Origin of the sequence: Streptomyces virginiae (assembly GCF_000720455.1) — a bacterium.
GTDB lineage: Bacteria > Actinomycetota > Actinomycetes > Streptomycetales > Streptomycetaceae > Streptomyces > Streptomyces virginiae.
The window spans coordinates 1-55,140 of sequence record NZ_JOAK01000019.1 but is presented as its reverse complement, the minus strand read 5'-3'; the positions used below and the strand labels follow the sequence as shown (position 1 = coordinate 55,140).

The window sequence follows — 55,140 nt, the reverse complement described above, 5'->3', positions numbered from 1 at the left end:
GCCTCGCTGATCGACTGGGACGGCGGGCGGAGCCTGGCCCCCGAGGCGCTGGAGGCCTTCGGCGAGTACGTCGCGGCCGCCTGCGTCCCCGACCAGGGGGAACCGGTGGCTCCGGGCGTACTGCACCTGCGGCGGACGGTGGCCGTACTGGCACGGAGGGCCCTCGGAAGGGCGCTGACCTCATGAGCGAGAACGAGAACGAGAACGTGACCCAGGGGAACGGCACGGCGGGCTGGGGCTGGGAACCGGTTCCGCAGGGCGGCGAGTACGACTCGGACGCCACGGCCTTCGTGAAACTGCCGCAGGACATGCTGGACGCGCTCGGCACCGGCGAGCCCCTCGCGGCGCCAGGACACGGCTACGTGCCGCCGCCGATGATCGTGCCGCTGGGCTCCGCGAGCACGGACCCGGCGGCCACGGGCACGTGGGCGATCCCGGTGCAGTGGCCCGAGGCGGGTGCCTCGGGCGCTTCCGGCGTGGACGCCGCGGGTTCCGGTTCCGGTTCCGGTTCCGTGGGCGGGCCGATCCCCGCCTCGATCCCCATCCCGGCGTCGGTGGCCGCCGCGTTCGCGGAGGCGGAGCCCGAGACCGAGCCGGCGCACGATCCCGGTGAGACGGCGGAGTGGCGCTTCCCCGAGGCGGTGCACGAGCCCGAGGAAGCGCCTTCGACGACCGGCCAGTGGGCCGTTCCGGACTTCGCGCAGCAGCAGGGCGACTACCGCACGGGCGGCCTGGACGCGGACTGGAGCCAGGCCCCGGCGACCCTGCCGGGCGGCGCCCCGGCCCCCTGGGCCTACCTGACGCAGCAGCCGGCCGCCGACCCGGACCAGGGCCAGGGCCCCGGCCGGGCGCACGGGCAGGACGCGGGCGTCCTGCCCGGCACGGACGAGGCCGCCGCAGCGGCCGCCGCTGCCGCCGCCACGGCGCACGCCGCGGGACGGCTGCTCGGCGGGCCCGGTGTGGGCGCCCCGGGCCGCGGGCCGCGGGTGCTGGGCGGCCCCGGCGTGGGCACCGCGCTGCAGGAGGCCGAGCCCGCGCACCGGGCACCGCACGACATCGAGGCCGCGCACGGCCCGGCGGCCTCGGCGCTCGCGGGGGAGCGGCCGCATCCGGGAGCCGCGGCGCAGGAGCCGGCCGTGGTGGCCGGCGGCGTGGACCTCTTCGGCGGAGCACGGGTCGAGGCGCCGGTCGCGGACACCGCCCACGCGCAGCCGACGGAGCCGGAGCACCCCGGCCGGCCCGCGCAGCCCGCGCACGCCGAGCACGCCGAGCACGGTGAGCACGCCGAACACGGCGAGCACTCCGAGCACGCGGATCACGGCGAGCACTCCAACCTCTTCGGGCACTCGGTTCATTCGGGACACTCGGATCAGATCGGGTACACCGGGCACACCGAGCACTTCGAACACCCCGGGCATTCCGGCCATTCGGCGCGTCCCGCGGACACCGACGGGCACGGCTTCGCGGCCTTCGGCCAGGCGCCGGAGTCCGGGCCCGCCCAGACCGGCGGCGCCCCCGAGGCGGAGGCCGCCGCGACGGACGGCCACGGCTTCGCGCTGCCGGGCCGCGAGCCCGCACCGGACCACGCCGACGCCGAAGGGCAGGCGCCGGCCGAGGCCGACCCGTCCCCCGAGGAGATCCCGGCCGGCTCCACGCCGCTCGCGGACACCGCCGACAGCCCGGCGGAGCTCCCGGCGGAGGAAACCGGCGAAGGGGTCCCGGCCGATGTGCCGGCGTACGAAGAAGAAGAACACCCCGCCGCCGTCCACCACGAGCACCCGCAGGCCTCCTACGTCCTGCGCGTCAACGGCGCCGACCGCCCCGTCACCGGAGCCTGGATCGGGGAGTCCCTCCTCTACGTGCTGCGCGAGCGCCTCGGCCTCGCCGGCGCCAAGGACGGCTGCTCGCAGGGCGAGTGCGGCGCCTGCGCCGTACAGGTCGACGGCCGGCTCGTCGCCTCCTGCCTGGTCCCGGCGGCGACGGCGGCCGGCAGCGAGGTCCGCACCGTCGAGGGTCTCGCGACGGGTGGGGAACTCTCGGACGTGCAGCAGGCGTTGTGCAGGTCGGGTGCGGTGCAGTGCGGGTTCTGCGTACCCGGCATGGCCATGACCATCCACGACCTGCTGGAGGGCAACCACGCCCCCAGCGAGCTGGAGACCCGCCAGGCCCTGTGCGGCAACCTCTGCCGGTGCTCCGGCTACGCGGGGGTCGTCGAGGCCGTGCGCGAGGTCGTGGCCGAGCGGGAGGCCACGTCGGCGGCGTCCGCCGCGTCCGCGGAGGCGGCGGCCCAGGCACAGGCCCAGCCGCAGGCCGAGGGTGCGCCCGAGCCGCGCATCCCGCACCAGGCAGCGCCCGGCGAGGGCGGCATCCACCACGGAGGCACGGCGTGAGCGGGCAGGACGCGGCGACCGCGACGACGGTCACCACCACGATGACCGCCCTGACGGCGACGCCGGAACCGGAGGGGCCGCAGGTCCCGCGCGGCATCGGCGCCTCCGTCGAGGCCACCGACACCCGTGCCAAGACCGAGGGCACCTTCCCCTACGCCGCCGACCTGTGGGCCGAGGGCCTGCTGTGGGCCGCCGTGCTGCGCTCCCCGCACGCCCACGCCCGGATCGTCTCCATCGACACCACGGCCGCCGCCGAGATGCCCGGCGTGCGCGCCGTCGTCACCCACGCCGACGTGCCCGGCGCCACCACCCACGGCCGCAGGATCGCCGACCGGCCGGTGTTCGCGCACGACGTCGTACGCCACCACGGCGAGCCCATCGCCGCCGTCGCCGCCGACCACCCCGACACGGCCCGGCTCGCCGCGGCCGCGATCGCCGTCGAGTACGAACTCCTCGACCCGGTCACCGACCCCGAGCAGTCCTTCGGCGCCGCCGCCCTGCACCCCGACGGCAACCTGATCCGCCACATCCCGCTGCGCTACGGCGACCCGGAGGCCACCGGCGAGGTCGTGGTGGAGGGCCTGTACCGGATCGGCCGCCAGGACCCCGCGCCCATCGGCGCCGAGGCGGGGCTGGCCGTGCCCCGCCCCGACGGCGGCGTCGACCTCTACACCGCCTCCACCGACCCGCACACCGACCGCGACCTGGCCGCCGCCTGCTTCGGCCTGGAACCGGACCGCGTACGCGTCGTCGTCACCGGCGTACCGGGTGCCACGGCCGACCGCGAGGACGCCGCCTTCCAGCTCCCGCTCGGCCTGCTCGCCCTGCGTACGGGCTGCCCGGTGAAGCTGGCCGCCACCCGCGAGGAGTCCTTCCTCGGCCACACCCACCGCCACCCGACCCTGCTGCGCTACCGCCACCACGCGGACGCGGAGGGCCGCCTGGTCAAGGTCGAGGCGCAGATCCTGATGGACGCGGGCGCGTACGCCGACGCCTCCGCGGAATCCCTGGCGGCGGCGGTGGCCTTCGCCTGCGGCCCGTACGTCGTCCCGCACGCCTTCGTCGAGGGCTGGGTGGTACGCACCAACAACCCGCCGTCGGGCCACGTCCGCGGCGAGGGCGCGATGCAGGTGTGCGCCGCGTACGAGGGCCAGATGGACAAGCTCGCGGCCGCCCTCGGCATCGACGGCGCGGAACTGCGCATGCGCAACGTCCTGGCCACGGGGGACCTGCTCCCGACGGGCCAGACGGTCACCTGCCCGGCCCCGGTGGCCGAACTCCTCCGTTCGGTGCGCGACTTCGAGCTGCCAGCCCTCCCCAAGGACGCCCCCGAGGACGAGTGGCTGCTGCCCGGCGGCCCGGAGGGCGCGGGCGAGCCGGGCGCGGTGCGGCGCGGCGTCGGCTACGGGGTCGGCATGGTGCACATGCTCGGCGCCGAGGGGACCGACGAGGTCTCCACCGCCACGGTGAAGGTGGTGGGCGGCGCGGCGACCGTGATCTGCGCGGCCGTCGACACCGGGCAGGGCTTCGGCACCCTGGCCCGCCAGATCGTCCAGGAGGTCCTCGGCGTCGACGAGGTGGCGGTGGCCCCGGTGGACACCGACCAGCCGCCGGCCGGCCCGGCGGCGCACGGCCGCCACACGTGGGTGTCGGGCGGCGCGGTGGAGCGGGCCGCCAAGATGGTCCGCACCCAGCTCCTGCAGCCGATGGCGCACAAGCTGGGCATGTCGACGGAACTCCTGCAGATCCAGGACGGGCGGATCACCTCCTACGACGGCGCGTTCTCGATGACGGTTTCGGAGGCCATGGCGGGCAAGGAACTCTGGGCGACCGCCCAGTGCCGCCCCCATCCGACGGAACCGCTGGACGCGGACGGCCAGGGCGACGCGTTCGTGGGACTGGCCTTCTGCGCGATCCGCGCGGTGGTGGACGTGGACATCGAGCTGGGCTCGGTCCGGGTGGTGGAGCTCGCGGTGGCCCAGGACGTGGGCCGCATCCTCAACCCCCGCCAGCTGCAGGCCCGTATCGAAGCGGGCGTCACCCAGGGCGTGGGCGCGGCCCTGACGGAGAACCTCCGCACGGTCGCCGGCCTGGTCCGCCACCCCGACCTGACGGGCTACGCCCTGCCGACCGCGCTGGACGCCCCGACGGTCCGCATCGTCAAACTGGTCGAGGAACGCGACGTGGTGGCCCCCTTCGGCGCGAAGGCGGCGAGCGCGGTCCCGGTCGTGACGACCCCGGCGGCAATCGCCTCGGCGGTCCGCGCGGCGACGGGCCGCCCGGTCAACAGGCTCCCGATCAGGCCCTCGGCGGCGGTGGGGGCGCCCAACTCGTGACCGTGTGACCCACATTGCACGTGCAACCCTGGACTTGGGCCTGTCGGTGCCGGTCGCTAGAGTGATCGCCGAGAGTGTGCGCGCGCACGTGCGAACGGGTGCGAACGGGGACGGGGAACGGCGCCGAGCGCCGCGCCCGCGGGGAGACGGGGAGTCGGGGAGGCCATCGTGGCAGAGGACAACGGCGGGATTCTGGCGCAAGGCCTGTCGGGGGACATCGCGGCGTCGATCAGAGCCCAGGCGGACGCGCAGGCGCGGGCAGCGGCCCTGCGGATCGAGTACGACTCGCTGTCCGATTACCAGAAGCTGGTAGACGGCCTCCTGACCTCCCTTCAGGAATCACCTGCGCACCACGGCAAGTTGGCTGACGGCACGTTGCCGACGGGCGCTCTGGGCACGGGTTTCCCGGAGGCGGACAAGCTCTACGAGGCCTACAAGACCGTCCACAACGAGCTGCAGAAGCTGTCGAAAGGACTGGCGGTACAGATCGAGGCCCTAGGTATCGCCGTCCAGTCCGCGAGCGGCGGCTACGCCGAGGTCGACGAGGAGACGAAGCGGCGCATGGGCCTTCTGGCCAAGCAAGCCCGTGACGGATACGTCCGGGACCGTGACCCGTACGCGGAGAAGACGGGCGACAGCCCGGAGAAGGGCGCTGTTTTCGGATGACGAACTTCGAGGGCTACACGCACGGGCAGCTGCACGCGATGATCGAGTCGCTCGATCCGGCGAAGGTGGCGGCGCTGGGTACGAAGTTGACGGATGCCGCCAAGACGATCAAGGAGATCGGGACCAAGCTCAAGGACCACAAGGTCAAGGGCTGGGAAGGCGAAGGCGCTACGGCCTTCCAGAACTGGGTGAGCCAAGCGGGCAGTGCCACGCTGGTGCTGGCCGACTACAGCACCGCGGGCGGCAAGTACATGGCCGACGCGGCGCAGGTCATGCGCGAGGTCAAGCCGTCCAAGGACGGCGTGGGGAACTTCCCCCCGTACGACGCGGCCGCGGACGCGAAGCTCAGGGAGAACTTGGCGACGTCCCGCGAGTACCACAATGACCCGGACGCGGTGCAGCTCGGCCAGGAGGCTTGGTCGAAGCTGAGCGGAGACCATGCGCGGGCTGTGGATGCGATGAACAAGCTGGCTGGAGCCTATGACCAGTCCGCCTTGCAGATGGGTAAGGCGGAAGTCCCAACATTCCCGCCGCCGCCTCCGGTGCTAGTGCCGCCCGGCTATTACGGCGGGTCGGAAGACATGGCAAGGTCTGGAGGTGGAGGTGGAGACGGTTCGGCTGGCTCCTCGTACACCTCCCAGGGGGTCTCGCATGGTACGTCTGCGGGTGATGGATCGGTGACCGGGCGTGCGGCGCAGCCGGACACCATGGCCCCGTCGGGCTCCGTCCCGACTACCGCGGATCGCGACGTGAATGTGGACCTCGATACCGTCGGGACGCTTCCGCCCCCGACCCCGCCGGTGACGACCACCCCCGGTCTCCCTCCAACGACGAACCCGGTGGTACCAACTCCCGGCCCGTTCGTCCCGCCCATGACCGTTCCGCCCGTAGGCGGGCTGAAGGGCGGACCTGGGCCCTTTGCCGCCGGCCCCGGAATCGGCCCGTACCCGGGCACAGGCGGTCCCGGAATTCCGGGTGGCAAGGTCATCGGCACGCCCGGGCTGCCCCCGCGTGACGCCGGCATCACCGGTGGCCGTCCCGTGACCTCCACAGGCCCGAGCTCGGGCATTCCGCGTGGCACGGTCATCGGCGAGGGCTCGCAAGCTGGCCGTCCCATGGGCGGCGGCTTGGGACACGGCGCTGGCGGCCACTACGGCGGCAGCCAAGGAGGCGTTCCCGCCGGCCGCCGACTGGCCTCGGAGCCGGGTGGCGTCATGGGCGGCCGTCAGGCCGGTGCAGTTGGACGTCCGATTGCGGCCGGCCAGCCGTTCACACAGGGCGGCTCGGGCCTCGTGCGCAACGGGGCGGGCCCGGTGGGGCACGCGGGTACGCAGACCCCGAGCAGGCGTCGGGATGGCCAGGGCAGCGAACGTCCCGACTACCTGACCGAGGACGAAGAGACCTGGCAGGGCACCCGTCGTGTTGCCCCGCCTGTTATCGACTGAGCAGAACGGACGTTGTACGGGATGCACATGCGTAAGGCGACCGCGGCCCTGGTGGGCCTCCTGCTGGCCGGGGTCGCCGCGACCCCGGCCCACGCGGAGACCATCCGATCGCAGCAGTGGCATCTCGACGCGATGAAGGCCGACGAGATCTGGAAGATCACCACGGGCAAAGGGGTCACAGTTGCGGTAATCGACGACGGGGTCAGGGAAATTCCCGAGCTGGCGGGCCAGCTCGTTCCCGGTAAGCGTTTCACCCCTAAAGGTGATGATGGGCCTACCGATGGGGGCAGTCACGGTACGACCATGGCCGCCCTGATCGCCGGAACGGGAAAGCACCCGACTGGTGACGGCGGCTACGGCTTGGCTCCTGGCGCCAAGATTCTTCCAATCCTCGTCGACAACAATGAAAAGAAGACGCCCACGTGGGTTGCGGCAATCCGTTACGCGGCCGACTCGGACGCCAAGATCATTAATATGTCCTTGGGGATCGACGGAACGCCCGAGGACGACCGCGCGAGGGCTGAAGCGGTGAAGTACGCCTTGTTCAAAGGCAAGTTGCTCTTTGCTGCTGTTGGCAATTATGGCGATTCGACTAATGAGCTCGCATACCCCGCCGGGACCCCGGGAGTGGTGGGCGTGGGGGCGGTAGATGCCAGTGGTGAGCCGACCAAGGAATCGCAGCACGGTCCGCAGGTGGACCTGGCCGCGCCCGGCATGGACATCGTTTCGGCTTGCGCTGGCCAAACGGGCCTGTGCAAGAGCCACGGCACCAGTGACGCCTCCGCCCTGGCTTCCGCCTCCGCCGCACTGCTCTGGTCCGCACACCCCGACTGGACCAACAACCAGGTCCTGCGGGTCCTGCTGAACAACGCGGGCAAGCCGGTCGACGGAACTCAGCGCAACGACTACGTCGGCTACGGGATCGTTCGGCCCCGGGTCGCGTTGCAGACGCCCGGGGATCCCGGGCCTGCCGATGTCTACCCGCTGCCTGACCTGGCTGCCGCATCCCAGGCGGGGGGCAGGACTGCCTCGCCCGACGGCGCGGCCGCACAGACCCCCGCCCCCCAGGCCGAGGAGGCGAAGGGCGGTAGCTCCCTGCTCTGGGTCGGGCTCGGGCTCGGGGCGTGTGTGCTCATCGGTGGGGCCGTCACCGCCGTCGTCGTACGCCGCAACCGTTGATCCGCCCCCGCCGCCCCCACCGCTGACCTGACCGCTCCGACTCGGAGGTTCACGCGATGTCGTTCGACGAAGAATGGTCGGCGGCTCGCGCCGCGGCCGGCTCCAACGCCGCCATGCGGCTCAACCAGGCCCCCGCCCCCGGAGGCGGAGGCGCCGACCTCGCGCTCAATCAGGACCAGATCGGCGCCATCGGCTCCGAGGCGTACGAGCTGCACACCCGCCTCCAGACCGGCGGCAAGCACGCCGCCACCGCGACGACCGAGGCCGCCGGGGCCCTCACCAGGGAAGGGTTCGCGAGCGGGGCCGCCCTGCTCAAGGCCAACACCGTCTGGGAGGGCCAGGTGAAGACCCTGGTGGCCGCCTGCGCCACCATTTCCAACGGCCTGAACTACTCGCTCTCCTCCCACGCCAAGGACGAGCAGCAGCTCCACGCGGACTTCACGGCGTCCGCCATCGACACGTACCTGACGTAGGCGAGGCGCCCGCATGCTGACGTACGAGAACGTGATGAACGCGCCCCTGGACACGCTCCAGACCGCGATCACCGACTGGACGGCGACGGCCGGCAAGCTCGACGAGATGGCCGAGGCCGCCCGCAACGGCATGAAGGCCAAGTCCGACAAGGCCGACTGGAACGGGGTCACCGCCGCGGTGGCGCGCGGGTTCGTCGACAAGACGGCGAAGGAGTTCGAGGACGCGGCCAAGGCGGCCAAGGGGATGCACCAGGTCCTCGCCGACGCCCACGCCGCCTTCAAGGCCGCCCGGGACGAGCTGAAGCGGCTCGCCGCGGAGGCCCCGGCGGCCGGCTTCCGGATCGACGCCACCGGGCGGGTCAGCGCCATCCCCCTGCCCACCGAGGCCGAGCGGAACGCGGCCCGCCACGACCCCGACCACCAGCAGACCCTCAACGCGAACCGCAACGCCTGGCAGTCCCGGGTCAACCGGGCCGTCGAGAACGCCCAGGACGCCGACGACTCCCTGGCCCGCGTACTCCAGGCGAACGCGGCGGACGAACACGACTTCAACGGACCGAAGTTCACCACCCTCGACGCCGAACAGGCGGCCCGCGCCGCAGACCTGATGAAGAAGGTCACCGGCCCGGGCGGCACGGCCCGCAACGTCGAGGCGCTGCGCGAGCTGGAGGAGCTGCTGGACGACAACCGCGAGGACCCCGAGTTCTCCACGGGCCTGTTCCGGACCATCGGCGCCGAGGGCACCCTGCAGCTGTACTCCGCGATGTCCCTGGACGCGACGAGCCTGGGCGCCGCCGGCAAGGACCGGGCACTGATGGTCGCGAACATCCAGAGCGACATGGGCGCGATGCTGGGCCTCGCCACCCACAAGGACGTCCCCGGTCACCTCGACGCGGCCTGGACGGCCCAGCTGATGAAGGCCGGGCACAAGGAGATGGCCGTCTTCGGCGGCGTCCGGCAGATCTACGGCTACCAGGCCCTCGGCGCGCTGCTGCGCGAGGGGAAGTACGACACCGAGTTCCTGACCTCGGTCGGCCGCGACATGATCGCCATGGACCGCAAGGACCCCGGCGCCTGGGAGTTCCACACGCCGATCGGCCTGGAGACCGTCCTGAACCAGGGCCCTGAGGGCGGCCGCGGCTTCTATCCGCTGACCGGGCTCATGGAGGCGCTGGGCAACAACCCGGACGCGGCGACGGCCTTCTTCAACGAGCCGGTCCGGGAAGACAGCAACGAGGACGGCATCGTCACGAAGGACGACAAGCCGGTCGGCGGCCGGCACGGCAACGACCGGGGCATGGTCGACTACATGCTCGACAAGAAGCCGTACATGGACGGCTTCGACATCACCCCGACCGGCGACCTCCGCCCGGCCCAGCAGGCCCTCGGCGACGCCCTGGTGGCAGCCGTCTCCCACCGCAGCCCCGGCGACGAGGACGCGCCGCCGGTCGCGCACACCAGGGAGATGGCGGCCGTCATGGAGCGGATCGTCGAGAAGATCGGAGACAAGCCGGAACTGGTCGACGCGAAGCCGGGGGACCCGGAGGGTCCGCTGAACGGCCTGTCCGGGCACTTCGGCCAGATGGCGGCGGAATACATGCCGGACATCCAGGCGGCCGCGGACAACACCGGCCGAATGATCAAGGCCAACGGTGTGATGGCCGAGTTCAACAAGGCCGACATGGCGGCGTTCATCGGCGCGGTGGGGCAGGACCCGGACGCGTACGGAGCCGTCACCAACGCCCAGCGGGCCTTCACCACGACACTCGTCAACGACGTCATCGCGCACCGCACCGAGTACGAGGAGATCGACGCGGCGATCACGGTCGCCGTCCACCCGGGCGGCCAGATCGCGGGCATCCTCTCCGAGGCCAGGGCCGAGGGGACGTTCGCCGAGAACGGCCACAAGGCGGAGGAGTACGTCAAGGGCGTCGAGGACAACGCCAAGTGGGTCAACCGCGTCATCAGCGCGGCGGGCGGCAAGTACCTGGAGATGGTCCCGCTCGCCGGCGATGTCGTGGAATGGCTCCAGGAGGACATCGCGGAGAGCGTGGTCGAACGGGCGAAGAAGGACCAGGCGGACAAGACCGGCGAGGCCGACCACAAGGCCGTGCTCGACTACACGCAGGCCCAGGTGGAGGCCGGAGAGTCCGCGGCGCAATCGGTCCGCAAGGCCGCGGAGGGGACGGGCATGAACCAGCGGAGCATCGACGCCCTCGCCGGCACGGCCTCGGCGCAGACGGCCAACGCGCACGCCGTCGGCCGCGGCCAGGTCGTCACGTCGAACGGCGGCTCCTGATGGGCCGCGCCCCCCGGGCCCGGACCGTAGCCCTGCTCGTCGGCACGCTGGTCGTGGCGGCCGTGCTGGCGGGGTGCGCCGAGGAGAAGAAGGCTGCGGCCCCGCAGCTGCCGGAGCGCACCTGCTTCGGTGTCTTCACCCGCTCCGATCTGGAACCTCTGATGGGCTACGGGGAGACGGTGAAGGTGTCCGGACCGGCCGACGCCCGGCTGACCGCCGAGCGCCGCGCCGCCACGTGCAACGTCGATGTGGACGGCAGGGGCCGGGTCCTGGTCTCGGCCACCCGTCAGCCCCTGGGGCAGAGCTTCTTCTGGCCGCCCACCGACCAGAACCGGCCCGCGCCCGAGCCCCTCCCCCTGGGCGACAAGGGGATCGTGTGGGACACGGGCGCCCGCGTCGCCCTCACCTGCAAGGGGACCGAGGACTCCTTCGAGCTGGAGTTGGGGCTCAGCGGATCCGTGGAGCACGTGAAGTCGGGCACGGCCCGTGCCCTGTTCACCTCGCTCATGACCGAGTACCTGGAGTCCGCCAAGCAGCAGACCGGCTGCGGCACATAGCGCGGCGCGACGGAAAAGACCGAGGCCGCCCAAGGGTGCGCCTGCCCCCGGGCGGCCTCCGCCGCGTGCCGGGACCGGGGTCCCGGTACACGACCGTGGTGATGTCCACGACCGTACGCGGGCGGGCGCCGGACCGGGAAGGAGAAGGGCCCGGACGCAACAGGGTTGGCATGTGGCGTTCACAGACCTAGGTCCCGGGGCCGAGGGCGGGATCGGTCGAACGGACAGGGTCGAAACCGGGCTGTGCACCTTACGCTGGGGCGATGAGCGCCCTCGAACCCCGCGTGCCGCAGAGAACCGCACCCCTCCCGACCCCGCCGCGGGACAGCGGTGTCATGGGGCCCGCGTACCGGACGCTCAGCATCGGGATCATCTCGGTCGTCTTCCTCATCGCCTTCGAGGCGACCGCCGTCGGCACCGCCATGCCCGTCGCCGCCCGCGAGCTCGACGGGATCGGGCTGTACGCCTTCGCCTTCTCCTCCTACTTCACGACCAGCCTCTTCGGCATGGTCCTGGCCGGCCAGTGGGCCGACCGGCAGGGCCCGCTCAAGCCGCTGACCGTCGGGATCGCCGCCTTCGCCTCGGGGCTCGTGGTCTCCGGGACCGCCGGCGCCATGTGGGTGTTCGTCTGCGGCCGCGCCGTACAGGGCTTCGGCGGCGGGCTCGTCATCGTCGCGCTGTACGTCGTCGTCAGCCGGGCCTACGAGGAGCGGCTGCGGCCCGCGATCATGGCCGCCTTCGCCGCCAGCTGGGTCGTCCCCTCCATCGTCGGGCCGCTGGCCTCCGGCACGGTCACCGAGCACCTCGGCTGGCGGTGGGTGTTCCTCGGCATACCCGTGCTCGTCGTCGTACCGCTCGTCGTGGCACTGCCCGCCATACGCCGGACCGCCTCCGGTCCCGTCGACGGCGAGCCCCGCCCCTTCGATCGGCGGCGCATCCGGCTGGCGCTCGGGATCTCCGTCGGCGCGGGCCTGCTCCAGTACGCCGCCCAGGACCTGCGGTGGCTCTCGCTCGTGCCCGGCATCGCCGGCGCGGCCCTGCTGGTGCCCGCCGTGCTGGGGCTGCTGCCGCGCGGGACGTACCTGGCCCGGCGCGGGCTGCCGTCCGTGGTGCTGCTGCGCGGGGTCGCCGCGGGGGCGTTCATCGCCGCCGAGAGCTTCGTACCGCTGATGCTCGTCACCCAGCGAGGGCTCAGCCCGACCATGGCGGGCTTCTCCCTCGCGCTGGGCGGGGTGACCTGGGCGGGCGGCTCCTGGGTGCAGTCGCAGGGCCGCACGGCCCCCTACCGGCAACGGCTGATGGTCATCGGCATGGTGCTGGTGGCGCTGGCCATCGCCGCCGCGCCCGCCGTGCTCATCGAGTCCGTGCCCGTGTGGACGCTGGCGCTGGCCTGGGCCGTGGGGTGCCTGGGGATGGGCCTGGTGATCGGCTCCACGAGCGTGCTGCTGCTCAAGCTGTCCCCGCCGCAGGAGGTCGGCGCCAACTCCGCCGCCCTGCAGATCTCCGACGCCCTCGCCAACGTCGTGCTGCTGGCCGCCGGAGGCGCCGCCTTCGCCGCGCTCGGCGGCGGGGCGGTCGGGGCCGCGCACGCCGTGACCGCCGCCGGGGCGGGGGCGGCCTCGCACCCCGCCGCGTTCGCGGTCGTGTTCCTGCCGATGGCCTGCGTGGCCCTGGTGGGGGCGTGGGTCGCGACCCGGCTGGAGCCCGCGGAGGGCTGAGCCGACGGAAACCCCCGTGCCGTGGCCCCGGCCCGGCGGCTACCGTTTCCGTCCATGAACAAGATCACCATCGGGCTTTCCGGCGCCGACCGGGCGGAGCTGGGCGATCTGGCCGATGCCACCGGGCGCACCCCCGAAGACGTCGTACTGGAGGCCGTACGGGCCCACCTGCGGGCCGAGCGGGAGAAGGTCGCCCAAGCCGCCGCACGGCTCGCCGAGAGGCACGCCCCCCTCCTGCGCAGGCTCGGCCGGTGAGCACCACCGAGTCCCGCCGGCACCTCACGCTCGCCGAGGTCCTCGATCTCGCGGCCTGCGCCTGCCTGGCCCAGGGCCGGCCCGTCGAGCTGCGCGCCCCCGGCCTGCTGGAGTCGGCGGTGCACCGACCGCGGGCGCGCATGTTCGGGACCCCGGCCTACGAGGACCCCTACGAGCAGGCCGCCGCGCTGCTCCACGGCATCGCCGCCAACCACCCCCTCGTCGACGGCAACAAGCGCACCGCGTGGCTGGCGGCCGCGACCTTCCTCGCCGTCAACGGCGTCGACCTCGCCGACGCGGACCAGGAACGCGCCTACGACCTGGTCATCGACGTGGCCGCGGGGCACGAGACGCGGATCGCGGCGATCGCCGCCCGGCTGCGCTCCATGTGACGCTCGCCGCACCGCCCGAGGTCACGGGCCTGTCCCTCCGCGAGGGGCGGGCCCGCCCCGGTAGGGTGGCCCGGTTGTCCTACGTACGACCGCCTGCCCCGTACCGAGTACGCCGAGAGCACGAACCGGAGACCGTGACTACTACCGCCTCCCACCACCTCTCACCCGCCTTCCCTGGCCGTGCCCCGTGGGGCACCGCCAGCAAGCTGCGCGCCTGGCAGCAGGGAGCGCTGGACCGCTATATCCAGAACCAGCCGCGGGACTTCCTCGCCGTCGCGACCCCCGGCGCAGGCAAGACCACCTTCGCCCTCACCCTCGCCTCCTGGCTGCTGCACCACCACGTGGTGCAGCAGGTGACCGTCGTCGCGCCCACCGAGCACCTGAAGAAGCAGTGGGCGGAGGCCGCGGCCCGGATAGGCATCCGGCTCGACCCCGAGTACTCGGCGGGCCCGCTCAGCAAGGACTACCACGGCGTCGCCGTCACCTACGCCGGTGTCGGCGTGCGCCCCATGCTCCACCGCAACCGCTGCGAGCAGCGCAAGACCCTGGTGATCCTCGACGAGATCCACCACGCCGGTGACTCGAAGTCGTGGGGCGAGGCCTGCCTGGAGGCGTTCGACCCGGCGACCCGCCGGCTCGCGCTGACCGGTACGCCCTTCCGGTCCGACACCAACCCCATCCCGTTCGTGACCTACGAAGAGGGCAACGACGGGATCCGGCGGTCCTCCGCCGACTACACCTACGGCTACGGCAACGCGCTCGGCGACGGCGTCGTCCGGCCGGTCATCTTCCTCTCCTACAGCGGCAACATGCGCTGGCGGACCAAGGCGGGCGACGAGATCGCCGCCCGGCTCGGCGAGCCGATGACCAAGGACGCCATCTCGCAGGCCTGGCGCACGGCCCTGGACCCGCGCGGCGACTGGATGCCCAACGTGCTGCGCGCCGCCGACCAGCGGCTCACCGAGGTCCGCAAGGGCATCCCCGACGCGGGCGGGCTCGTCATCGCCTCCGACCAGGACTCGGCCCGCGCGTACGCCAAGCTGATCCGGGAGATCACCGGGACCAAGCCGACCCTGGTGCTGTCCGACGACACCGGGGCGTCGAAGAACATCGACACCTTCAGCGCGAACGACGACCGCTGGATGGTCGCGGTCCGCATGGTGTCCGAGGGCGTCGACGTACCGCGCCTCGCCGTCGGCGTGTACGCGACGACGATCTCCACCCCGCTGTTCTTCGCGCAGGCCGTCGGACGCTTCGTGCGCTCGCGCAGGCGCGGCGAGACGGCGTCCGTGTTCCTCCCGACCATCCCCTACCTCCTCGGCTTCGCCAACGAGATGGAGGTCGAGCGCGACCACGTCCTCGACAAGCCGAAGAAGCAGGGCGAGGAGGACCCCTACGCCGAGTCCGAGAAGGAGATGGACGAGGCGAACCGGCAGGAGGACGAGGACACCGGCGAGGACGAGCAGATGTCCTTCGAGGCGCTGGAGTCCGACGCCGTCTTCGACCGGGTGCTGTACGACGGCGCCGAGTTCGGCATGCAGGCGCACCCGGGCAGCGAGGAGGAGCAGGACTACCTCGGCATCCCCGGGCTGCTGGAACCGGACCAGGTGCAGATGCTGCTGCAGAAACGGCAGTCCCGGCAGATCGCGCACAGCCGGCGCAAGCCCGACACGGAGGCGGACCTGCTGGAGCTGCCGGCCGAGCGGCGGCCCGTGGTTTCCCACAAGGAACTGCTCGAACTGCGCAAGTCGCTCAACACGATGGTGGGCGCCTACGTCCACCAGAGCGGCAAGCCGCACGGCGTGATCCACACGGAGCTGCGCCGCGTCTGCGGCGGACCGCCGAGCGCGGAGGCGACCGCGGGGCAGATCCGCGAGCGCATCAAGAAGGTGCAGGAGTGGGCGACCCGTATGCGGTGAGTTCGCCCGAAACGTATGACGGGGTCCGTGCGGAGGTTCGCACGGACCCCTTCGTCGTCCCGCAGTTTCCGCGCCTGTGCGAATCGTTGTCACGAAACGACACCTGAGGCGATCAGGAAACGGCACAAACAGGTAGCACGCGCCCGGATTCTGGACGAGCCCTTCCGCTGAGCGGACCTGCTCGCTACATTCCCCGCATCGAACGCACCGTGGCAGCGCCGCCGCGGGAGCGCAGCCGGTGCAATGGCCGCTACCGGCGGCCTCTCCTGTGCGCCGCCGTGGGACCGGCGGTGTGCCACCGCGAGAGTCACCGCCGCTCACCGAAAGAGGGAGAGGCGTCGTGACCGCGGAAACCTCCCAGACTCTCGACAGAGGGCTCAGAGTCCTCAAACTGCTCGCCGACACCGACCACGGTCTGACCGTCACCGAGCTCTCCAACCGCCTCGGCGTCAACCGCACGGTGGTCTACCGGCTCCTCGCCACCCTCGAACAGCACGCCCTGGTCCGCCGTGACCTCGGCGGCCGGGCCAGGGTCGGGCTCGGAGTGCTGCGGCTGGGCCGGCAGGTGCACCCACTGGTGCGCGAGGCGGCCCTGCCCGCGCTGCGCTCCCTCGCCGAGGACATAGGCGCCACCGCGCACCTGACGCTCGTCGACGGCACCGAGGCGCTCGCCGTCGCCGTCGTGGAGCCGACCTGGACGGACTACCACGTGGCCTACCGGGCCGGCTTCCGCCACCCGCTGGACCGCGGGGCCGCCGGGCGGGCCATTCTGGCCGCCCGTCAGGGCTCCCTCATCGAACCGGGGTACACGCTGACCCACGGCGAGCTCGAAGCGGGCGCCAGCGGGGCCGCGGCGCCGCTGGTGGGCATCAGCGGACTGGAGGGCAGCGTCGGCGTCGTCATGCTGGCCGACGCCGTGCCGGAGCGGGTGGGGCCGCGGGTGGTGGACGCGGCGCGGGAGGTCGCCGACGCCCTCCGCTAGGCAGCGGGCTCGGCGGATCCGGGGGCTTTCTGTTTGCCTGCCGGGTCCGGCGCCGTTGCCGGGGGCGCTGCCCCCGGGCCCCCGCGCCTCAAACGCCGGCGGGGCTGATCAGGGGCGCGGGCGGATAGATTGGGCGGGTGCTCTCTCGTCTCACACGTCTGCCGCGTCCCGCCGCCCTGGCCGTCTGTGCCGTGCCCGTGCTCGGGCTGTTCGCCGTCGCGGCCTTCGCGCCGCTGCCCTTCGTGGTCGCCGTGCCCGGGCTCACGGCCGACGTTCTGGGGTCCGACCAGGGCAAGCCCGTCATCACCGTCTCCGGGGCCCCGGTCCGGGACACCAGCGGCCAGCTGCGGATGACCACCATCCGGGCCACCGGGCCGTCCTCGACGATGAAGTTGCACGAACTCGTCGGCCACTGGTTCAAGACCGATCAGGCGGTCCTGCCCCGGGAGGCCGTCTACTCCTCCGGTGGAAGCGACGAGGAGATCGAGAAGCACAATCTGGAGGAAATGGCGAAGTCGCAGTCGGCCGCCGCCGATGCCGCCCTCGGCTTCCTCCACAAGGACCCCCAGGACGTGAAGGTCGACCTCAACCTCGCCGACGTCGGCGGCCCGAGCGCCGGGCTCCTGTTCTCCCTCGGCATCGTCGACAAGCTCGACGGCGACGGCAGCGGCGGCGACCTCACCGGCGGCCGCAACATCGCCGGTACGGGCACCATCACCGCCGACGGGAAGGTCGGCGCCGTCGGGGGCGTGGCCCTGAAGACCCAGGCCGCGCGCCGCGACGGGGCCAGCGTGTTCCTCGTACCGAAGGACGAGTGCGCGGACGCGCAGTCGGAGCTGCCCGAGGGGCTGCAGCTGGTGCCCGTCACTTCGCTGACGGATGCGGTGAACGCTCTTCGCGCACTGAACCGGGGAGAGCCGGCCCCGTCCTGCTGACCTCGGGCTCGCGCTCCATCCCGCGCCAGGCCGGGAAGACCAGCGGGGCGAGCGTCGTGAGCAGGTACGTGCCGCCGAAGAGCAGCAGCGCCGTGCCCACCCCGAGACCGTCGACGAGCAGGCCCGCCGCGAGTCCGCCCATCGGCATGGTCAGCTCACAGCCCGCCGTGGTCACCCCCGCGACACGGCTGCGAAGCTCCTCGGGGACCCGCTCGTAGAGGACCGTGGACAGGATCGGGTTCAGCATGCCCACGCCCAGGCCGGCCAGCGCCATCGTCACCGCGAGGGGAAGGGTCGTGTCGGTGAGGGCGGCCACCACGTACCGGGTCGCGCCGGACACCAGGAAGGCCGTCGCGAACACCGCCCGGCGCGGGAACCGCTCGCCCCACGCCCCGTAGAGCAGGGCGCCCAGCAGCGCGAAGCCGCCGAAGAGGGAGATCATCAGGCCGATGGTGGTGGCGCCGCCGAGGACGTCCCGGCCGTGCACGGGCAGCAGGACCGAGGACCATCCCTGGTCCAGGCCGTTGGTCATCATGACCATCACCGTGATGCCCAGCAGCAGCCGGGAACGGGTCAGGAACGCCCAGCCCTCGGCGAGTTCGGCGCGGTAGGCGGCGAACGAGGCCCTTCCGGCGGCCCGTTGCGGCTCGGCGGCCGGGACCCCGCGCAGGAAGGCGGAGACGAGCAGCGCCGACACCCCGAAGGTGGCCGCGTCCAGCAGCAGTACGGTCTCCGCGCCGAACGCCGCGATCAGTACGCCGGCCACGGCCGCCCCGATCATCCGCGCCCCGCGCGAGACCGCGTCGTAGAGGCTCGCGGCCCGGGACAGGGTGGTGCCGGCGTGCTCGGCGAGGTTGGGCAGGAGCACGCCGCGGGCGGTCAGCCCGGGGGTGTGCACGAGGCCGCCGACGGCCATCAGCGCGCACAGCATCCAGAACTCCAGCACGCCCAGGTGGTGCAGCAGCGGGATCGCGCCGACCGACAGGCCGCAGATCAGGTCGGAGGCGGCGGAGATCCGGCGGCGGCCGATCCGGTCGATGACCGGTCCGCCGACCAGGGCGGCCACGATGACGGGCAGGGTGGCGCAGAAGGCGACGACCCCGGCCCGGCCGGCGCTGCCCGTGGTCTGGAGCACGAACCACGGGACGCCGATCAGGGTGAGGGAACTGCCCGCTATGGAGATGGTGTTGGCGGCCAGTACGGCGGCCAGCGGGCGCCGGCTCGTGGGGCGTAAGGCCTGGCTGCGGGCATGGTCGACGGAGGGCACGGCGAACTCCTTCGGGTGCGGTGGTGGTCGCGCGGCGTGCCGGTGCGCGGTGCGGTGGTGGTCACGCGGGGCGGCGGGAGGCCGCGTGCGGCTGCTACTCGGACGCGGAGCGCGGGAGGACGTGCGTGTGGATGCGGACGGTCCGGGTGTCCTCCGCCTCGGGCAGGTCACGGTAGGTGTTGATCACGTCGTGCAGCCGGCCGACCATTTCCTCGCTCTGCCCGGGCGTCAGCCGCAGGGTGAAGTCGCTGAGGTCGGCGCCGGGTTCCCAGCGGCCCAGCCGGGTCTGGGCCTCGGAGATCCAGGCGGAGACCTCCTGGGTGTGGTTCGTGGCGACGGCCTGCAGGAAGACCGCGGCCGCGCTGCTCGTGGCCGGGTCGGCGTCGTGGATCAGCGATCCGTCGAAGCCGGTGCCCTCGTGCGCGGCCCGCCACCATCGCTCCCGGCCCTTGCCGTGCCCGACCGCGTCCTCGACGAAGCCGTGCGCGGCCAGCTGGCGCAGGTGGTAGCTGGTGGATCCGCTGGACTCCCCGAAGCGTTCGGCGAGTTGGGAGGCGGTGGCCGGGCCCTTCCGGCGCAGGTCGGCCAGCAACTGCATCCGCAGGGGGTGGGCGAGGCCGCGCAGGGCCCGGGCGTCGAGCATGCGGAGGGTGGGCTCCACGGGCTCCCGCCCATCGGCGGGCGTGTTCTCGGGGCGGCTTTCAGGCATGCCCCGACTCTAGAGATGCAAAGAGTTCTCTGCAAGGGTTTCTTTGCATAGAACTCTTTGCATCACTGGGTCCGGGTGTCGTCCGCCGCGGCCTGCTCCACCAGCGGGATGATCCGGAACGGCACCGGGTTCTCCATCACGATCGCCGTCGAGGCCCTGACGATCCCGTCGAAGCCGACGACGCGGTCGATCACCCGCTGCAGATCGGCGTTGGACCGGGCCACCAGCCGGCACAGCATGTCCCCGTGGCCGGTGGTGGTGTGCAGCTCCAGCACCTCCGGGACCCCGTCCAGGTGGGCCCGTACGTCGGCCCCCTGCCCCTGCTTGATCTCCAGCGTGGCGAAGGCGGTCACCGGATACCCGAGGGCCGTCGGATCGACCTGCGGGCCGAACCCGCGGATGACCCCGTTGGACTGCAGCCGGTCCAGGCGCGCCTGAACCGTCCCGCGGGCCACGCCCAGCCGGCGCGAGGCCTCCAGCACCCCGATCCGGGGCTCACGGGCCAGCAGGACGATGAGCCGGCCGTCGAGATCGTCGATGCCCATGGGAGCCTCCGGATGCCCACGCATGCTCGCGGGTGGTCATAGTGCACAGATGTTTCACACAGCCTGCGGTCATCCTGGGCAGTTTGTACAGCCGATCAGGAAACTATTGCGCAGCTTGTGGATCGGCGGGACTCTGCGTCTCATGACTGAGACCCTCGACACCACCCCGCACACCGCGCGTGAGGCAGACCCCTTCCCGGTGAAGGGCATGGACGCGGTCGTCTTCGCCGTCGGCAACGCCAAGCAGGCCGCGCACTACTACTCGACCGCCTTCGGCATGAAGCTCGTCGCCTACTCCGGACCGGAGAACGGCAGCCGCGAGACGGCCAGCTACGTCCTGACCAACGGCTCCGCCCGCTTCGTGCTGACCTCGGTCATCAAGGCGACGACCGACCACGGCCGCTTCATCGCCGAGCACGTCACCGAGCACGGCGACGGCGTGATCGACCTCGCCATCGAGGTGCCGGACGTCCGCGCGGCGTACGCGTACGCCGTCGAGCAGGGCGCCCGCGGCCTGGACGAGCCGTACGAGGTCAAGGACGAGCACGGCACGGTCGTACTGGCCGCCATCGCCACCTACGGCCAGACCCGCCACACCCTGGTGGAGCGCGGCGACTACACCGGCCCCTACCTGCCGGGCTACGTCGCCGTCGAGCCGATGGTCGCGGCCCCGGCCAAGCGCACCTTCCAGGCCATCGACCACTGCGTCGGCAACGTGGAACTCGGCCGCATGAACGAGTGGGTCGCCTTCTACAACAAGGTCATGGGCTTCACGAACATGAAGGAGTTCGTGGGCGACGACATCGCGACCGAGTACTCGGCGCTGATGTCCAAGGTGGTCGCGGACGGCACCAAGAAGGTCAAGTTCCCGATCAACGAGCCGGCGATCGCGAAGAAGAAGTCGCAGATCGACGAGTACCTGGAGTTCTACAACGGTCCCGGCGTCCAGCACATCGCCCTGGCCTCGAACGACATCGTCTCCACGGTCCGCTCGATGCGCGCCGCGGGCGTCCAGTTCCTCTCCGTCCCGGACACCTACTACGACACGCTCGGCGAGTGGGTCGGCGACACCCGCGTGCCGATCGACGAGCTGCGCGAGCTGAAGATCCTCGCCGACCGCGACGAGGACGGCTACCTGCTGCAGATCTTCACCAAGCCGGTGCAGGACCGCCCGACGGTCTTCTTCGAGATCATCGAGCGCCACGGCTCGATGGGCTTCGGCAAGGGCAACTTCAAGGCGCTGTTCGAGGCCATCGAGCGCGAGCAGGAGAAGCGCGGCAACCTCTGAGGTCGCGCACGTACCTACAGGCCCCCGGCCGACGCCGGGGGCCTGGGGCGTGTCTCGCGGGCCCGGCCGACGGGACCCGGAAGACACGCCCGGGGCTGCCGTCGGCCCCGGTGCGCCGGGTCGGGCGCGCCGCCGCGTGGTGTCCTCCGGAGGGGAGTGGGCCAAAACGCGGCGCGCCGCCGACCCGGGCACCGGGCCGCACGAGCGGCCGCCCCGCAGCTCGTCAGCGGACGGCCGGGGAGGGCTTCGGGTCCGCCTTGGCCGGCGGCTTCGGCTCCGCCTTGGCCGTGGGCGTCGGCTGCGGGTTGGGCTTCGGAAGCTCCGGCTCCACCCACGGCGTGACCGGCTGCAGATGCTCCGGCCCGCCCGGCGCCGGCTGCCCGATCGACGCCAGCGCCTCCTTCGCCAGCGGACCGCGCACCGGCGAGAAGTACGGGTTCGTCCGCAGCGCCTCCTGCAGGTGCCGCCGCGCCCCCGCCTCGTCGCCCAGGGCCCGCTCGATCATCGCCCGGTGGTAGGCGAAGTCGGCGCTGCGCAGCCCCGGCTCCGTCGCCTTCTTCGCGTACTCCAGAGCCGCCGTGTGCTCGCCCGCCCGGTGCAGCGCCCACCCCAGCGCGTCCGCCGCCTGCATGCTCTTGTGCCGCTCCCACTCCTGCGACAGCCGCCGCACCGCCGCCGCCGGATCCCCGTGGTCCGCCTCGTACAGGCCCAGCACGACGTCGGCGTCCACCCCGTTCGCACCGTCCCGGGCCGCCATCGTCGCCAGCGCGTCGTACTGCGCGCGCGCCTCCTGCTGCCGGCCCAGCGACTCCAGCAGCTCGCCCATCTCCCGGGCCAGCTGCGGCACCGGCGTCCGACCCAGCGCCATCCGGTAGTCCCGCACCGCCTCCCCGCCGCGCCCCAGCGCCGCCAGCGCGCGGGCCCGGCCGGCCAGGGCCTCCGCCTGCGCCGGATCGGTCCGCAGCGCCCCCTCGTACTGCCTCAGCGCCTCCGCCGCGTCACCCCGCTCCCAGGACAGCTCCCCGAGCCGGAACAGCGCGTACGCCTTCTCCGCGGGAGCCTTCGCCGCGGCCGCCGCGGACTCCATCGACACCACCGCGTCCTCGCGCCAGCCGCGGTCCCGGTAGACCTGCGAGGCCCTGATGTGCGCCACCAGCCCCGGCCGCAGCTCCAGCAGCAGCTCCATCGCCTTCTGGGCGCCCTTGTAGTCGCCGAGCCCCGTGTACGCGTCCACCAGCACCGGGTACGCCGTCCACCGCCGCGGCGCCTGCGCCCGTACCAGCTCGCCCCACTTCCGGGCGGTCCCGAAATCCCGCCGGGCATTGGCCAGCGCGCCCATCCCCGTCATCGCGTCGAAGTTGCCCTTCTCCGCCGGGCGCACCTCCAGCGACCGCTTCAGGGCCTTCTCCGCCTTCGGGTACCAGGTCGAGTCCGCCGTCCGCCGCGCCTGTTCGAGGTACGCGGAGCCCAGGACGGCCCACGACGCCTCGTCGTCGGCGTGCGAGGCCACCCACTTCTCCCGGTCCGCCACCAGCGCCACCACGTCCGTCGCCGAAGCGGGCGCACCCATGGCCACCGCCGCGGCGGCGCGTTCGCTCGGCCCCGGCGGGCGCGCGTCGTCACCGGTCCGGGCCGGCCGGATCAACAGGGCCCCGGCGATCAGGACCACCGCCACCCCGGCGGCCACGAGCGTCTTGCGGCCGGTGAAGGTCACGGGCGGCGCCGGCGTCTGCGAATCCTCGTCGAAACGGTCCATGGGGTCACTGTGCGTCAATATGAAGAGCGGGCCGGGGTGTCCGAAGACGTGCGCGGGCGTGTTCACACCGATGGCCCCGGCTGCCACGCTGGCCCCATGGATGATGACCTCTCCGCACGTCTGCGAGCGAGCCTCCTCGAAGGGCTCCCCGCCGACGCCCTGCTCACCGACCCCCAGGTGACCGCCTCCTACGCCACCGACATGGCCAGCTTCTGCGCCGCCGGCACCCCGGCGGTCGTCGTCCTGCCCAGGACCGTCGAACAGGTCCAGCACGTCATGCGCACCGCCACCGCCCTACGGATCCCCGTGGTCCCGCAGGGCGCCCGCACGGGCCTGTCGGGCGGCGCCAACGCCACCGACGGCTGCATCGTGCTGTCCCTGGTGAAGATGGACCGGATCCTGGAGATCAGCGCCGTCGACCGGATCGCCGTCGTCGAGCCGGGCGTCGTCAACGCCGTCCTCTCACGGGCCGTCGCCGAACGGGGCCTCTACTACCCGCCCGACCCCTCCAGCTGGGAGCAGTGCACCATCGGCGGCAACATCGGAACCGCCTCGGGCGGCCTGTGCTGCGTCAAGTACGGCGTCACCGCCGAATACGTCCTCGGCCTCGACGTCGTCCTCGCCGACGGACGGCTGCTGCGCACGGGCCGGCGCACCGCCAAGGGCGTCGCCGGATATGACCTCACCCGGCTCTTCGTCGGCTCCGAGGGCAGCCTCGGAATCGTCGTACGGGCCGTCCTCGCCCTCAGGCCGGCGCCACCCCGGCAGCTGGTCCTGGCCGCCGAGTTCCCCTCCGTCGCGGCCGCCTGCGAGGCCGTGTGCGCCGTCATGGAGGCCGGGCTGACCCCCTCGCTGCTTGAGCTGATGGACCGTACGACCGTCCACGCCGTCAACGCCCTCGGCAGGATGGGCCTGCCCGAGGCCACCGAGGCGCTGCTGCTCGCCGCCTTCGACACGCCACACGCCCCCGAGGACCTCGCCGCCGTGGGGGAGCTGTGCACCGCCGCCGGAGCCACCGCCGTCGTGCCCGCCGAGGACGAGGCGGAGTCGGAACTGCTGCTCCAGGCCCGCCGGATGGCCTTCCCCGCGCTGGAGGCCCTCCGGCCGGCCACGATGATCGACGACGTGTGCGTGCCCCGCTCCCGGCTGGGGGAGATGCTCGACGGCACCGCCGCCATCGCCCGCGCCCAGGGCCTCCTCATCGGCGTCTGCGCGCACGCCGGCGACGGCAACACCCACCCGATCGTCTGCTTCGACCCCGCCGACGAGGACGAGACGCGGCGGGCCCGCGAGTCCTTCGGCGAGATCATGGGACTCGGCCTCTCCCTCGGCGGGACCATCACCGGCGAACACGGCGTCGGCGTGCTGAAGAAGGAATGGCTCGCCCGTGAACTCGGCCCGGTCGGAGTGGAGATGCAGCGCGCCGTCAAGCAGGCTTTCGATCCACTGGCGCTCCTCAACCCCGGCAAGCTCTTCTGACCGTACGAGGCGCAGTCCGCTCGGGTTGCGCAGGGCGCGCGGGATCCGGCGCCCGCGCGGATTACGGGGACCGCGCGGCGTGCGGGGGCCGTTCGTCATCACAGGTCCCCGTCCGCCGACTCGTCCGACGGCCACGGGTCGCGCAGCCACAGGTCGTCGGCCGGCGTCGGGGTGAGCAGCTCGGCCAGCGCCGCGTCCAGGCCGAGCCGCTCGGACTCGCTGCCGGGCGGGACGACGCGCAGGGTCCGCTCCAGCCAGGCCGACACCGACAGCGCCGGGGCCTCCAGCAGGGCGTCACCGTCGGGGGAGCTGAGCGCCATGCAGAGCACGGCCTCGTTGTCGACCTTCGTGGGCCAGATCCGGACGTCGCCGTGACCGCACGGGCGGAACACCCCCTCGACGAGCAGCTCGCGGGCGAAGGTCCAGTGGACCGGGGTGTCCGAGCCGGTGTGGAAGGTGACGTGGACGGCGTACGGGTCTTCCGTGAGGTAGAGCAGGCGCGCGGGGACCGGGATGCTGCGCTCGGGTGACAGGACCAGCTTCAGTTCCAGCTCGCGCTCGATGACGGGGTGGTGCATGACTGCCTCACTTCGGTTCGGTGCGTGGGGCAGGATGGCGCCCCACACCCGCAGAGAGCTCGCATGTGCCCGGGTATGACGCGACTTTCGACGACGAACGCGAGATTGGCCGAATCTTGTCGGCTGGCCGAAAACCTTCGTGTGGAGTGACGTTCGCTCAATGGCTTGGATTCTCCCGTTACCGGACCTGTCGGCCCACGGTTCTTGGCTATGGTCCTCCCCTTGCACAAGCCTCAAGCCACGATCGGAGTTGGGGACATGACGGCCTCCCCTGGTGACGGCGAGCACGCGGCCCGCGAGGGCTACTACCCGGATCCGTCCATCCCGGGGTACATCCGGTACTGGAACGGCGCGGCCTGGGTCCCGGGTACGAGCCGCCCTGCCCCGGTGGCGCCGGCCCCCCTTCCCACGCCCGTTCCCGCGCCCGCCCCGGCCCCCGCCCCCGCTCCCGCCCCCGCTCCTGTTCCGGTCCGCCCGCTCACCGCCCAGGCTCCCGTCGCCGCGCCCGCCGTCCGCGCCGACGAGACGGGGCCGGTGTTCCTGGACCAGACCTCCATGACCGAGGCGCTGCCGGAGCCCGCTCCGGAGCGCGTGCCGCAGCGCGTGCCGGATCCGGAGCCGGCGCCCGTGGCCGCGCCGGCGGTGTGGCAGGCCGACCCCGTGCACCAGGCCGGCTTCGGCGGTCCCCGCGACCGCAGGGTGTCGTGGGGCAGCCCGCAGGACGCCGATCCGGAGCCGGTCCCCGCGACCGCCGAGCCCGCCCCCACCCCTGCCCCCGACCCCGAGCCCGGGCAGTCGTCGGCCCGGCCCGCGGGGATCTCCCTGGCCCGTACGCCGTCCGCGGCGGCGGCGCCCGCGAGGCTCCCCGCGCAGTCCTCCGAGGGCATCCTGTCGGCGCGCTCCCCGGCCGCGCAGTCCCCGGCGGCCCCGGCCGCCCCCGCATGGCCCGACGCCCCCGGAGCGGGCGGCCCCGGCCCTTCCGGGGTCACCTCCTCCTGGCCCGAGGCGGCCCCCGCCCCGGCCCCGGCTCCGGCCCCGGCCCCGGCTCCCGAGCGTGCCCCGGCTCCGGCTCCGGCTCCCGCCCCCGCGCCCGCCCGCCCCGAGGTGTGGGAGCCCCGGCCCGCGGGAGTCCGCCCGAAGGTGCCGCAGCCCGCCGCGGACGCCGCCCCGGCCGAGCCGGGGGCCGGGGGCTGGGAGCCGCGCGGATCCGAGGAGGCCCGCCCGGGCGCCCCCACCGGCCGCGCCGGCACGCCCCGGGCGGTCTTCGAGCGGATGGCGGAACGGGCCGTGCGCCCCGCCGGGCTGGTGCGCCGTACCCTCGCCCGGGCCCTGGACTCCCTCGTGTTCGCAGCCGTGGCCGCCGCCGTCGCCCGGCCCCTCCTGCCCGGGGCCACCGCCCACGTCCAGGCCAAGGTCGACGCGGCCCGGGCGAGCGGCCGCACCACCACCGTCTGGCTGCTCGATCCGACGATCGCCGCCGGCCTCGGCACGGTCTTCGGGGCCGTCCTCCTCTTCGGCCTCTTCTACGAGGTGCTGCCCACCGCGCGCTGGGGCCGCACCCCGGGCAAGAAGCTGCTCGGCGTCCGCGTGCTGGCCACCGCCACCCTGCGCCCGCCGTCCTTCGGCGCAGCCCTGCGCCGCTGGCTCGTGTACGCCTTGCTGGGCCTGCCCGGCAGCCTGTGGTGCCTCGTGAACCGCCCGCGCCGACAGGCCTGGCACGACAAGGCGGCCAAGACGTACGTGGCCCGCTAGGGAGCGCACACGACCCGGGTTCGACTCGGCGGCGCCCCTGCCACGAATGGACGCGGTCCCGTTGCGGGGGCGGCGGACCCGGGTTCGACTCGGGCCATGAGTACCGACCAGCCGCCGCCGGGCCAGCCGCCCGAGGAAGACCCGTTCCGCAAGAAGCCCGAGGAGCCGACGCCTCCGTCAGGCGGTTCACCGTACGGTCCGCCGCCCCCCGGGAGCGGCGGTCCGCCGCCCCCTGGCGGCCCGGGCCCCGGCGGCGGGGGATACCCGCCCCCTCCGCCCCCATACGGCGGCGGAGGCGACCCGTACGGCGGTGGCGGCGGCTACGGCATGCCCGACCCGCTGGCCGGCATGCCCCCGCTCGCCGACTTCGGCAAGCGGCTCGCCGCGCGCGTCATCGACGTGGTGATCGTCGCCGTCCCGCTCTTCCTCATCCAGCTGGCCTTCGGCACCAACCGCTACATGGTCGAGACCGACCGGGGCGAGGACGTCAGCGAGGTCTTCACCAAGTCGTACAGCGGCAGCGGTCTGATCATGACCCTGATCTCGATCGTCGCCTACCTCGGCTACGACTGGTGGTTCACCAAGAAGGACGGCAGAACGGTCGGCAAGAGGGCGATGGGCCTGCGCGTCGCCATGCTCAACGACGGGACCGTGCCGAACTCCGCCACGTCCCTGACCCGGGCCGCGGTGCTCTGGCTGCCGACGCTGATCTGCTGCTTCTGCCTGTGGCCGATCGCGCTGATCATCTCGATCCTCGTCGACAAGCCGTACAAACAGGGCCTGCACGACAAGGCGGCCAAGACCGTGGTGGTCCAGTCGGCCTAGGCGGTGGTCCCTGACCACGCCGGACCGCACGCGCACACGCGCGCAACGCACGACTGCGACGCGGGCGGCCTCCCCCCGAGGGAGGCCGCCCGCGTCGCAGTCGTGCACCCGCCGGAGGGCGAAGTGTCAGTGGTGAACGGGGTGTTCGGCCGACGCCGTCCGGGGGTCGGGCACCCGGGCGTCCTGCGCCGTCTCCCCGGCGGACGCGACGGACCCGGCGGATCCGGTCGGCGCACCGGCGGCCGTGCGCGCCGCGTGTCGGCCGCGGCGCCTGGGGACGGGCACGGTGAGGGCGACGAGCAGACCCAGGGCGAGCGCGGCGGCGGAGATGACCGCTACGCCGAGCCCGGTGCTCGTCTGCGAGAGCAGCAGCATGGCGATCGTCGACACGATGACCGTGGCGGACCCGTACGCGAGCTGTGCGGCAGTCGGACGCGGCATGGCGATATCCGTCCTCGGTGAGGGGGAGGGGGAGTCGGCTCAACCAACGTCGCGCGTCAAGTGACTCTATGACGGGGATGCCCGGGGGGAGCCACCGGTAAGCGTGACCTAACACACGGTGCCGGAGCACAGGGGGCGCACGGGGTCATTTTTCGCGCCCGGTAGGGGCCCGGACAGGGGGAGAAAGGGGACGGTACGGACCCGTATCGAGGTCGGGAAGCGCCCTTCGCCCCGTATGGCAGTGGAACGTCCGGATAGCGGAACTCCCTGACCGCATAGTGCAGTTGTAAGGTTCAAGTCAAGGTCTGTCTTTTCTCGCGTCTCTCCGGTCAAATGTCGTCACTTGAGACGCGCGCCGCGCGGAACCCCCCGCTCCTATGGAGAAGTTCCGAACTCAGACGTTGCGGCCGCGGGAGGGGAACGACATCAAGTGACCAGCAATTCCGCCAGACGGCGTGCGATTCGCGCTGCCGCCGTCACCGTGACCATGGCCGCATGTGCGACCAGTGCAACCTTCTTCACCGTCACCGCGGCCCAGGCCGAGGGCAAGGCCTCGGCCGCCCCGGTGGCCGACCGGCAGGACCCGACCACTCCTGCCAAGGTCGTCGAGCACGACCTCAAGGGCCCGTTCAGCGAGCAGCAGGCCCAGCAGCGCAAGGCCGCTCTGGACCAGGTCCTCCAGGGCAAGAAGGGCGTCGAGCAGCGCGGCGCCTCCAAGGTCGTCAAGCTCGACGACAAGAAGTACGTCGAGCTCGGCCGCGAGAAGACCGACAAGATCTTCACGATCCTCGTCGAGTTCGGCGACCAGGTCGACAGCACCACCATGCACGACCCGGACGGTCCCGGCCCCAAGCCGGCCGTGCCGAAGTACGGTGGCACGCCCGGTCCGATGCACAACACGATCGCGCAGCCCGACCGTGCCAAGGACAACAGCACGGCCTGGCGTCAGGACTTCAGCCGTCAGTACTTCCAGGACCTGTACTTCGCCAGCGGTGAGGGCAAGCACTCCCTGAAGACGTACTACGAGAAGACCTCCTCGGGTCGCTACTCGGTCGAGGGCGAGGTCGCCGACTGGGTCAAGGTCCCGTACAACGAGGCCCGTTACGGCTCCAACTTCTGTGGCCAGTCCAACTGTTCCAACGTCTGGGACACCGTCAAGGACGGCGTCACGGCGTGGGTCGAGGCGCAGAAGAAGGCCGGGAAGACCGACGCCCAGATCAAGGCGAAGCTGGCCGAGTACGACCAGTGGGACCGCTACGACTTCGACGGCGACGGCAACTTCAACGAGCCCGACGGCTACATCGACCACTTCCAGATCGTCCACGCGGGCGAGGACGAGTCGGCCGGCGGCGGCGTGCAGGGCCCCGACGCCCTGTGGGCGCACCGCTGGTACGCCTACGGCACCGCCGCGGGCAAGACCGGCCCGGACAACAACAAGGCCGGCGGCACCCAGATCGGCAACTCCGGCATCTGGGTCGGCGACTACACCATGCAGCCCGAGAACGGCGGCCTTGGTGTCTTCGCCCACGAGTACGGCCACGACCTCGGCCTGCCCGACCTCTACGACACCACCGGTGGCGGCGAGAACAGCGTCGGCTTCTGGTCCCTGATGTCGGCCGGCTCCTGGCTCGGCACCGGCAAGGACTCCATAGGCGACATGCCGGGCGACATGACCGCCTGGGACAAGCTGCAGCTGGGCTGGCTGAACTACGACACGGCCAAGGCCGCGACGAAGTCCACCCACAAGCTCGGTGTGTCGGAGTTCAACACCAAGGACAAGCAGGCCCTGGTCGTCGAGCTGCCGAAGAAGAAGGTGCAGACGGACGTCGTCGCTCCCGCCGAGGGTTCCACCCAGTGGTGGAGCAACATGGGTGACGACCTCAAGAACACCCTCACCCGCTCCGTCGACCTGACGGGCAAGTCGTCCGCCGCCCTGTCCCTCAAGGGCTGGTGGGACATCGAGGCCGACTACGACTACCTCTACACCGAGGTGTCCACGGACGGCGGCGCCACCTGGACCGCCCTCGCCGGCACCGCCGACGGCACGGCCATCCCGGCCGACGCCTCCGGCAGCCCGTCGCTGACCGGTGTCTCGGGTGCCTGGAAGAACCTCAACTTCCCGCTCGACGCCTACGCGGGCAAGAAGGTCGACCTCCGCTTCCGCTACCAGACGGACGGCGGCGCGGGCGGCAAGGGCTTCACGGCCGACGCCCTCACCATCACCGCGGACGGCTCCGCGCTGTTCACCGACGGCGCCGAGAACGGCGACAACGGCTGGACCGGCAAGGGCTTCTCGCGGATCGGCGCCGGCTTCACCAAGGAGTACGCGCAGTACTACCTGGCCGAGAACCGCCGCTACGTGTCGTACGACACCACCCTCAAGGTGGGCCCGTACAACTTCGGCTTCGGCAACACCAAGCCGGACTGGGTCGAGCACTACCCGTACCAGGACGGTCTGCTCATCTGGCAGTGGGACACCAGCCAGAAGGACAACAACACCAGCGTCCACCCGGGCCAGGGCCTGATCCTGCCGATCGACGCCAACGCCAAGCCCATGAAGTGGGCGGACGGCACCCTGCTGCGGAACAAGATCCAGCCGTACGACGCCACCTTCAGCGCGTACTCCACGGACGCGTTCACGCTGCACAAGAACGGCGAGTCGCTGTTCCTGAAGCCGAAGCCCGCGAACCTGGTCTTCGACGACCGCACCCCGGGCAAGTACTACTCCGACGAGAACCCGACCGGATCGGTGAAGGTCACTGACACCAACACCAAGATCAAGATCCTGAAGGAGACCTACGACGGTGAGGTCATGACCGTCGAGGTTGGTCCCTCGAAGAAGTAATTCGGTAAAACTGCAGGTCAAAGCATGATCGGCCGTCGCCCTCTAGCGGGCGGCGGCCGATCGCGTTTAGATGCCCCGGTACGAGGTTCTTATTGACGGGGGAGATGACAGCCATGCCCGGTGGAGGTTTCGTCAGATTGCCAGGTGGCAGCGTGGTCGTTGCGCTCACGCTGCCGAGGCCGTCCGGTGAGGGCGGAAATGTCCGCGTGCTGGTGCACGCCGCGAACCGGGCCCGCGCCCTGACCAGGCTGCGGAACCTCGGGATGCGGGCCGTGTACCTGCGGGGCAACGCGCAGCCGCCCACACCCGACGAGGTGACGGCCGTCCTGCACCATCCGGACGGCCTGCTGTGGCGGGGCGCACCCGACCGCGCCCAGGAGCTCTGGCACCCCATCCGGGCCCTGCTGGGCACCTGAGGGACTGCGGCGCGGCCGGCCCCCGGCTCTACGGCCGGGGCCCGGCCGTGCCCACGAGGGTCACGCCGGCCGCGCGGAGCTCCTCCAGGGCCCGCTCGGTGGTGTGCGGGGCCACGGCCGCCGTCAGGTCCAGCAGGACGCGCGTGGTGAAGCCGGCGCGGGCGGCGTCGAGGGCGGTGGCCTTCACGCAGTGGTCGGTGGCGATGCCGACGACGTCGACCTCGCCGACGTGCCGCTCCCGCAGCCAGGCGGCGAGGCCCTCGCCGTTCTCGTCCGCGCCCTCGAAGCCGCTGTACGCGGCCTCGTACGCGCCCTTGTCGAAGACCGCGGCGACCGAACCCGAGGCCACGGCGGGCGCGAAGTTCGGGTGGAACCCGACCCCCTCGGTGCCGGCCACGCAGTGGACCGGCCAGGAGGTCTCGTAGTCCGGCTCGGCCGGCGGGTGCGCGAAGTGCGTCCCCGGGTCGATGTGGTGGTCGCGGGTGGCGACGACGTGCCGGTACCCGGCGGTGGCCTGCCCGATCAGCTCGGTGATGGCGGCGGCGACGTCGGCTCCGCCGGTGACCGCGAGGCTGCCGCCTTCGCAGAAGTCGTTCTGTACGTCGACGACGATCAGTGCGCGGTGCATGACGTGTCCTTCGGCTCGATGTGCGATACGGCGGCGGGGCCCTGCGGGGGCTCTTCCCCCACCCCGCCCCTTCCCGAAACTGGGGCTCTGTTCGAGCCCCGCCCGGCGACCGAGGCGCGGGGCGCCGGGGGCGCAGCCCCCGCAGCGGCGCCGCACCGGCTTCCCGGCGGACGACCGCCCGGCTCTCCCGCCGGGCGCGCCCGCAGGGCTAGACGTACTCGGTCGGGATCACGGCCTCGCCGCGCGACAGCTGGGTCGCCGACAGCGGCAGTGCCGCGCGCGCCGCGCGGTGGCGGTCGCGGGCCGCCTCCAGCGGCTCGCGGGCGACCACCTCACCGGCCTTGACCAGGTGGGTCAGCAGCTGGTGGTCGGCCAGGGCCGCGGGAACGGGTCCCACACCCACGACCTCCGCCTCCGCCACCCCGTCGGCGTCCCGCCGGCGGGCCGCCCACTTGCGCCCGCCGATCGAGGTCTTCCCGCCCGTGGACTTCTTCGCCACCGGAGCCAGCGCCGCCTTCGGGTCCGCCGAGGTGGCCCGCGCGACCAGCTTGTAGACCATCGAGCACGTCGGGTGCCCGCTGCCCGTCACCAGCTGCGTGCCCACGCCGTACGCGTCCACCGGAGCCGCCGCCAGCGAGGCGATGGCGTACTCGTCCAGGTCCGAGGTGACCACGATCTTCGTCGAGGCCGCCCCCAGCTCGTCCAGCTGCTGGCGCACCCGGTGGGCCACCAGCAGCAGGTCCCCGGAGTCGATCCGCACCGCACCCAGGTCGGTGCCCGCCACCTCGACGGCGGTGCGCACCGCCTCGGCCACGTCGTACGTGTCCACCAGCAGGGTGGTGCCGCGCCCCAGCGAGGCCACCTGCGCGGTGAAGGCGTCCCGCTCGCTGTCGTGGACCAGGGTGAAGGCGTGCGCGCTGGTGCCGACGGTGGGGATGCCGTACCGGAATCCGGCCGCCAGGTCCGAGGTGGAGGCGAAGCCGCCCACGTACGCGGCCCGCGCCGAGGCGACGGCCGCCAGCTCGTGCGTGCGCCGCGCGCCCATCTCGATCAGCGGGCGGTCGCCGGCGGCCGAGGACATCCGGGAGGCCGCCGCCGCGATCGCCGAGTCGTGGTTGAGGATCGACAGGATGACCGTCTCCAGCAGCACGCACTCGGCGAAGCTGCCCTCCACGCGCAGGATCGGCGAGCCGGGGAAGTAGACCTCGCCCTCCGGGTAGCCCCAGATGTCGCCGGAGAAGCGGTACGAGGCCAGCCAGTCCAGCGTCCGCATGTCGACGACGGCCCGCTCGCGCAGGAACTCCAGCACCGCGCCGTCGAAGCGGAAGTTCTCCACCGCGTCCAGCACCCGCCCGGTCCCCGCGACCACCCCGTAGCGGCGCCCCTCGGGGAGCCGCCGGGTGAACACCTCGAAGACCGAGCGGCGGTCGGCGGTGCCGTTGGCCAGGGCGGCCTGCAACATCGTGAGCTCGTAATGGTCCGTGAAGAGCGCTGTCGACGGCACGTCCACCGGCAGGCCCAGGTCCGCAGGGTTCATGGCGGCGATGCTAGCGCACATTTCGTCAAAGTGACGAGATGTGGGTCCCGTTTGTGCAACGGGCCCGTCACGGTGGCAGCATGGGACGAGTGAGTGTTGCTCCCATTGAGATCGAACGCACTGAGTCGGCCGAAGAGACCTTCGCGGTCCCGGAACCTGACGTTCCCTGGGTGACCCTGGTGCACAACGACCCGGTCAACCTCATGAGCTACGTGGCGTACGTGTTCCAGGCGTACTTCGGCTACTCGAAGGACGTGGCGCACAAGCTGATGCTCGACGTCCACCACAAGGGGCGGGCGGTCGTCTCGAGCGGCTCCCGCGAGGAAATGGAGCGCGACGTGCAGGCCATGCACGGCTACGGCCTGTGGGCGACCCTCTCCCAGGACCGCAACTGATGGGCCGGTCCACCGGGATGTTCGAGTCCCTGAAGGGCGGCGGAGCCGCCATCGCGCTGGACGAGATCGAGATCTCCATCCTGCGTTCCCTCGCGGTCCAGATGCTGGAGCTGATCGGCCCCGGCGAGCCCGAGCCGGCCGAGGACGCCGACCCGCTCGCCGCGCTGTTCGCCGCCGACGGGCCCACCGAACCGCCGTCCGACCCGGCGCTGGCCCGCCTCTTCCCCGACGCCTACGGCTCCCCGGACGGCGCGGGCGACGAGGGCGTGGACCCGGTGGAGCTGAAGGCCCGCGCGGCGGAGTTCCGCCGCTACACCGAGAACGACCTGCGCACCCGCAAGCGCGAGGACGCGCTCGCGCTCGTACGCAGCCTGGACGCGCTCACCCCGGCCGCCGACGGTGCCGCCGTGCTGGAGCTGACCGGCGAGCTGCCGATGCGCTGGCTCGGCGGGCTCAACGACCTGCGCCTGACCCTCGCGGCCCGACTCGACATCACCGAGGACGACGAGAGCGCCACGCTCTTCCGGCTGCCGGACGACGACCCGCGCAAGCCGATGGTGATGGCGTACCTGTGGCTGGGCGGACTCCAGGAATCCTTGATCGAAACCCTCTGAGGAACCTCAAGAGAGAACATCGTTCGCTCAGCGGACGCTCAAATCCGGATAACGATCAGATCACCGCGATGCGGTGATCTGTCATGATCACAGTGCTTTGTCCGGAAATTTTGATGCCGTGCACCACATTTCTCCCCCTCGGGCAGCCGTAAGCACGTGATAAATCTTCACGACCGCCGAAGGGACGCCACCCATGTCCCCCGGCCCGCTTGAACCGGCAGACCGCCGGGTGCAACTCCATCCGTATCCGGGGGGATCGAGGACCCGATCCGCAGCCAATGAAGGCGCGGGTCGGCGTGGAGAAAGGCGCACCAGACATGACCTCAGTGCAGGTCGAGCAGCACGGCAACACGCCCGGCGAGGGCACCCAGGGCGAGGGCGGCGAGGGTTACCACCGCACGCTCGGCGCCCGCCAGATCCAGATGATCGCGATCGGCGGAGCCATCGGCACCGGCCTCTTCCTGGGCGCGGGCAAGGCGATCTCCAAGGCCGGCCCCAGCCTGATCCTGGCCTACGCGATCGCGGGCCTGGTCATCTTCTTCATCATGCGGGCCCTGGGCGAGCTGCTCATGTACCGCCCGGTCTCCGGTTCCTTCTCGGACTACGCCCGCGAGTTCCTGGGCCCGTTCTGGGGCTACGTGACGGGCTGGACGTACTGGCTGTTCTGGGTGGTCACCGGCATCACCGAGGTCACCGCCGCCGCGCAGTACATGTCGTACTGGACCCACGACAGCTTCCCGCAGTGGGCCTACGCGCTGATCTTCACGGTCATCCTCTACGCCGCCAACCTGATCTCCGTGAAGCTCTTCGGTGAGCTGGAGTTCTGGTTCTCCATGGTCAAGGTCACCGCCATCGTCGGCATGATCCTGATCTGCGCCGGCATCCTCACCATCGGCTTCTCCGACGCCGCCGACACCGCCACCGTCTCCAACCTGTGGAACGACGGCGGCTTCTTCCCCAAGGGCATCGGCGGCACGCTGATGACCCTGCAGATCGTGATGTTCGCCTTCCTCGCGGTCGAGCTGGTCGGCGTCACCGCCGGCGAGTCCAAGGACCCCGAGAAGACCCTGCCCAAGGCCATCAACACCGTGCCGTGGCGCATCGCCGTCTTCTATGTCGGCGCGCTCATCATGATCCTCTCGGTCGTCCCGTGGACGCACTTCCAGCCGGGCGTCTCGCCCTTCGTCGCCGCCTTCGAGCGCATGGGCCTGGGCGTCGGCGCCGCCATCGTCAACTTCGTCGTCCTGACCGCGGCCCTGTCCTCCTGCAACTCCGGCATGTACTCCACCGGCCGCATGCTGCGCGACCTCGCGCTCAACGGCCAGGGCCCGAAGGTCTTCACCAAGCTCACCAAGAGCGGCACCCCGCTCATCGGCACCACCTTCTCCGCCGCGCTGATGCTCGTGGGCGTCTGGATCAACTACGTCGCCCCCGGCAAGGCCTTCGACTACGTCGTCTCCTTCGCCACCATCTCCGGCATGTGGGCCTGGATCATGATCCTGGTCTGCCAGATCCGCTACCGCGCCAAGGCCGACCGCGGCGAGCTGCCCGGCTCGAAGTTCAAGGCGCCCGGCGCCCCCTACACGAGCTGGTTCGCCCTGGCCTTCATCGGCATGGTCATCGTGATGATGGGCGCCGACAAGGACGCGCGCGTCTCGCTGTACTGCGCGCCGCTGTGGGGCGTCATCCTCGGCGTCTCCTACCTGGTCATGAAGAACCGCGACCCGCGCGGCGCGGCCTTCACCAAGGCCTCCTAGCGGCGGTTCCCGGCCGCCTGCCACGGCCGGGAGCCCTGCTCCCGTGGACGTCCTGTCCACCATGCGGGCCCTCCCGTACCACTCCTCGGTACGGGAGGGCCCGTCTGCTTATCCTGTCGCTCATGCTGACCCTCACCCAGGCCCTGTACGACCGGATCGTCGAGCACGCCCGCCAGGACCACCCCGACGAGGCGTGCGGTGTCGTGGCCGGCCCGGCTGGCACCGGCCGCCCCGAGCGGTTCATCCCGATGCTCAACGCGGCCCGCTCGCCCACGTTCTACGAGTTCGACTCGAAGGACCTCCTGAAGCTCTACCGCGAGATGGACGACCGCGACGAAGAGCCGGTGATCGTCTACCACTCGCACACCGCGACCGAGGCCTACCCCTCGCGCACGGACGTCACCTACGCGAACGAGCCGAACGCGCACTACGTACTGGTCTCCACCGCCGACAAGGACGGGCTCGGGGAGTTCCAGTTCCGCTCGTACAGCATCGTCGACGGGGTGATCACCGAGGAAGAAGTGCAGGTCGTAGAGGCCTACTGACCAGCATGTGAGCAGAAGGCGTCCAAGATGCGGGATCACACTCCAAACCGGGGACCGGGAATCGTTAACATGACCGCATGGTTCCCCACGACGTGAGCATCGAGACGCCCGGCAGGCTGCTGCTCGTGGCGCGGCTGCACGTCGACCTGTGCCGCCTCGCCAGCGCCATCTGTCCTGCCGCCTGAGCACCAGAGCCCTCTCGCGCGGAGGGCCGACGAACCGCGCGCCCGTTCCCCACGCACACCTGCCTACGTCCTGACGACTGGAGCCCAGCCATGGCCATCGAGGTCCGCATCCCCACCATCCTCCGCACCTACACCGACGGCGAGAAGGCCGTGAACGGTGAGGGCGCCACGCTCGCCGACCTCTTCGCGGACCTGGAGACGCGGCACAAGGGCATCGAGGAGCGCATCGTCGACGGCGGTCAGCTGCGCCGCTTCGTGAACGTCTACCTCAACGACGAGGACGTCCGCTTCCTCGACGGCATCTCCACCGCCCTCAAGGACGGCGACAACGTCACCATCCTCCCGGCCGTGGCCGGCGGATCGAAGTAATGCGCTACGACTCCCCGCTGGCCGCGGTCGGCAACACGCCGCTGGTCCGGCTGCCCCGGCTGTCCCCCTCGGACGACGTCCGGATCTGGGCCAAGCTCGAGGACCGCAACCCGACCGGCTCGATCAAGGACCGCCCCGCGCTCCACATGGTCGAGCAGGCCGAGAAGGACGGCCGGCTGTACCCGGGCTGCACCATCCTGGAGCCGACCTCGGGCAACACCGGCATCTCGCTGGCGATGGCGGCCAAGCTCAAGGGCTACCGCATCGTGTGCGTGATGCCGGAGAACACCAGCCAGGAGCGGCGCGACCTGCTGGCCATGTGGGGAGCCGAGATCATCTCGTCGCCGGCCGCCGGCGGCTCCAACACCGCCGTCCGGGTGGCCAAGGAACTGGCCGCGGAGCACCCGGACTGGGTGATGCTCTACCAGTACGGCAACCCGGACAACGCTGGCGCGCACTACGCCACCACCGGCCCGGAGATCCTCGCGGACCTGCCGTCGATCACCCACTTCGTGGCCGGCCTGGGCACCACCGGCACCCTGATGGGCGTCGGCCGCTACCTGCGCGAGAACGTGCCCGGAGTGAAGATCGTCGCGGCCGAGCCGCGCTACGACGACCTCGTGTACGGGCTGCGCAACCTGGACGAGGGCTTCGTCCCCGAGCTGTACGACGCCTCCGTGCTCACCACCCGCTACTCGGTGGGCTCGGCCGACGCGGTCACCCGCACGCGCGACCTGCTCCAGCAGGAGGGCATCTTCGCGGGCGTCTCCACCGGAGCCGCCCTGCACGCGGCGATCGGCGTGGGCCGCAAGGCCGTGGCCGCCGGCGAGACGGCCGACATCGTCTTCGTCGTGGCCGACGGCGGCTGGAAGTACCTCTCCACCGGCGTCTACACCGCGGCGACGACGGAAGAGGCCATCGAGGTCCTCCAGGGCCAGCTCTGGGCCTGATCCCATGGGGGCTGGATCGCGCGCAGCGCGATTCCAGCCCCGCCGGTGTTCGAGGCGCGGGTCCGGGCAGCGCCCGGGAAACGGAGAAGGGGCGGGGCGGGGAGAAGCTCCGCGCAGCGGCCCGGCCGGTCAGGCCGACAGGTGTTCCGCCAGGATCGCCGCATGGCTGGAGCCCGGGTCCTTGACGGCAGTCAGCAAGGTCACCGGCCCGGCCCCGACCAGCCCGCGGAGGCGATCCAGCTCCGCCACGGCCTCCGGCTCCGCCAGCTCCGCCTCGTACCGCTGCCGGAACTCACCGGCCGACCCCCCGTCGTGGAACCACTTCCGCAGCCGCGTCGACGGCGTGACCGCCTTCGGCCACTCGTCGACCCCCGCCGCCGCCTTCGCCAGCCCCCGCGGCCACAGCCGGTCCACGAGCACCCGCAGCCCGTCCGCCTCCGGCTCCGGCGGGTCGTACACGCGCCGCAAGCGGATCGCCGTCATCACCGACCGCCTCCCAGTCCCTTGACCTCGTCCCACACCGCGGGGTCCAGCATTCCCAGCCTGGTCCGGAACTCCCACAGCGACACCTCGTCCGGCCGGTCAGCCTCCAGGAAGCGCGCCCGGCCCTGCGCCCCCACCGTCCCCGGCGGCAGCGGGATCACCCCGGCCCGCCGGTCGTCGTACTTCGCGGTGATCCACGCGACCCGCGCCCGGTGCTCCCGTACCGGGCCCACAGCCAGGACCAGGCAGGTCCGGCCGTCCGTCAGCGTCCACAGCTCACCCGCCTGCGGGTGCGGCGGCCGGCCGGTGCCCTGCGCGGGCGGGGCCCGGCGCGTGACGCCAAGCCGCCCCCCGGCGATCAGCATCACCAGTGCCAGGGCCACGACCGCGGCCACCGCGGGCCACCAGGACGTGTCCATGTTTCGACCGTAGCCGGGCGGGAAGGCCCCGGCACGGCAACGCCCGTGCCCACCGTCGCTCCCCCGGGTGACAGCGCAGGTGATTCCCCCCACAACGGCCTGCCGCGGAGGAGCGACCGGACGTTTCGCGCCTTACGCTCGACCCACGCACGGCCCGCATTCCGTCCACGGACCGTCCACGGAGGTTCACGCTCCATGAAGCTCACCGTCGTCGGCTGTTCGGGGTCGTTCCCGTCCGCGGAATCGGCCTGTTCGAGCTACCTCGTCGAGGCCGACGGCTTCCGGCTGCTCCTCGACATGGGCAACGGCGCCCTCGGGGACCTGCAGCGCCACTGCGGTCTCTACGACCTCGACGCGATCTTCCTGAGCCATCTGCACGCCGATCACTGCATCGACATGTGCGCGTACTTCGTCGCCCGTTTCTACCGCCACGAGGGCGGCCGCTGCGGCACCATCCCCGTCTTCGGCCCCGAGGGCACCGAGAAGCGCCTGACCACGGCCTACGACGACGTCCCCGACGAGCGCTCGATGAGCGAGGTCTTCGACTTCCGCACCCTGAAGTCCGGGACCTTCGAGATCGGCCCCTTCCAGGTCCGTACCGAGCGGGTCGCTCACCCCGTGGAGTCGTACGCCATCCGCATCGAGCACGGCGGCCGCTCGCTCACGTACTCCGGGGACACCGGCGTCTGCCCCGAGCTGGGCCAGCTCGCCGAGGGCGTCGACCTCTTCCTCTGCGAGGCCTCCTTCACCCACGGCAAGGAGGACATCCCGGACCTCCACCTCAACGGCCGCGAGGCCGGCCAGTACGCGCACGGCGGCGGCGTCGGGCGGCTCGTCCTCACCCACATCCCGCCGTGGACGGACCCCGCGCAGAACCTCGCCGACGCCCGCGCGGTCTACGACGGCCCGGTCGACCTGGCGTACGCGGGCGCGGTCTACGAGGTCTGAGCGGCACCCGCACACGCGCGAGCCCCCGCCCTCCCGGAAGGGAGAACGGGGGCTCGCGTGCTTACGGGGCTGCTTACTTGGCCTCGGCCTTCTGCAGCTCGGCGAGCTCCTCGTCGGACTCGCGGCCCGGAGTGGGGAGGTTCCACTTGATGATCGCGAAGCGGAAGATCGCGTAGTAGACCGCCGCGAAGCACAGCCCCACGAGGGCGAGCATCCACGGCTTCTCCGCGATGCCCAGGTTGAGCAGGAAGTCGACGAGGCCGGCCGAGAAGCCGAAGCCGTCGCGCATGCCCAGGGCCCAGGTGAGCGCCATGGAGACACCGGTCAGCACCGCGTGGATCGCGTACAGCACCGGGGCGATGAACATGAAGGTGAACTCGATCGGCTCGGTCACGCCGGTGACGAAGGAGGTGAGCGCGAGGGAGAACATCATGCCGCCGACGACCTTGCGGCGCTCGGGGCGCGCGCAGTGGACGATCGCGAGGCAGGCCGCCGGGAGGGCGAACATCATGATCGGGAAGAAGCCGGTCATGAACTGTCCGGCGGTCGGGTCACCGGCGAGGAAGCGGCCGATGTCACCGTGGACGGCGCCGGTTGCCGTGTCGAAGGAGCCGGCCTGGAACCACGGGAAGGAGTTCAGCAGGTGGTGCATGCCGATCGGGATGAGCGCACGGTTGGCGACACCGAAGATGCCCGCGCCGACAGCGCCCGAGCCGGTCAGCCACTCACCGAAGTTGTGCAGACCCGTGCCGAGGACCGGCCAGATGAGACCGAAGACGATGCCCGTGACCAGACCCGCCAGGGCGGAGAGGATCGGGACGAGGCGGCGGCCGCCGAAGAAGCCCGCCCAGTCCGGCAGCTTGGTCCGGTAGAACTTCTGGTAGAGCAGCGCGGCGATGATGCCCATCACGACACCGCCGAGCACACCGGCGTTGACCGGCGCGTCCACCATGACGATCTTGCCGCCGACCACCTTGGCGACCTGCGGCAGGTTGCTGTCGGTGAAGGTGGCGAGGACCTTCTGGAAGACCAGGTAACCGGTGACGGCGGCCAGGGCGGTGGAGCCGTCCGACTTCTTGGCGAAGCCGATCGCGATGCCGACGGCGAACAGCAGCGCCATGTTGTCGAGGATCGCGCCACCACCGGCGGCCATGTAGCCGGCGATCTTCAGGACGAACGTCGGGAAGACGTCCTTGTCGCCGAGCATGTCGTCCGCGCCCAGGCGGAGCAGGAGCGCGCCGGCGGGCAGCACGGCAACGGGGAGCATGAGGCTCCGGCCGATGCGCTGCATGACGGCCATCACGCCAGCGCCCTTCTTCTTTTCCGCCGCGGGGGCGGTAGCCGTGGACACAACTTCCTCCAGTGGGCAAGGCGACGCCGAGGGGGAAAGAACGGGGGACGGCGACGTCTCAGAAATGGGGGTACGCGGGCTCGGACAGGCCCGCGTGGTCTACACCAATCGTGGTGTAGACCAGTTGTAGCACGGTGAGGGATAGATAAGGAACCTTCGTTTTCCTGTGGTCTACGCCACACGGATCGGGTGCCGTCGCGGCCGCCCCGGCACCCGGACTTCCGGACATGACGAAGGCCCCCGGATCCCGGATCCGAGGGCCTTCGACGGGCGGGTCCAACGGCCCCGCCCGCCACGTCGGTTACACCTTGGTGTTGTCCGCCTCCATCGCCGCGATCTCCTCGTCCGACTCCCGGCCGGGAGTCGGAATGTCGAACTTCGTGATCGCGAAACGGAAGATCACGTAGTAGACGAGCGCGAAGCACAGGCCGATCGGAATGATCAGCCAGGGCTTCGTCGCCAGGTTCCAGTTGATGACGTAGTCGATCAGGCCCGCCGAGAAGCTGAAGCCGTCCTTGACGCCCAGCCCCCACGACACCGCCATGGACGCACCCGTCAGCACCGCGTGCACCGCGTACAGGGCGGGCGCGACGAAGAGGAAGGAGTACTCCAGCGGCTCGGTGATCCCGGTGACGAACGAGGTCAGCGCCACCGACAGCATCAGACCGCCGACCTCCTTGCGCCGCTGCGGCTTCGCACAGTGCGTGATCGCCAGCGCCGCCGCCGGCAGCGCGAACATCATGATCGGGAAGAAGCCGGTCAGGAACAGGCCCGCGGTCGGGTCCCCGTGCAGGAACATGTTGATGTCGCCGTGGTACGTCTTCCCGTCCGCCGCCGTGTACGACCCGAACTGGAACCAGACCGGCACGTTCAGGAACTGGTGCAGGCCGATCACCAGCAGCGCGCGGTTCGCGACGCCGAAGATGCCGCCGCCCCAGGCACCGAGCCCGCGCAGCCAGTCGGAGAAGCTCTCCAGCGCGTCCCCGACCGGCGGCCAGACCCACAGGCACAGCGCGGCGAAGGCGATCGCGACGAAGGACATGACGATCGGGACCAGCCGCCGGCCGTTGAAGAAGCCGAGCCAGTCCACCAGCTTCACCCGGTGGTACCGCTGCCAGAAATAGGCCGCCAGCAGCCCCATGACGATGCCGCCGAAGACCCCGGGGTTCTGGTACGTGTACGCCACGAAGGTGTCGTTCGGCCCCAGGCAGCCGCCCCCGATGTCCTTGGTCCCCACCGGGCAGGCCTTCTGGAACGCGTGCAACACCCCCCGGTAGACGAGGAACCCGGCCGTGGCCGCGAGCGCTGTCGAACCGTCCGCCTTCTTCGCCATGCCGATGGCGACGCCGATGCAGAAGAGGAGCGGCAGACCGAGATCGGGATCGAGCAGCGCCCCGCCCGCGCCCGCCATCACCTTGGCGACGTCCGTCCACTGCAGGCCGTCCGCACCGAAGACGTCCGGCTGCCCCAGCCGCAACAGGATGCCCGCCGCGGGCAGTACGGCGATGGGGAGCTGCAGGCTCCGACCCATCTTCTGCAGCCCCTGGAACAGGTTGTTCCGCCAATTCGGCTGTGGCGCTGCTGTGGAGCTGCTCACGCTCATCGGCGTCCTCCCTGACCGGCCCGTTTTGGCTGCCGCAACACTTGCGGCACACTGGTGTAGACCAGTTGTGGGCAGGTTGCTGCTGATCGTCATCATTCGGCAGGGACCGGACACGCGCTCGCGTAGATGGGCCAACCGTGCGTTACCGTGACAACGCGTGCCGTGCGGGTGGGCATCCATGTTCCGGCCGCTGAGACTCGTTCTTCGCATCACTCAGGGAGAAACACATGGCCACCAAGGCTGAGAAGATCGTCGCCGGGCTCGGCGGCATCGAGAACATCGAAGAGGTCGAGGGCTGCATCACCCGCCTGCGCACCGAGGTCATCAACCCCGACCTCGTCGACGAGGCCGCCCTCAAGGCCGCCGGCGCCCACGGCGTCGTCCGGATGGGCACCGCGGTCCAGGTCGTCATCGGCACCGACGCCGACCCGATCGCCGCCGACATCGAAGACATGATGTGACCCGCACCCCCTGAGCCCGGGCCACCCGCCCGAAGCACCGACGGACCCCGTCCCCCTACCCGGACGGGGTCTTCGCGTTGTGGGGTGTCCACTAGGCTCGGACACATGTCTCGCATCGACGGCCGTACGCCCGAACAGCTCCGCCCGGTCACCATCGAACGCGGATGGAGCAAGCACGCAGAGGGCTCCGTCCTCATCTCCTTCGGAGACACCAAGGTCTTCTGCACCGCCTCCTTCACCGAAGGCGTCCCGCGCTGGCGCAAGGGCAGCGGCGAAGGCTGGGTCACCTCCGAATACTCGATGCTGCCGCGCTCCACCAACACCCGCGGCGACCGCGAATCCGTCCGCGGCAAGATCGGCGGCCGCACCCACGAGATCTCCCGCCTCATCGGCCGCTCGCTGCGCGCCGTCATCGACTACAAGGCCCTCGGCGAGAACACCATCGTCCTGGACTGCGACGTCCTCCAGGCCGACGGCGGCACCCGCACCGCCGCCATCACCGGCGCCTTCGTCGCCCTCGCCGACGCCGTCGCCTGGGGCCAGCAGAAGAAGCTGATCAAGGCCGGCCGCAAGCCCCTCACCGGAACCGTCGCCGCCGTCAGCGTCGGCATCGTCGACGGCGTCCCGCTCCTCGACCTCTGCTACGAGGAGGACGTGCGCGCCGAGACCGACATGAACGTCGTCTGCACCGGCGACGGCCGCTTCGTCGAGGTCCAGGGCACCGCCGAGGGCGAGCCCTTCGACCGCAAGGAACTCAACGCCCTCCTCGACCTCGCCGCCGGCGGCTGCGCCGACCTGGAGGCCATCCAGCGGGGCGCGCTGGACCTGTAGGCGGCAACCACAGGACGCCCTCCGGCGTCCCTACGGACAACGGGCGCACGGCAGAGCAGCCGTGCGCCCGCCCATGCCCGCCATGCCCGCCCACGTCCGCCCTCGTACACGTCCTCTCGGGAGAACCGCATGAAGCTCCGCATAGCGGCAGTAGCCGTGGCAGCCGTCCTGACCGTCCCGGCCCTTTCGGCCTGCGACGCCATCTCCACGGCGATGGACTGCGCGAACACGGCCGTCGCCATCACGGACGGCGCGAACGACCTCCAGCAGGCCGTCTCCCAGGCGGGCAACAGCCCCCAGGACGCCAAGAACGCGCTCGACCAGATCGAGGCGAACCTCAAGAAGATCGGCGACCAGACCGACAACGCCGACCTGGGCAAGGCCATCGACTCGATGAACACGGCCGTCAAGAACGTCCGCACCTCCATCGACAGCGGCAACTCCGTCCCGGACATCAAGCCGGTCGCGGACGCCGCGAGCGAGATCTCCAAGGTCTGCACGCCGGGATAATGAGGGCATGACCTCGACGCCCAGCCGCCTGATCCTCGCGACCCGCAACGCGGGCAAAGTCTCCGAACTGCGCGCCATCCTCTCCGACGCCGGCCTGCCCCACGGGCTGGTCGGCGCGGACGCGTACCCGGAGATCCCCGACGTCAAGGAGACCGGCGTCACCTTCGCCGAGAACGCCCTCCTCAAGGCCCACGCCCTGGCCCAGGCCACCGGCCTGCCCGCCGTCGCCGACGACTCCGGCCTCTGCGTGGACGTCCTGCACGGCGCGCCCGGCATCTTCTCCGCGCGCTGGGCCGGCCGCCACGGCGACGACAAGGCCAACCTGGACCTGCTCCTCGCCCAGCTCGGCGACATCGCCGACGAGAACCGCGGAGCCCACTTCGCGTGCGCGGCGGCCCTCGCGCTCCCCGACGGCACCGAACGCGTCGTGGAGGGCCGCCTCCTGGGCACCCTGCGCCACACCCCGTCGGGCACGGGCGGCTTCGGCTACGACCCGATCCTGCAGCCCCTGGGCGAGTCCCGCACCTGCGCCGAACTGACCCCGGCCGAGAAGAACGCCATCTCCCACCGCGGCCAGGCCTTCCGCGCCCTGGTCCCCTTCATCCGCGCCCTCCTGGGCTGACCGAACGCAACAGGTCCGCTGCCTTCAATCGAAGGCAGCGGACCTGTCACATTTGTACGCCCGGTCGGACTCGAACCGACAACACATGGCACCTAAAGCCATTCTCTCTGGCCAGTTGGAGTACGGGCGCACGCGCTGAGAGCCACTCTACTGTGTGGGCCCCACAGGTCGTCCGCCCCGGCACCACGTGCTGGTGACCGCATGGCAGTTGGGGCACAGCAGCCGGAGGTTCTCGCGCCGGTCGTCGCTCCAGTCGCCGTTGACGTGGTCCACCTCCAGCGTCATCGGCCGACCCCGCCAGACAGGGGCCGTGCCGCACATCTCGCAAAGCTCCGGAACGCCGACCTCGCGCAGCGCGCGCAGGAGCAGGTGCGTTCGAGTGCGGCGCCGGCCGTCCTGCCTGACGAGTATGTCCTCGGCCCGACGCTCGGGGGTGGTGCCGGGCTTGCCCCGATTGTGGGCCTGGCCGAGGAAGTGCGCAGTCGATAAGCCGTCTTCTCGGATCCACGTCTTGAGCGCTGCGTTCATACTTCCCGAGGACACCCTGCCCAAGCGCCGCAGCGTTTCGGCCAGAGAGTTGGACGCGGCCACGGCTTCACGCAGCACGGCGGCTCCGGGCTTGACGCGCCGCGCGTGGGCCCGGGGGCCGGGCGTCCGGCCGCTGTTGTCCCCACCGCCCGTCACCGACGACGCCGCTTCGCCCGACCGCGGTAGGTGTCCGTGGCGGAATGGCAGTTGGGGCAGAGCAGCCGGAGGTTCTCCGGGCGATTGTCGCGCCAGTCTCCGTTGATGTGATCCACCTCCAGGGGCAGAGGCGCGCCCATCCAGACAGGGGGGATGCCGCAATCGGCGCAGCACTCCGCGATGCCGAGGTCGAGCAGTGCGCGTCGAAGCATCGCGCTGGGAGTGCGTCGAGGGTGGGGCGAGTGATCCACGCAGAGGATCTCGGCTGGCGTGCGTCTGCGGTGGTTGTCCCTCATCCGGTCGGTTCGGGGCTGCCCGGTGAAGTGCGACGTGTCGATGGCGAGCGCCCGGACTCGGCGTGTGATGTGGGTGTGGTTTCCGCCCACCGCATCGAGGCCCAGGCGCCGCAGGACCTCGTACATGGTGCTGGAGGCGCTCACCGCCTCCTCCAGGATCTTTCGGGTCCAGCGGTTTCCGTCCCGTTCGAAGTGCGAGGTATCCACCCCGAGCTGGTTCATGCGCCTGCGCACGTACTCGCGGGAGCCACTTCTCGGGTCCACCCCGAGGTGTTCAAGCGCCTCCGTCAGCGTCCGTGCCCCCGCGGCAGCCTCCGCCAGGCGTTCCTTCGTGTACGGGCTGATCGGCATGCCCGCCCCCCTCCGTATGTCCGGCCGCGTGTGCGGGCCTCGTACGGGCTAACGGGTTCGGAAGGCGGGCGGTCACGGGTGGTTTCGTCCGATAAGCGGAGTGGGCCGCCCCTGGTCAGGGGCGGCCCACTCCGGGGGACGGGGGCGTCAGATGCCCAGGTCCTTGATGATCTTGGCTACGTGGCCCGTCGCCTTCACGTTGTAGAAGGCGTGCTCGACCTTGCCCGCCTCGTCGACGACCACCGTGGAGCGGATGACGCCCGTGACCGTCTTGCCGTACAGCTTCTTCTCGCCGAACGCCCCGTACGCCGCCAGCGTCTCCTTCTCCGGGTCGCTGACCAGCGTCACCTTCAGGTGCTCCTGTTCGCGGAACTTCGCCAGCTTCTCCGGCTTGTCGGGGGAGACGCCGATGACGTCGTAGCCGGCTGCGGCCAGGACGGCCAGGTTGTCCGTGAAGTCGCACGCCTGCTTCGTGCAGCCCGGCGTCAGCGCGGACGGGTAGAAGTAGACGATCACCTTCCGGCCCTTGTGGTCGGCGAGCGAGACCTCGTTGCCGTCCGCGTCGGGCAGGGTGAAGGCGGGGGCGGTGTCGCCCGGCTGGAGTCGCTCGCTCATCTGACAGTCTCCTCGGGAGGGGATCGGTACGTCTCGAGACTAAGCTGACAGACTGTTCACGGCGGACTACGCCCCCACACGATCACGACCACGACGACGGAGGCAGCGCGGTGTCGGAAGCCAGGACCCCCGCACAGATCGAGGCGGACATCGTCCGCCGCCGCGAGCAGCTCGCCGAGACGCTCGACGAGATCGGCGTGCGCATGCACCCGCAGACGATCATCGGGGACGCGCGGGCCCGGGTCGCCTCGACCGTCGACCAGACCGCGGGGCGGGCCTTCGCCACGGTGAACCGCGTCGTGACGGACCTGCGCGACGGTCTGCGGCACGAGGACGGGACCCCGCGCCTCGACCGCGTGGTGCCCGTCGCGCTGCTCGCGGTCGGCGTCGTCGGGCTGCTCGTGGTCTCGGCGCGCCACAAGCGCGGATGACCCTGCGCGGTACGGAAGGCGTGCGGACAGGTAGGTTCGGGGCGTGAGCGAGAACACCACCCACGACAAGCTGCCCATCCGCATGCTGCACGACCGCGTGCTCGTGAAGTCCGACCTGCCGGAGGGCGAGCGGCGCTCCGGCGGCGGCATCCTGATCCCGGCGACGGCCGCGGTGGGCAAGCGGCTGGCCTGGGCCGAGGTCGTCGCGGTCGGCCAGAACGTCCGGACCGTCGAGCCCGGGGACCGGGTGCTGTACGACCCTGAGGACCGGGCCGAGGTCGAGGTGCGCGGGGCGACGTACGTGCTGATGCGCGAGCGGGACCTGCACGCCGTGGCCGCGGAGCGGCTGGAGGGGTCGGAGGACTCCACCGGGCTGTACCTCTGATCCGACGCGGGACGACAAGGGCTGGTGGCCGAGGTCACCGGCCCTTTTCGCTGCCCTTTGCTACGGTGGGGGAGAACCCGACGAGACGCGCCGTACCGGGTACGACAAGACGACGCACCCCGTATCGCCCGATGTCTCGGAGGTGCCGTCATGGCCTGGGTTCTTCTTCTTCTCGCCGGTCTGCTCGAAGTGGGCTGGTCGATCGGCATGAAATTCACCGAGGGCTTCACCCGGCTCTGGCCCAGTGTGTTCACGGGTGCGGGGATCGTGGCCAGCATGGTGCTGCTGTCCTACGCGGCGAAGACCCTGCCCATCGGCACGGCGTACGGGGTGTGGGTGGGCATCGGTGCCGCCGGTGCCGCGGTGCTCGGTATGGCGGTGCTGGGTGAGCCCGTCACCGCCGCCCGGATCTTCTTCATCTGTCTGCTGCTGGTCGCCGTGGTGGGGCTGAAGGCGACCTCCGGTCACTGACCCTCCTGGACCGGCTCCTGGTCCAGGAGCTGGTCCAAGAGCTATTCCAGGAACGCCGACGGCGGGCGCGGGCCTCCGATGACGCCGCCGCCGTCGGAGCCCGCCGGGCCGCCCGTACCGCCCTGGGTGCCCGCGGTGGTGCCGCCGTCGTCGCCCCGGCCGGTGCCGGCGTCGTCGCCCCGACCGGTACTGGTACCGGTGCCGCCGTCGTCCTGGCCGCCCTGCGTCCGGCCGCCGTTGTCGCGGCCGCCGTCCTGGCCGCCGTTGTCCCGGCCGCCCTGTGTGCGGCCCCCCTGCCCGCCGTTGTCCTGCCCGCCGTTGTCCTGGCCGCCGGACGTCGGGGTCGGCCGCAGGGAGGGGGGCTCGGTGTCCTCGTCCGGCGTCTCCGGCGGCGGGTTCGACTGTGAGGAGGGCGGCGGGGGCTGTGCGGCGCCCGGCTGGAGGTCGAGTTCGAAGTCGACGGGGTCGGTGGCCTCCAGTGCGGTCTTCGTGTACGCGGCCCAGATCCGGGCCGGGTAGCCGCCACCGCCGATGCGGGACTCGCCGAGGGCCCCGTACAGCGATTCCAGGGTGCCGGTGTCGGGGTCCTGGCCCATCATCGCGACGACCGTGACCAGGTTCGGGGTGTAGGCCGCGAACCAGGCCGAGCGGTCCAGTTCGCCCGTGCCGGTCTTGCCCGCGGCCGGGTGGCCGGCGGCGAGCGCCGCCGTACCGGTGCCGTTGTCCACGACGCTGACCAGCATGGACGTGGTGGTGTCGGCGGCCTCGCGGCTGATGGCCTGGACGGGGGTCCGCTCGGGCAGGGGGATCTTGTCGCCTCCCTTCTCGATCTCCTCCACGAAGGTGTAGGGGGTGCGGCGGCCGTGGTCGGCGAGGGTCGCGTACGCCTGGGTCATGTCCAGGACGCTGGCCTGGAGGGTGCCGAGTGCCATGGCCGGGCCGACCACGAAGTTCGGGGTGTCCTCGGGGACGCCCAGGTCGATGGCGGTCTTCTTGACCTTGGCGGTGCCGACGTCGACGGCCATCTGCGCGTACACGGCGTTGACGGAGAGGTCGGTGGCGGTGTTGACGGTGATGTTCCCGTACGAGATCTGGCCCTCGTTCTCCGGGGCGAAGCGGATCCGGCCGCCGGTGACGGGGCGCTTGTTGTCGCCGTTGTAGATCGTGTTGGGGGTGATCCTGCGGCCGTCCTGGGTGCGGGAGTCGTTCTCGACGGCGGCCGCGAAGACGAACGGCTTGAAGGTGGAGGCGACCTGGTAGTCGTGCCGGGTCGCGTTGTTCACGTACTGCCTGGTGTAGTCGACGCCGCCGTACATGGCGACGACCTTGCCGGTGGCCGGGTCGATGGAGACGCCGCCCGCCCGCACCAGCCGGTCCGCCTTGCGGGTCTCGGGGTCGAGTTTGCCGAGCATCTGGTCGTCGACGGCCTCGACGAAGTCGGCCTGGCGGCGGCGGTCGATGGTGGTGCGGATCCGGTAGCCGCCCTCGGCGAGGGTCTTGTCGTCGAGGATCTTGCGGTCGACGATGAACTCCTTGATGGCTTCGACGAGGTAGCCGCGCTGGCCGGACAGGCCGGCGGCGGCCCGTACCTTGCCCGGTTCGGGGAACTGCGTGGCCGCGCGCTCGGCGGCGGGCAGCCAGCCCTTCTTGACCATGCCGTCGAGGACGTAGTTCCAGCGGGCGAGGGCGCGGGTGCGGCTCTGCGGGTGGGAGACGACGTCGAAGGCGCTGGGGGAGTTGAGGAGGGTGGCGAGGTAGGCGCCCTCGGCGGTGGTGAGGCTGCCGACGTCCTTGCCGTAGTAGGCCTGGGAGGCGGCCTGGATGCCGTAGGCGTTGCGGCCGAAGTAGCTGGTGTTCAGGTAGCCCTCGAGGATGTAGGCCTTCGACTTCTCGCGGCCGAGTTTGATCGCGATGAAGAATTCCTTGGCCTTGCGCTTGAGGGTCTGTTCCTGGCCCAAGTAGTAGTTCTTGACGTACTGCTGGGTGATCGTCGATCCGGACTGGGTGCCTTTGCCGGTGGCCGTGTTCCAGGCGGCGCGGACCATGGCCTTGGGGTCCACCGCCCGTTCGGAGTAGAAGTCCCGGTCTTCCGCGGCCAGTACGGCCTCCTGGACGGTCAGCGGGATCTGCGAGAGGGGCACGTTGACGCGGTTGACCTCGCCGTCGCGGGCGATCTGGGAGCCGTCGGAGTAGAGGTAGACGTTGGACTGCGCGGTCGCGGCGGCGTTGGCGGGCGGGATGTCGACCAGCAGGTAGCCGGCCACGAGGCCGCCGCCGATCAGGAGGGCGAGGAGCAGTACGGCACCGAGGACCATGCGCCAGGTGGGGAGGAGTCGGCGCAGGCCGGTCCGGTGGCGGCGGGCGTTCTTCCCGGGGCGGTCGGGATGGCCGGGGCGGTCGGGATGGCCGGGATGGCCGGGGCCGCCCCCGCCGTGGGGCGGGGTGTCCGGGTCGCGAGGGGTCCAGCCCGCGGCTGGTGACTGGTCGCTCATCTCCAGGACTCCTCGACGCTGTTCGAAATATCCACTTCTGTACCTCATGGTGTCTACCCGATGGCCGGTGACCACCGCCCCGGACAGGGGTAAATCGGTCGCGTGGCTCGCCCCTCCGCACTAAGCTCGCGCGCTTTGGCCGACGTAGGAACGACGTGGAAAACGGAGGGGATACGGTGCGCCAAGGAGTGCGCCAAGGAGTGCGCGAAGGAGTGCGCGAAGAAGTTGCCCTTTACGCTGCGGTCGCGGCCGGCGGATTCCGGCGCTACGCCACCTACGGGACGGCGACCGCGGCGGGCGTGTTCACCAACACCGTGTTCGGCTTCATCGTCGCGTTCACGTACATCGCGCTGTGGGAGCAGCGCCCGGGGCTGGGCGGCTACGACCAGGCCCAGGCCCTGACCTTCGTCTGGGTGAGCCAGTCGCTGCTGGCCGCGGGGGCGTTGATCGGCGGCGGGTTCCAGGAGGAGCTCCAGGAGCGGGTGCGCACGGGCGACATCGCCGTGGACCTGTACCGGCCCGCCGACCTGCAGATGTGGTGGCTGGCGGCCGACCTGGGCCGTGCCGCCTTCCAGCTGCTGGGGCGCGGGCTGGTCCCGCTCGCGGCGGGGGCGCTGGTCTTCCGGCTGGCGCTGCCCTCGGACCCGTCGCGCTGGCTGCTGTTCCTGGTCTCCGTGACGCTGGGGCTGGTGGTGAGCTTCGCCCTGCGCTACCTGCTGGGGCTGCTGGCCTTCTGGCTGCTGGACGGGTCCGGGATCAACCTGATGGCGACCGTCGTCTCGATCTTCTTCTCGGGGATGCTGCTGCCGCTGACCGTCTTCCCCGGCGCCTTCGGCGAGTTCGTGCGCGCACTTCCGTGGGCGGCGATGCTCCAGGTCCCGCTGGACGTGCTGCTGGGCGAGCACGCGGGAGCGGGGGACGCGGCCGGCGCGCTGGCCTTCCAGGCCGGCTGGGTCCTCGTACTGCTCGGCGCGGGGCGGCTGTTGCAGTCGGCGGCGACGCGGAAGGTGGTGGTCCAGGGTGGCTGAGGCGGTACTGGAGCGGGAGTTCGCGGAGCTGGAGGTGCCCCGCGCGCGCGGCCGGCTCCGGGAGGGGCTGCGCGGCTACGGCCTGATCGTGGCGATGTGGGTCCGGTCGACGATGACGTACCGGACGTCCTTCGTCCTGTCGACGGTGGGGAACGCGGCGATCACGCTGCTGGACTTCGTCGCGATCTACATCATGTTCTCGCACGTGGACGCCCTCGGCGGCTTCACTCTGCCCGAGGTCGCGCTGCTGTACGGGTCCTGCTCGGCGTCCCTGGGGCTTGCGGACCTGCTGCTGGGCAACACCGACCGGATCGGCGCCAGGATCCGCGACGGTTCGCTCGACACCATGCTGGTGCGCCCGGTCCCGCTGCTCGCGCAGGTCGCCGCCGACCGCTTCGCGCTGCGCCGGCTCGGCCGGATCGGGCAGGGGCTGGGGGTGCTGGGCTGGGCGCTCTGCACGCTGGACGTGGAGTGGACGGCGGGGAAGGTGCTGCTGGTGCCGGTGATGCTGCTGGCCGGCGGGTCGATCTTCGCGGCGGTGATGGTGGCCGGGGCCGCCTTCCAGTTCATCGCCGGGGACGCGGCGGAGGTGCAGAACTCCTTCACCTACGGCGGCTGCACGATGCTGCAGTACCCGCCGACGGTCTTCGCGACCGACCTGCTGCGCGGGGTGACCTTCGTCGTGCCGCTGGCCTTCGTCAACTGGCTGCCCGCGCTGTACGTGCTGGGGCGGCCCGATCCGCTGGGGCTGCCGGGGTGGGCCGCGTTCCTGAGCCCGCTGGTGGCCCTCGCGGTGTTCGTGCCCGCGTCGCTGGCCTGGCGCGCGGGAGTCCGTTCGTACCGGAGCACGGGGAGCTGAGCCGTGGTGGATGATGCGCTGATCTCGCTGGACGGGGTCGAGAAGGTCTTTGACGTACGGCGCCGGGTTGGGCTGATGCGCCGGGAGAAACGCCAGGTCAGGGCGGTGGACGGGATCAGCTTCGCGGTGGCGCGGGGTGAGATGGTCGGCTACATCGGGCCCAACGGGGCCGGTAAGTCGACGACGATCAAGATGCTGACGGGCATCCTGACGCCGAGCGGCGGCCGGCTGCGGGTCGCGGGCATCGATCCGGCGCGGGAGCGGGTGCGTCTCGCGCAGCGGATCGGGGTGGTCTTCGGGCAGCGCACCACGCTGTGGTGGGACCTGCCGCTGAAGGACTCGTACGGGTTGATGCGGCGGATGTACCGGGTGCCGCGGGCGCGGTTCGAGGAGAACCTGGAGCGGTGCGTGGACCGCCTGGACCTGGCGGAGCTGCTGGACGTACCGGTACGCCAGCTGTCGCTCGGGCAGCGGATGCGCGGTGACATCGCGGCGGCGCTGCTGCACGATCCGGACGTGCTGTACCTGGACGAGCCGACGATCGGGCTGGACGTGGTGAGCAAGGCGAAGGTCCGCGGCTTCCTGCGGCAGTTGAACGAGGAGCGCGGCACGACGGTGCTGCTGACCACGCACGACCTGCAGGACATCGAGCAGCTCTGCGAGCGGGTGATGGTGATCGACCACGGGCGGCTGATGTACGACGGGGCGCTGGGCGGGCTGCACTCGGCGGGGTCGGTGGGGGAGAGCGAGCGGACGCTGGTGGTGGACCTGGAGCGGGAGCTGGCGCCGATCAGCGTGCCGGGTGCGCGGGTGGTGAAGGTGGAGGGGCCGAGGCAGTGGCTGGCCTTCCCGGCGGGGTCGTCGGCGGCGCCGCTGGTGTCGGCGGTGGCGGCGCAGTACCCACTGGTGGACCTGTCGGTGCGGGAGCCGGACATCGAGGACGTGATCGCGCGGATGTACGCGGGGCGGGGCTGAGCGTCGGCGCCGTCCCCGGTGGGGCTCGGGGGCGGTCTCAGGGTCGGGTCGGGGACGGTATCAGGGGCGGGACCATACAACTCCCGCGCGAGCGTGCATAGTCTGGTGCGCATGAGTGACGAGCGGCCGGAGAAGCCGTTGCCGGAGTTGAGGGCGTCGGATGCCGACCGGGACCGGGTGGTGGAGCGTCTTCGGGACGCCGTCGCCGAGGGCCGGCTCGACATGGAGGAGTTCGAGGAGCGGCTGGAGGCGGCGTACAAGTCCCGCACGTACGCGGAGCTGGAACCGCTGACCGCCGATCTCCCGGCGCCCACGGGCCCGGCGGCCTCCCCGCCCGCGACGGTGGCGGCGGGTGGCTCGGCCTGGCCGGGCCGGATCGGCGGGACGGGGACGTCGGCGCTGGCGGTCGCGGTGATGTCGGGCTTCCAGCGCAAGGGCCGCTGGACGGTCCCGCCCCGCTTCGACGCGGTCGCGTTCTGGGGCGGCGGCGAGCTGGACCTGCGCGAGGCGGACTTCGCGCAGCGCGAGGTGGTGATCAACTGCGTCGCGGTCATGGGAGGCATCGAGATCACGGTGCCGCCGGGGGTGGACGTCGACGTACGGGGCTTCGGCTTCATGGGCGCGTTCGACCAGCGGGACAGCCCGGGGCCGACGGAGCCGGGCGCTCCGCGGGTGGTGGTGACGGGCTTCGCGTTCTGGGGCGGCGTGGAGGTCAAGATCAAGGCCCCGAAACGCCCTCGGGGCGGCCCGTCGCTCCGCAAGGAGCTGTAGCGCGGCGCGGCTGCGGCTGCGGCTGGCCGGTGTTCTGGGGCTCTGCCCCAGGCCCCGCGCCTCAATCGCCGGCGGGGCTGGGTGGTGTGGGGCGGGGCCCCGCCGGAGTGTCTCCTCGGCTCGCGCG

General features: G+C 71.6%; 56 protein-coding genes, 1 tRNA gene and 1 riboswitch (1 of these 58 only partly in view). Of the genes, 40 read left to right on the top strand and 17 right to left on the bottom strand.

The annotated features are described in order from the left end of the window. From IG86_RS0125770 to IG86_RS0125700, 15 genes are all read left to right on the top strand, one after another. Window positions 1-186, top strand: the final stretch of a protein-coding gene (locus tag IG86_RS0125770; RefSeq protein ID WP_078658922.1) for an FAD binding domain-containing protein. 732 nt of this gene lie to the left of the window's left edge; 186 of the gene's 918 nt are visible here — the last part of the coding sequence; its start codon lies off the left edge, out of view; it ends in the stop codon at window positions 184-186. After that, window positions 183-2,390, top strand: coding sequence for a 2Fe-2S iron-sulfur cluster-binding protein (locus tag IG86_RS0125765; protein ID WP_037943039.1), 2,208 nt, complete (start codon window positions 183-185; stop codon window positions 2,388-2,390). The genes IG86_RS0125770 and IG86_RS0125765 overlap by 4 nt, the downstream gene beginning before the upstream one ends. 41 nt (window positions 2,391-2,431) lie before the next feature. After that, window positions 2,432-4,726, top strand: coding sequence for a xanthine dehydrogenase family protein molybdopterin-binding subunit (locus IG86_RS0125760; RefSeq protein ID WP_051785405.1), 2,295 nt, complete (start codon window positions 2,432-2,434; stop codon window positions 4,724-4,726). A 168-nt stretch (window positions 4,727-4,894) separates the two neighbouring features. After that, window positions 4,895-5,392 (top strand): hypothetical protein, encoded by a 498-nt coding sequence (locus IG86_RS0125755; protein ID WP_244306062.1) that lies wholly within the window; start codon window positions 4,895-4,897, stop codon window positions 5,390-5,392. Continuing rightward, window positions 5,389-6,837, top strand: a complete 1,449-nt coding sequence (locus tag IG86_RS0125750; RefSeq protein WP_051785401.1) for a WXG100 family type VII secretion target — start codon at window positions 5,389-5,391, stop codon at window positions 6,835-6,837. Before IG86_RS0125755 ends, IG86_RS0125750 begins: the two co-directional genes overlap by 4 nt. Before the next feature lie 27 nt (window positions 6,838-6,864). Continuing rightward, window positions 6,865-8,016 carry a type VII secretion-associated serine protease mycosin gene (mycP, locus tag IG86_RS0125745; protein WP_244306060.1) on the top strand — a complete coding sequence of 384 codons (1,152 nt, stop codon included), beginning with the start codon at window positions 6,865-6,867 and terminating at the stop codon, window positions 8,014-8,016. A 56-nt stretch (window positions 8,017-8,072) separates the two neighbouring features. Next, window positions 8,073-8,489, top strand: coding sequence for a hypothetical protein (locus IG86_RS0125740; protein ID WP_030900015.1), 417 nt, complete (start codon window positions 8,073-8,075; stop codon window positions 8,487-8,489). Window positions 8,490-8,502: 13 nt separating this feature from the next. Then, window positions 8,503-10,788, top strand: a complete 2,286-nt coding sequence (locus IG86_RS0125735; RefSeq protein WP_030900013.1) for a hypothetical protein — start codon at window positions 8,503-8,505, stop codon at window positions 10,786-10,788. Continuing rightward, the gene (locus IG86_RS0125730) at window positions 10,788-11,345 is read left to right on the top strand and encodes a hypothetical protein (protein ID WP_030900009.1); all 558 of its coding nucleotides are present in this window, start codon (window positions 10,788-10,790) and stop codon (window positions 11,343-11,345) included. Before IG86_RS0125735 ends, IG86_RS0125730 begins: the two co-directional genes overlap by 1 nt. 263 nt (window positions 11,346-11,608) lie before the next feature. Next, the gene (locus tag IG86_RS0125725) at window positions 11,609-13,063 is read left to right on the top strand and encodes an MFS transporter (protein WP_030825336.1); all 1,455 of its coding nucleotides are present in this window, start codon (window positions 11,609-11,611) and stop codon (window positions 13,061-13,063) included. Between the two features lie 54 nt (window positions 13,064-13,117). Further along, window positions 13,118-13,318 (top strand): hypothetical protein, encoded by a 201-nt coding sequence (locus IG86_RS0125720; protein ID WP_030825333.1) that lies wholly within the window; start codon window positions 13,118-13,120, stop codon window positions 13,316-13,318. Then, complete coding sequence (locus IG86_RS0125715) at window positions 13,315-13,710, top strand: type II toxin-antitoxin system death-on-curing family toxin (RefSeq protein ID WP_030825329.1); 396 nt, start codon at window positions 13,315-13,317, stop codon at window positions 13,708-13,710. The genes IG86_RS0125720 and IG86_RS0125715 overlap by 4 nt, the downstream gene beginning before the upstream one ends. Window positions 13,711-13,844: 134 nt before the next feature. After that, the gene (locus IG86_RS0125710) at window positions 13,845-15,629 is read left to right on the top strand and encodes a DEAD/DEAH box helicase (protein WP_030825325.1); all 1,785 of its coding nucleotides are present in this window, start codon (window positions 13,845-13,847) and stop codon (window positions 15,627-15,629) included. A 340-nt stretch (window positions 15,630-15,969) separates the two neighbouring features. After that, window positions 15,970-16,611: an IclR family transcriptional regulator gene (locus IG86_RS0125705; RefSeq protein WP_030662724.1), complete on the top strand. Its 642-nt coding sequence runs from the start codon at window positions 15,970-15,972 to the stop codon at window positions 16,609-16,611. A 137-nt stretch (window positions 16,612-16,748) separates the two neighbouring features. Next, window positions 16,749-17,546 carry a YlbL family protein gene (locus IG86_RS0125700; protein ID WP_078848211.1) on the top strand — a complete coding sequence of 266 codons (798 nt, stop codon included), beginning with the start codon at window positions 16,749-16,751 and terminating at the stop codon, window positions 17,544-17,546. On the opposite strand, the gene IG86_RS0125695 is transcribed toward IG86_RS0125700, so the two are convergent. The 3 genes from IG86_RS0125695 to IG86_RS0125685 form a co-directional block, all read right to left on the bottom strand. Next, the gene (locus tag IG86_RS0125695; RefSeq protein ID WP_078906033.1) at window positions 17,476-18,813 is read right to left on the bottom strand and encodes an MFS transporter; all 1,338 of its coding nucleotides are present in this window, start codon (window positions 18,811-18,813) and stop codon (window positions 17,476-17,478) included. The two genes, IG86_RS0125700 and IG86_RS0125695, sit on opposite strands and share 71 nt — an antisense overlap. A gap of 94 nt (window positions 18,814-18,907) precedes the next feature. Further along, window positions 18,908-19,522, bottom strand: a complete 615-nt coding sequence (locus tag IG86_RS0125690) for an ArsR/SmtB family transcription factor (protein ID WP_030825316.1) — start codon at window positions 19,520-19,522, stop codon at window positions 18,908-18,910. 62 nt (window positions 19,523-19,584) lie between these two features. Next, window positions 19,585-20,067, bottom strand: a complete 483-nt coding sequence (locus IG86_RS0125685; RefSeq protein ID WP_030825313.1) for an Lrp/AsnC family transcriptional regulator — start codon at window positions 20,065-20,067, stop codon at window positions 19,585-19,587. A gap of 142 nt (window positions 20,068-20,209) precedes the next feature. Between IG86_RS0125685 and hppD the strand changes: the two genes are divergently transcribed. After that, the gene (hppD, locus tag IG86_RS0125680; RefSeq protein WP_030825310.1) at window positions 20,210-21,355 is read left to right on the top strand and encodes a 4-hydroxyphenylpyruvate dioxygenase; all 1,146 of its coding nucleotides are present in this window, start codon (window positions 20,210-20,212) and stop codon (window positions 21,353-21,355) included. 223 nt (window positions 21,356-21,578) lie between these two features. Here hppD and IG86_RS45120 read toward each other — a convergent pair whose 3' ends face one another. Continuing rightward, on the bottom strand, window positions 21,579-23,111 hold the full coding sequence (locus IG86_RS45120; RefSeq protein WP_276329195.1) for a tetratricopeptide repeat protein: 1,533 nt from the start codon (window positions 23,109-23,111) through the stop codon (window positions 21,579-21,581). A gap of 96 nt (window positions 23,112-23,207) precedes the next feature. On the opposite strand from IG86_RS45120, the gene IG86_RS0125670 reads away from it, so the two are divergent. Beyond that, window positions 23,208-24,590: an FAD-binding oxidoreductase gene (locus IG86_RS0125670; protein ID WP_030825304.1), complete on the top strand. Its 1,383-nt coding sequence runs from the start codon at window positions 23,208-23,210 to the stop codon at window positions 24,588-24,590. Window positions 24,591-24,688: 98 nt separating this feature from the next. Here IG86_RS0125670 and IG86_RS0125665 read toward each other — a convergent pair whose 3' ends face one another. Further along, window positions 24,689-25,168: an SsgA family sporulation/cell division regulator gene (locus tag IG86_RS0125665; protein WP_030825300.1), complete on the bottom strand. Its 480-nt coding sequence runs from the start codon at window positions 25,166-25,168 to the stop codon at window positions 24,689-24,691. Between the two features lie 258 nt (window positions 25,169-25,426). On the opposite strand from IG86_RS0125665, the gene IG86_RS0125660 reads away from it, so the two are divergent. Together IG86_RS0125660 and IG86_RS0125655 are read left to right on the top strand one after the other, a co-directional pair. Then, complete coding sequence (locus IG86_RS0125660) at window positions 25,427-26,920, top strand: RDD family protein (protein WP_030899996.1); 1,494 nt, start codon at window positions 25,427-25,429, stop codon at window positions 26,918-26,920. 96 nt (window positions 26,921-27,016) lie between these two features. After that, window positions 27,017-27,745, top strand: coding sequence for an RDD family protein (locus tag IG86_RS0125655; protein ID WP_030825295.1), 729 nt, complete (start codon window positions 27,017-27,019; stop codon window positions 27,743-27,745). Between the two features lie 126 nt (window positions 27,746-27,871). Here the strand turns inward: IG86_RS0125655 and IG86_RS0125650 are convergent, their stop codons facing one another. Beyond that, window positions 27,872-28,186, bottom strand: coding sequence for a hypothetical protein (locus tag IG86_RS0125650; protein WP_030899993.1), 315 nt, complete (start codon window positions 28,184-28,186; stop codon window positions 27,872-27,874). A gap of 487 nt (window positions 28,187-28,673) precedes the next feature. On the opposite strand from IG86_RS0125650, the gene IG86_RS0125645 reads away from it, so the two are divergent. Then, window positions 28,674-31,031, top strand: a complete 2,358-nt coding sequence (locus IG86_RS0125645; RefSeq protein ID WP_030825290.1) for an immune inhibitor A domain-containing protein — start codon at window positions 28,674-28,676, stop codon at window positions 31,029-31,031. A gap of 113 nt (window positions 31,032-31,144) precedes the next feature. Then, a complete protein-coding gene (locus tag IG86_RS0125640; protein WP_030825287.1) occupies window positions 31,145-31,447 on the top strand; it encodes a hypothetical protein in 303 nt (100 codons plus the stop codon). A gap of 28 nt (window positions 31,448-31,475) precedes the next feature. Here the strand turns inward: IG86_RS0125640 and IG86_RS0125635 are convergent, their stop codons facing one another. Together IG86_RS0125635 and IG86_RS0125630 are read right to left on the bottom strand one after the other, a co-directional pair. After that, on the bottom strand, window positions 31,476-32,075 hold the full coding sequence (locus tag IG86_RS0125635; protein WP_030825284.1) for a nicotinamidase: 600 nt from the start codon (window positions 32,073-32,075) through the stop codon (window positions 31,476-31,478). Between the two features lie 208 nt (window positions 32,076-32,283). Continuing rightward, window positions 32,284-33,612, bottom strand: a complete 1,329-nt coding sequence (locus IG86_RS0125630) for a nicotinate phosphoribosyltransferase (RefSeq protein WP_030825280.1) — start codon at window positions 33,610-33,612, stop codon at window positions 32,284-32,286. 80 nt (window positions 33,613-33,692) lie between these two features. Here IG86_RS0125630 and clpS point away from each other — a divergent pair, with 80 nt between their 5' ends. The 7 genes from clpS to IG86_RS0125595 all read left to right on the top strand — a co-directional run bounded on the left by clpS (window position 33,693) and on the right by IG86_RS0125595 (window position 38,427). After that, window positions 33,693-34,007, top strand: a complete 315-nt coding sequence (gene clpS / locus IG86_RS0125625) for an ATP-dependent Clp protease adapter ClpS (protein ID WP_030662673.1) — start codon at window positions 33,693-33,695, stop codon at window positions 34,005-34,007. After that, window positions 34,007-34,621 carry a DUF2017 domain-containing protein gene (locus IG86_RS0125620; protein WP_030899988.1) on the top strand — a complete coding sequence of 205 codons (615 nt, stop codon included), beginning with the start codon at window positions 34,007-34,009 and terminating at the stop codon, window positions 34,619-34,621. Before clpS ends, IG86_RS0125620 begins: the two co-directional genes overlap by 1 nt. 317 nt (window positions 34,622-34,938) lie before the next feature. After that, on the top strand, window positions 34,939-36,378 hold the full coding sequence (locus IG86_RS0125615) for an amino acid permease (RefSeq protein WP_030825274.1): 1,440 nt from the start codon (window positions 34,939-34,941) through the stop codon (window positions 36,376-36,378). Between the two features lie 122 nt (window positions 36,379-36,500). Next, window positions 36,501-36,923, top strand: coding sequence for a M67 family metallopeptidase (locus IG86_RS0125610; protein WP_030662663.1), 423 nt, complete (start codon window positions 36,501-36,503; stop codon window positions 36,921-36,923). 77 nt (window positions 36,924-37,000) lie between these two features. Next, on the top strand, window positions 37,001-37,108 hold the full coding sequence (locus IG86_RS45405) for a putative leader peptide (protein WP_310941867.1): 108 nt from the start codon (window positions 37,001-37,003) through the stop codon (window positions 37,106-37,108). A 90-nt stretch (window positions 37,109-37,198) separates the two neighbouring features. Next, entirely contained in the window at window positions 37,199-37,477 is a 279-nt protein-coding gene (locus IG86_RS0125600; protein ID WP_030662661.1) for a MoaD/ThiS family protein, read from the top strand. Beyond that, the gene (locus IG86_RS0125595) at window positions 37,477-38,427 is read left to right on the top strand and encodes a PLP-dependent cysteine synthase family protein (RefSeq protein WP_030825270.1); all 951 of its coding nucleotides are present in this window, start codon (window positions 37,477-37,479) and stop codon (window positions 38,425-38,427) included. The genes IG86_RS0125600 and IG86_RS0125595 overlap by 1 nt, the downstream gene beginning before the upstream one ends. A gap of 129 nt (window positions 38,428-38,556) precedes the next feature. Here the strand turns inward: IG86_RS0125595 and IG86_RS0125590 are convergent, their stop codons facing one another. Further along, window positions 38,557-38,910 carry a DUF488 domain-containing protein gene (locus IG86_RS0125590; RefSeq protein ID WP_030662655.1) on the bottom strand — a complete coding sequence of 118 codons (354 nt, stop codon included), beginning with the start codon at window positions 38,908-38,910 and terminating at the stop codon, window positions 38,557-38,559. Further along, complete coding sequence (locus IG86_RS0125585; RefSeq protein WP_030662653.1) at window positions 38,910-39,329, bottom strand: hypothetical protein; 420 nt, start codon at window positions 39,327-39,329, stop codon at window positions 38,910-38,912. The genes IG86_RS0125590 and IG86_RS0125585 overlap by 1 nt, the downstream gene beginning before the upstream one ends. 195 nt (window positions 39,330-39,524) lie before the next feature. On the opposite strand from IG86_RS0125585, the gene IG86_RS0125580 reads away from it, so the two are divergent. Further along, window positions 39,525-40,277, top strand: coding sequence for an MBL fold metallo-hydrolase (locus IG86_RS0125580; protein ID WP_030825261.1), 753 nt, complete (start codon window positions 39,525-39,527; stop codon window positions 40,275-40,277). Window positions 40,278-40,350: 73 nt separating this feature from the next. Here the strand turns inward: IG86_RS0125580 and IG86_RS0125575 are convergent, their stop codons facing one another. Further along, entirely contained in the window at window positions 40,351-41,577 is a 1,227-nt protein-coding gene (locus IG86_RS0125575; protein WP_173429217.1) for a PTS transporter subunit EIIC, read from the bottom strand. 352 nt (window positions 41,578-41,929) lie between these two features. Continuing rightward, complete coding sequence (locus IG86_RS0125570; protein WP_030825258.1) at window positions 41,930-43,231, bottom strand: PTS transporter subunit EIIC; 1,302 nt, start codon at window positions 43,229-43,231, stop codon at window positions 41,930-41,932. Between the two features lie 227 nt (window positions 43,232-43,458). Between IG86_RS0125570 and IG86_RS0125565 the strand changes: the two genes are divergently transcribed. The 4 genes from IG86_RS0125565 (at window position 43,459) to rdgB (ending at window position 45,655) form a co-directional block, all read left to right on the top strand. Then, window positions 43,459-43,692, top strand: coding sequence for a PTS sugar transporter subunit IIB (locus IG86_RS0125565; protein ID WP_030662640.1), 234 nt, complete (start codon window positions 43,459-43,461; stop codon window positions 43,690-43,692). Window positions 43,693-43,797: 105 nt separating this feature from the next. Then, window positions 43,798-44,523, top strand: a complete 726-nt coding sequence (gene rph / locus IG86_RS0125560; protein ID WP_030662637.1) for a ribonuclease PH — start codon at window positions 43,798-43,800, stop codon at window positions 44,521-44,523. Window positions 44,524-44,652: 129 nt separating this feature from the next. After that, window positions 44,653-45,033 carry a hypothetical protein gene (locus IG86_RS0125555; RefSeq protein ID WP_030825255.1) on the top strand — a complete coding sequence of 127 codons (381 nt, stop codon included), beginning with the start codon at window positions 44,653-44,655 and terminating at the stop codon, window positions 45,031-45,033. 7 nt (window positions 45,034-45,040) lie between these two features. Continuing rightward, window positions 45,041-45,655, top strand: coding sequence for an RdgB/HAM1 family non-canonical purine NTP pyrophosphatase (rdgB, locus tag IG86_RS0125550; protein ID WP_030825252.1), 615 nt, complete (start codon window positions 45,041-45,043; stop codon window positions 45,653-45,655). Window positions 45,656-45,710: 55 nt separating this feature from the next. On the opposite strand, the gene IG86_RS0125545 is transcribed toward rdgB, so the two are convergent. The 4 genes from IG86_RS0125545 to bcp all read right to left on the bottom strand — a co-directional run bounded on the left by IG86_RS0125545 (window position 45,711) and on the right by bcp (window position 47,601). After that, window positions 45,711-45,785, bottom strand: a tRNA-Leu gene (locus tag IG86_RS0125545). Window positions 45,786-45,802: 17 nt separating this feature from the next. Continuing rightward, window positions 45,803-46,183 (bottom strand): HNH endonuclease, encoded by a 381-nt coding sequence (locus IG86_RS45400; protein ID WP_107056283.1) that lies wholly within the window; start codon window positions 46,181-46,183, stop codon window positions 45,803-45,805. Between the two features lie 152 nt (window positions 46,184-46,335). Further along, complete coding sequence (locus tag IG86_RS0125535) at window positions 46,336-46,986, bottom strand: HNH endonuclease signature motif containing protein (protein ID WP_030899979.1); 651 nt, start codon at window positions 46,984-46,986, stop codon at window positions 46,336-46,338. Between the two features lie 147 nt (window positions 46,987-47,133). Then, the gene (bcp, locus tag IG86_RS0125530) at window positions 47,134-47,601 is read right to left on the bottom strand and encodes a thioredoxin-dependent thiol peroxidase (protein ID WP_030662622.1); all 468 of its coding nucleotides are present in this window, start codon (window positions 47,599-47,601) and stop codon (window positions 47,134-47,136) included. 110 nt (window positions 47,602-47,711) lie between these two features. Between bcp and IG86_RS0125525 the strand changes: the two genes are divergently transcribed. From IG86_RS0125525 to IG86_RS0125515, 3 genes are all read left to right on the top strand, one after another. Then, the gene (locus IG86_RS0125525; RefSeq protein ID WP_030662618.1) at window positions 47,712-48,032 is read left to right on the top strand and encodes a DUF3618 domain-containing protein; all 321 of its coding nucleotides are present in this window, start codon (window positions 47,712-47,714) and stop codon (window positions 48,030-48,032) included. Window positions 48,033-48,075: 43 nt separating this feature from the next. Then, complete coding sequence (locus tag IG86_RS0125520; protein ID WP_030009035.1) at window positions 48,076-48,417, top strand: GroES family chaperonin; 342 nt, start codon at window positions 48,076-48,078, stop codon at window positions 48,415-48,417. Between the two features lie 49 nt (window positions 48,418-48,466). Further along, window positions 48,467-48,536, top strand: a riboswitch (guanidine-III (ykkC-III) riboswitch). A gap of 31 nt (window positions 48,537-48,567) precedes the next feature. Next, the gene (locus tag IG86_RS0125515) at window positions 48,568-48,888 is read left to right on the top strand and encodes a DMT family transporter (RefSeq protein WP_030026576.1); all 321 of its coding nucleotides are present in this window, start codon (window positions 48,568-48,570) and stop codon (window positions 48,886-48,888) included. A gap of 41 nt (window positions 48,889-48,929) precedes the next feature. Here the strand turns inward: IG86_RS0125515 and IG86_RS0125510 are convergent, their stop codons facing one another. Beyond that, complete coding sequence (locus tag IG86_RS0125510) at window positions 48,930-51,380, bottom strand: transglycosylase domain-containing protein (protein ID WP_030899976.1); 2,451 nt, start codon at window positions 51,378-51,380, stop codon at window positions 48,930-48,932. Window positions 51,381-51,592: 212 nt separating this feature from the next. On the opposite strand from IG86_RS0125510, the gene IG86_RS0125505 reads away from it, so the two are divergent. The 4 genes from IG86_RS0125505 to IG86_RS0125490 all read left to right on the top strand — a co-directional run bounded on the left by IG86_RS0125505 (window position 51,593) and on the right by IG86_RS0125490 (window position 55,013). Continuing rightward, window positions 51,593-52,408 (top strand): ABC transporter permease, encoded by an 816-nt coding sequence (locus IG86_RS0125505; RefSeq protein ID WP_107051895.1) that lies wholly within the window; start codon window positions 51,593-51,595, stop codon window positions 52,406-52,408. Next, window positions 52,401-53,267 (top strand): ABC transporter permease, encoded by an 867-nt coding sequence (locus tag IG86_RS43690; RefSeq protein WP_030825235.1) that lies wholly within the window; start codon window positions 52,401-52,403, stop codon window positions 53,265-53,267. Before IG86_RS0125505 ends, IG86_RS43690 begins: the two co-directional genes overlap by 8 nt. 3 nt (window positions 53,268-53,270) lie before the next feature. Further along, entirely contained in the window at window positions 53,271-54,242 is a 972-nt protein-coding gene (locus IG86_RS43685; RefSeq protein WP_053681192.1) for an ABC transporter ATP-binding protein, read from the top strand. 111 nt (window positions 54,243-54,353) lie between these two features. Next, window positions 54,354-55,013, top strand: a complete 660-nt coding sequence (locus IG86_RS0125490; RefSeq protein WP_030662603.1) for a DUF1707 SHOCT-like domain-containing protein — start codon at window positions 54,354-54,356, stop codon at window positions 55,011-55,013. Window positions 55,014-55,140 lie beyond the last annotated feature (127 nt).

Bases quoted from the DNA above. Each gene is read 5' to 3' on its own strand.
- IG86_RS0125765 (WP_037943039.1), top strand. From the start codon at position 183: ATGAGCGAGAACGAGAACGAGAACGTGACCCAGGGGAACGGCACGGCG.
- IG86_RS0125760 (WP_051785405.1), top strand. From the start codon at position 2,432: ATGACCGCCCTGACGGCGACGCCGGAACCGGAGGGGCCGCAGGTCCCG.
- IG86_RS0125750 (WP_051785401.1), top strand. From the start codon at position 5,389: ATGACGAACTTCGAGGGCTACACGCACGGGCAGCTGCACGCGATGATC.
- mycP (WP_244306060.1), top strand. From the start codon at position 6,865: ATGCGTAAGGCGACCGCGGCCCTGGTGGGCCTCCTGCTGGCCGGGGTC.
- IG86_RS0125740 (WP_030900015.1), top strand. From the start codon at position 8,073: ATGTCGTTCGACGAAGAATGGTCGGCGGCTCGCGCCGCGGCCGGCTCC.
- IG86_RS0125735 (WP_030900013.1), top strand. From the start codon at position 8,503: ATGCTGACGTACGAGAACGTGATGAACGCGCCCCTGGACACGCTCCAG.
- IG86_RS0125730 (WP_030900009.1), top strand. From the start codon at position 10,788: ATGGGCCGCGCCCCCCGGGCCCGGACCGTAGCCCTGCTCGTCGGCACG.
- IG86_RS0125725 (WP_030825336.1), top strand. From the start codon at position 11,609: ATGAGCGCCCTCGAACCCCGCGTGCCGCAGAGAACCGCACCCCTCCCG.
- IG86_RS0125720 (WP_030825333.1), top strand. From the start codon at position 13,118: ATGAACAAGATCACCATCGGGCTTTCCGGCGCCGACCGGGCGGAGCTG.
- IG86_RS0125690 (WP_030825316.1), bottom strand. From the start codon at position 19,522: ATGCCTGAAAGCCGCCCCGAGAACACGCCCGCCGATGGGCGGGAGCCC.
- IG86_RS0125685 (WP_030825313.1), bottom strand. From the start codon at position 20,067: ATGGGCATCGACGATCTCGACGGCCGGCTCATCGTCCTGCTGGCCCGT.
- hppD (WP_030825310.1), top strand. From the start codon at position 20,210: ATGACTGAGACCCTCGACACCACCCCGCACACCGCGCGTGAGGCAGAC.
- IG86_RS45120 (WP_276329195.1), bottom strand. From the start codon at position 23,111: ATGGACCGTTTCGACGAGGATTCGCAGACGCCGGCGCCGCCCGTGACC.
- IG86_RS0125670 (WP_030825304.1), top strand. From the start codon at position 23,208: ATGGATGATGACCTCTCCGCACGTCTGCGAGCGAGCCTCCTCGAAGGG.
- IG86_RS0125665 (WP_030825300.1), bottom strand. From the start codon at position 25,168: ATGCACCACCCCGTCATCGAGCGCGAGCTGGAACTGAAGCTGGTCCTG.
- IG86_RS0125660 (WP_030899996.1), top strand. From the start codon at position 25,427: ATGACGGCCTCCCCTGGTGACGGCGAGCACGCGGCCCGCGAGGGCTAC.
- IG86_RS0125655 (WP_030825295.1), top strand. From the start codon at position 27,017: ATGAGTACCGACCAGCCGCCGCCGGGCCAGCCGCCCGAGGAAGACCCG.
- IG86_RS0125650 (WP_030899993.1), bottom strand. From the start codon at position 28,186: ATGCCGCGTCCGACTGCCGCACAGCTCGCGTACGGGTCCGCCACGGTC.
- IG86_RS0125645 (WP_030825290.1), top strand. From the start codon at position 28,674: ATGGCCGCATGTGCGACCAGTGCAACCTTCTTCACCGTCACCGCGGCC.
- IG86_RS0125640 (WP_030825287.1), top strand. From the start codon at position 31,145: ATGCCCGGTGGAGGTTTCGTCAGATTGCCAGGTGGCAGCGTGGTCGTT.
- IG86_RS0125635 (WP_030825284.1), bottom strand. From the start codon at position 32,075: ATGCACCGCGCACTGATCGTCGTCGACGTACAGAACGACTTCTGCGAA.
- IG86_RS0125630 (WP_030825280.1), bottom strand. From the start codon at position 33,612: ATGAACCCTGCGGACCTGGGCCTGCCGGTGGACGTGCCGTCGACAGCG.
- clpS (WP_030662673.1), top strand. From the start codon at position 33,693: ATGGGACGAGTGAGTGTTGCTCCCATTGAGATCGAACGCACTGAGTCG.
- IG86_RS0125620 (WP_030899988.1), top strand. From the start codon at position 34,007: ATGGGCCGGTCCACCGGGATGTTCGAGTCCCTGAAGGGCGGCGGAGCC.
- IG86_RS0125615 (WP_030825274.1), top strand. From the start codon at position 34,939: ATGACCTCAGTGCAGGTCGAGCAGCACGGCAACACGCCCGGCGAGGGC.
- IG86_RS0125610 (WP_030662663.1), top strand. From the start codon at position 36,501: ATGCTGACCCTCACCCAGGCCCTGTACGACCGGATCGTCGAGCACGCC.
- IG86_RS45405 (WP_310941867.1), top strand. From the start codon at position 37,001: ATGGTTCCCCACGACGTGAGCATCGAGACGCCCGGCAGGCTGCTGCTC.
- IG86_RS0125600 (WP_030662661.1), top strand. From the start codon at position 37,199: ATGGCCATCGAGGTCCGCATCCCCACCATCCTCCGCACCTACACCGAC.
- IG86_RS0125595 (WP_030825270.1), top strand. From the start codon at position 37,477: ATGCGCTACGACTCCCCGCTGGCCGCGGTCGGCAACACGCCGCTGGTC.
- IG86_RS0125590 (WP_030662655.1), bottom strand. From the start codon at position 38,910: ATGACGGCGATCCGCTTGCGGCGCGTGTACGACCCGCCGGAGCCGGAG.
- IG86_RS0125585 (WP_030662653.1), bottom strand. From the start codon at position 39,329: ATGGACACGTCCTGGTGGCCCGCGGTGGCCGCGGTCGTGGCCCTGGCA.
- IG86_RS0125580 (WP_030825261.1), top strand. From the start codon at position 39,525: ATGAAGCTCACCGTCGTCGGCTGTTCGGGGTCGTTCCCGTCCGCGGAA.
- IG86_RS0125575 (WP_173429217.1), bottom strand. From the start codon at position 41,577: ATGGCCGTCATGCAGCGCATCGGCCGGAGCCTCATGCTCCCCGTTGCC.
- IG86_RS0125570 (WP_030825258.1), bottom strand. From the start codon at position 43,231: ATGAGCGTGAGCAGCTCCACAGCAGCGCCACAGCCGAATTGGCGGAAC.
- IG86_RS0125565 (WP_030662640.1), top strand. From the start codon at position 43,459: ATGGCCACCAAGGCTGAGAAGATCGTCGCCGGGCTCGGCGGCATCGAG.
- rph (WP_030662637.1), top strand. From the start codon at position 43,798: ATGTCTCGCATCGACGGCCGTACGCCCGAACAGCTCCGCCCGGTCACC.
- IG86_RS0125555 (WP_030825255.1), top strand. From the start codon at position 44,653: ATGAAGCTCCGCATAGCGGCAGTAGCCGTGGCAGCCGTCCTGACCGTC.
- rdgB (WP_030825252.1), top strand. From the start codon at position 45,041: ATGACCTCGACGCCCAGCCGCCTGATCCTCGCGACCCGCAACGCGGGC.
- IG86_RS45400 (WP_107056283.1), bottom strand. From the start codon at position 46,183: ATGAACGCAGCGCTCAAGACGTGGATCCGAGAAGACGGCTTATCGACT.
- IG86_RS0125535 (WP_030899979.1), bottom strand. From the start codon at position 46,986: ATGCCGATCAGCCCGTACACGAAGGAACGCCTGGCGGAGGCTGCCGCG.
- bcp (WP_030662622.1), bottom strand. From the start codon at position 47,601: ATGAGCGAGCGACTCCAGCCGGGCGACACCGCCCCCGCCTTCACCCTG.
- IG86_RS0125515 (WP_030026576.1), top strand. From the start codon at position 48,568: ATGGCCTGGGTTCTTCTTCTTCTCGCCGGTCTGCTCGAAGTGGGCTGG.
- IG86_RS0125510 (WP_030899976.1), bottom strand. From the start codon at position 51,380: ATGAGCGACCAGTCACCAGCCGCGGGCTGGACCCCTCGCGACCCGGAC.
- IG86_RS0125490 (WP_030662603.1), top strand. From the start codon at position 54,354: ATGAGTGACGAGCGGCCGGAGAAGCCGTTGCCGGAGTTGAGGGCGTCG.